Source organism: Runella sp., from assembly GCF_965279615.1.
In the GTDB taxonomy this organism is placed as follows: Bacteria; Bacteroidota; Bacteroidia; order Cytophagales; family Spirosomataceae; genus Runella.
The window spans coordinates 3,442,916-3,500,586 of the sequence record NZ_OZ257252.1 but is presented as its reverse complement, the minus strand read 5'-3'; the positions used below and the strand labels follow the sequence as shown (position 1 = coordinate 3,500,586).

At 44.9% G+C, this 57,671-nt stretch carries 48 protein-coding genes (1 of these 48 cut by a window edge); 27 read left to right on the top strand and 21 right to left on the bottom strand.

Annotated features, from left to right (window positions below):
• Window positions 1-81: 81 nt before the first annotated feature.
• Window positions 82-585, top strand: coding sequence for a hypothetical protein (locus ACQY73_RS14780; protein WP_428667375.1), 504 nt, complete (start codon window positions 82-84; stop codon window positions 583-585).
• A 78-nt stretch (window positions 586-663) separates the two neighbouring features.
• Here ACQY73_RS14780 and ACQY73_RS14775 read toward each other — a convergent pair whose 3' ends face one another.
• On the bottom strand, window positions 664-2,181 hold the full coding sequence (locus ACQY73_RS14775) for an SBBP repeat-containing protein (protein WP_428667373.1): 1,518 nt from the start codon (window positions 2,179-2,181) through the stop codon (window positions 664-666).
• A gap of 194 nt (window positions 2,182-2,375) precedes the next feature.
• A complete protein-coding gene (locus ACQY73_RS14770) occupies window positions 2,376-3,128 on the bottom strand; it encodes an EcsC family protein (protein WP_428667371.1) in 753 nt (250 codons plus the stop codon).
• Window positions 3,129-3,420: 292 nt separating this feature from the next.
• Here ACQY73_RS14770 and ACQY73_RS14765 point away from each other — a divergent pair, with 292 nt between their 5' ends.
• Entirely contained in the window at window positions 3,421-6,576 is a 3,156-nt protein-coding gene (locus ACQY73_RS14765) for a PVC-type heme-binding CxxCH protein (RefSeq protein WP_428667369.1), read from the top strand.
• Window positions 6,577-6,644: 68 nt separating this feature from the next.
• On the opposite strand, the gene ACQY73_RS14760 is transcribed toward ACQY73_RS14765, so the two are convergent.
• A complete protein-coding gene (locus ACQY73_RS14760; RefSeq protein ID WP_428667367.1) occupies window positions 6,645-7,706 on the bottom strand; it encodes a family 16 glycoside hydrolase in 1,062 nt (353 codons plus the stop codon).
• A 128-nt stretch (window positions 7,707-7,834) separates the two neighbouring features.
• Here ACQY73_RS14760 and ACQY73_RS14755 point away from each other — a divergent pair, with 128 nt between their 5' ends.
• Entirely contained in the window at window positions 7,835-9,067 is a 1,233-nt protein-coding gene (locus tag ACQY73_RS14755) for a hypothetical protein (protein WP_428667365.1), read from the top strand.
• A 25-nt stretch (window positions 9,068-9,092) separates the two neighbouring features.
• Here the strand turns inward: ACQY73_RS14755 and ACQY73_RS14750 are convergent, their stop codons facing one another.
• The 8 genes from ACQY73_RS14750 to ACQY73_RS14715 all read right to left on the bottom strand — a co-directional run bounded on the left by ACQY73_RS14750 (window position 9,093) and on the right by ACQY73_RS14715 (window position 14,634).
• On the bottom strand, window positions 9,093-9,242 hold the full coding sequence (locus ACQY73_RS14750; RefSeq protein ID WP_428667363.1) for a hypothetical protein: 150 nt from the start codon (window positions 9,240-9,242) through the stop codon (window positions 9,093-9,095).
• A gap of 4 nt (window positions 9,243-9,246) precedes the next feature.
• Window positions 9,247-9,687: a DUF6934 family protein gene (locus ACQY73_RS14745; RefSeq protein WP_428667361.1), complete on the bottom strand. Its 441-nt coding sequence runs from the start codon at window positions 9,685-9,687 to the stop codon at window positions 9,247-9,249.
• Window positions 9,688-9,822: 135 nt separating this feature from the next.
• Window positions 9,823-10,683 carry an alpha/beta hydrolase fold domain-containing protein gene (locus tag ACQY73_RS14740; protein WP_428667359.1) on the bottom strand — a complete coding sequence of 287 codons (861 nt, stop codon included), beginning with the start codon at window positions 10,681-10,683 and terminating at the stop codon, window positions 9,823-9,825.
• A 67-nt stretch (window positions 10,684-10,750) separates the two neighbouring features.
• Window positions 10,751-11,419 carry a carbohydrate-binding protein gene (locus tag ACQY73_RS14735; RefSeq protein WP_428667357.1) on the bottom strand — a complete coding sequence of 223 codons (669 nt, stop codon included), beginning with the start codon at window positions 11,417-11,419 and terminating at the stop codon, window positions 10,751-10,753.
• Window positions 11,420-11,432: 13 nt separating this feature from the next.
• On the bottom strand, window positions 11,433-12,305 hold the full coding sequence (locus ACQY73_RS14730) for a ThuA domain-containing protein (RefSeq protein ID WP_428667355.1): 873 nt from the start codon (window positions 12,303-12,305) through the stop codon (window positions 11,433-11,435).
• A 112-nt stretch (window positions 12,306-12,417) separates the two neighbouring features.
• Window positions 12,418-13,080 (bottom strand): family 16 glycoside hydrolase, encoded by a 663-nt coding sequence (locus ACQY73_RS14725; RefSeq protein WP_428667353.1) that lies wholly within the window; start codon window positions 13,078-13,080, stop codon window positions 12,418-12,420.
• A 54-nt stretch (window positions 13,081-13,134) separates the two neighbouring features.
• Window positions 13,135-13,998, bottom strand: a complete 864-nt coding sequence (locus ACQY73_RS14720; RefSeq protein WP_428667351.1) for an alpha/beta fold hydrolase — start codon at window positions 13,996-13,998, stop codon at window positions 13,135-13,137.
• 105 nt (window positions 13,999-14,103) lie between these two features.
• The gene (locus ACQY73_RS14715) at window positions 14,104-14,634 is read right to left on the bottom strand and encodes a DUF2911 domain-containing protein (protein ID WP_428667349.1); all 531 of its coding nucleotides are present in this window, start codon (window positions 14,632-14,634) and stop codon (window positions 14,104-14,106) included.
• Window positions 14,635-14,769: 135 nt separating this feature from the next.
• Here ACQY73_RS14715 and ACQY73_RS14710 point away from each other — a divergent pair, with 135 nt between their 5' ends.
• From ACQY73_RS14710 to rpmB, 21 genes are all read left to right on the top strand, one after another.
• Window positions 14,770-16,032, top strand: a complete 1,263-nt coding sequence (locus ACQY73_RS14710) for a hypothetical protein (RefSeq protein ID WP_428667347.1) — start codon at window positions 14,770-14,772, stop codon at window positions 16,030-16,032.
• Between the two features lie 121 nt (window positions 16,033-16,153).
• On the top strand, window positions 16,154-16,828 hold the full coding sequence (locus ACQY73_RS14705; RefSeq protein WP_428667345.1) for an RNA polymerase sigma-70 factor: 675 nt from the start codon (window positions 16,154-16,156) through the stop codon (window positions 16,826-16,828).
• Between the two features lie 119 nt (window positions 16,829-16,947).
• Window positions 16,948-17,946: a FecR family protein gene (locus ACQY73_RS14700; RefSeq protein ID WP_428667343.1), complete on the top strand. Its 999-nt coding sequence runs from the start codon at window positions 16,948-16,950 to the stop codon at window positions 17,944-17,946.
• A 19-nt stretch (window positions 17,947-17,965) separates the two neighbouring features.
• Entirely contained in the window at window positions 17,966-21,424 is a 3,459-nt protein-coding gene (locus ACQY73_RS14695; protein WP_428667341.1) for a SusC/RagA family TonB-linked outer membrane protein, read from the top strand.
• A 16-nt stretch (window positions 21,425-21,440) separates the two neighbouring features.
• On the top strand, window positions 21,441-22,883 hold the full coding sequence (locus ACQY73_RS14690; protein WP_428667339.1) for a RagB/SusD family nutrient uptake outer membrane protein: 1,443 nt from the start codon (window positions 21,441-21,443) through the stop codon (window positions 22,881-22,883).
• Between the two features lie 16 nt (window positions 22,884-22,899).
• A complete protein-coding gene (locus ACQY73_RS14685) occupies window positions 22,900-24,171 on the top strand; it encodes a polysaccharide pyruvyl transferase family protein (RefSeq protein ID WP_428667337.1) in 1,272 nt (423 codons plus the stop codon).
• Between the two features lie 160 nt (window positions 24,172-24,331).
• Window positions 24,332-25,603 carry a polysaccharide pyruvyl transferase family protein gene (locus ACQY73_RS14680; protein ID WP_428667335.1) on the top strand — a complete coding sequence of 424 codons (1,272 nt, stop codon included), beginning with the start codon at window positions 24,332-24,334 and terminating at the stop codon, window positions 25,601-25,603.
• A gap of 114 nt (window positions 25,604-25,717) precedes the next feature.
• Window positions 25,718-27,049, top strand: a complete 1,332-nt coding sequence (locus tag ACQY73_RS14675; protein WP_428667333.1) for a polysaccharide pyruvyl transferase family protein — start codon at window positions 25,718-25,720, stop codon at window positions 27,047-27,049.
• A gap of 183 nt (window positions 27,050-27,232) precedes the next feature.
• On the top strand, window positions 27,233-28,561 hold the full coding sequence (locus ACQY73_RS14670; RefSeq protein ID WP_428667331.1) for a GntP family permease: 1,329 nt from the start codon (window positions 27,233-27,235) through the stop codon (window positions 28,559-28,561).
• Between the two features lie 209 nt (window positions 28,562-28,770).
• Window positions 28,771-30,189 (top strand): glycosyl hydrolase, encoded by a 1,419-nt coding sequence (locus ACQY73_RS14665; RefSeq protein ID WP_428667329.1) that lies wholly within the window; start codon window positions 28,771-28,773, stop codon window positions 30,187-30,189.
• Between the two features lie 109 nt (window positions 30,190-30,298).
• Window positions 30,299-31,744: an NADH:flavin oxidoreductase gene (locus ACQY73_RS14660; RefSeq protein WP_428667327.1), complete on the top strand. Its 1,446-nt coding sequence runs from the start codon at window positions 30,299-30,301 to the stop codon at window positions 31,742-31,744.
• Window positions 31,745-31,815: 71 nt separating this feature from the next.
• Window positions 31,816-32,175 (top strand): helix-turn-helix domain-containing protein, encoded by a 360-nt coding sequence (locus ACQY73_RS14655; RefSeq protein WP_428667325.1) that lies wholly within the window; start codon window positions 31,816-31,818, stop codon window positions 32,173-32,175.
• 9 nt (window positions 32,176-32,184) lie between these two features.
• Window positions 32,185-32,955: a 3-ketoacyl-ACP reductase gene (locus tag ACQY73_RS14650; RefSeq protein WP_428667323.1), complete on the top strand. Its 771-nt coding sequence runs from the start codon at window positions 32,185-32,187 to the stop codon at window positions 32,953-32,955.
• Window positions 32,956-33,080: 125 nt separating this feature from the next.
• Complete coding sequence (locus ACQY73_RS14645) at window positions 33,081-34,382, top strand: Gfo/Idh/MocA family oxidoreductase (RefSeq protein ID WP_428667321.1); 1,302 nt, start codon at window positions 33,081-33,083, stop codon at window positions 34,380-34,382.
• A gap of 255 nt (window positions 34,383-34,637) precedes the next feature.
• Entirely contained in the window at window positions 34,638-35,867 is a 1,230-nt protein-coding gene (locus tag ACQY73_RS14640) for an MFS transporter (RefSeq protein WP_428667319.1), read from the top strand.
• Between the two features lie 45 nt (window positions 35,868-35,912).
• Entirely contained in the window at window positions 35,913-36,761 is an 849-nt protein-coding gene (locus tag ACQY73_RS14635; RefSeq protein WP_428667317.1) for a sugar phosphate isomerase/epimerase family protein, read from the top strand.
• Between the two features lie 225 nt (window positions 36,762-36,986).
• Window positions 36,987-40,613, top strand: a complete 3,627-nt coding sequence (locus tag ACQY73_RS14630) for a PKD domain-containing protein (protein WP_428667315.1) — start codon at window positions 36,987-36,989, stop codon at window positions 40,611-40,613.
• Between the two features lie 139 nt (window positions 40,614-40,752).
• Window positions 40,753-41,130, top strand: coding sequence for a GxxExxY protein (locus ACQY73_RS14625; protein WP_428667313.1), 378 nt, complete (start codon window positions 40,753-40,755; stop codon window positions 41,128-41,130).
• A 71-nt stretch (window positions 41,131-41,201) separates the two neighbouring features.
• Entirely contained in the window at window positions 41,202-42,233 is a 1,032-nt protein-coding gene (ruvB, locus tag ACQY73_RS14620) for a Holliday junction branch migration DNA helicase RuvB (RefSeq protein ID WP_428667311.1), read from the top strand.
• A 279-nt stretch (window positions 42,234-42,512) separates the two neighbouring features.
• The gene (locus tag ACQY73_RS14615; protein WP_428667309.1) at window positions 42,513-42,896 is read left to right on the top strand and encodes a LytTR family DNA-binding domain-containing protein; all 384 of its coding nucleotides are present in this window, start codon (window positions 42,513-42,515) and stop codon (window positions 42,894-42,896) included.
• Between the two features lie 119 nt (window positions 42,897-43,015).
• Window positions 43,016-43,240: a 50S ribosomal protein L28 gene (rpmB, locus tag ACQY73_RS14610; RefSeq protein ID WP_428667307.1), complete on the top strand. Its 225-nt coding sequence runs from the start codon at window positions 43,016-43,018 to the stop codon at window positions 43,238-43,240.
• Between the two features lie 130 nt (window positions 43,241-43,370).
• Here rpmB and ACQY73_RS14605 read toward each other — a convergent pair whose 3' ends face one another.
• Together ACQY73_RS14605 and ACQY73_RS14600 are read right to left on the bottom strand one after the other, a co-directional pair.
• Window positions 43,371-43,820: a PaaI family thioesterase gene (locus ACQY73_RS14605; RefSeq protein WP_428667305.1), complete on the bottom strand. Its 450-nt coding sequence runs from the start codon at window positions 43,818-43,820 to the stop codon at window positions 43,371-43,373.
• Window positions 43,821-43,862: 42 nt separating this feature from the next.
• A complete protein-coding gene (locus ACQY73_RS14600; protein ID WP_428667303.1) occupies window positions 43,863-45,092 on the bottom strand; it encodes a glycosyltransferase family 4 protein in 1,230 nt (409 codons plus the stop codon).
• A 90-nt stretch (window positions 45,093-45,182) separates the two neighbouring features.
• Here ACQY73_RS14600 and ACQY73_RS14595 point away from each other — a divergent pair, with 90 nt between their 5' ends.
• Both ACQY73_RS14595 and ACQY73_RS14590 read left to right on the top strand, forming a co-directional pair.
• Window positions 45,183-46,376, top strand: coding sequence for an NAD(P)/FAD-dependent oxidoreductase (locus tag ACQY73_RS14595; RefSeq protein ID WP_428667301.1), 1,194 nt, complete (start codon window positions 45,183-45,185; stop codon window positions 46,374-46,376).
• A 5-nt stretch (window positions 46,377-46,381) separates the two neighbouring features.
• On the top strand, window positions 46,382-46,846 hold the full coding sequence (locus ACQY73_RS14590) for a nucleoside deaminase (RefSeq protein WP_428667299.1): 465 nt from the start codon (window positions 46,382-46,384) through the stop codon (window positions 46,844-46,846).
• Window positions 46,847-46,923: 77 nt separating this feature from the next.
• Here the strand turns inward: ACQY73_RS14590 and ACQY73_RS14585 are convergent, their stop codons facing one another.
• From ACQY73_RS14585 to ACQY73_RS14575, 3 genes are read right to left on the bottom strand one after another with little or no spacing between them, the layout of a single operon-like run.
• Entirely contained in the window at window positions 46,924-47,553 is a 630-nt protein-coding gene (locus ACQY73_RS14585; protein ID WP_428667297.1) for an LON peptidase substrate-binding domain-containing protein, read from the bottom strand.
• Window positions 47,554-47,597: 44 nt separating this feature from the next.
• Window positions 47,598-48,107, bottom strand: a complete 510-nt coding sequence (locus ACQY73_RS14580; RefSeq protein WP_428667295.1) for a gliding motility lipoprotein GldH — start codon at window positions 48,105-48,107, stop codon at window positions 47,598-47,600.
• A 23-nt stretch (window positions 48,108-48,130) separates the two neighbouring features.
• Window positions 48,131-49,654, bottom strand: coding sequence for a polysaccharide biosynthesis C-terminal domain-containing protein (locus ACQY73_RS14575; RefSeq protein WP_428667293.1), 1,524 nt, complete (start codon window positions 49,652-49,654; stop codon window positions 48,131-48,133).
• 189 nt (window positions 49,655-49,843) lie between these two features.
• On the opposite strand from ACQY73_RS14575, the gene cysM reads away from it, so the two are divergent.
• Window positions 49,844-50,716: a cysteine synthase CysM gene (cysM, locus tag ACQY73_RS14570; RefSeq protein ID WP_428667291.1), complete on the top strand. Its 873-nt coding sequence runs from the start codon at window positions 49,844-49,846 to the stop codon at window positions 50,714-50,716.
• Window positions 50,717-50,832: 116 nt separating this feature from the next.
• Here cysM and ACQY73_RS14565 read toward each other — a convergent pair whose 3' ends face one another.
• The 5 genes from ACQY73_RS14565 to lpxD form a co-directional block, all read right to left on the bottom strand.
• On the bottom strand, window positions 50,833-53,853 hold the full coding sequence (locus tag ACQY73_RS14565; protein ID WP_428667289.1) for a PVC-type heme-binding CxxCH protein: 3,021 nt from the start codon (window positions 53,851-53,853) through the stop codon (window positions 50,833-50,835).
• 61 nt (window positions 53,854-53,914) lie between these two features.
• Window positions 53,915-54,721 carry a polysaccharide deacetylase family protein gene (locus ACQY73_RS14560; RefSeq protein WP_428667287.1) on the bottom strand — a complete coding sequence of 269 codons (807 nt, stop codon included), beginning with the start codon at window positions 54,719-54,721 and terminating at the stop codon, window positions 53,915-53,917.
• A 176-nt stretch (window positions 54,722-54,897) separates the two neighbouring features.
• Entirely contained in the window at window positions 54,898-55,701 is an 804-nt protein-coding gene (lpxA, locus tag ACQY73_RS14555; protein ID WP_428667285.1) for an acyl-ACP--UDP-N-acetylglucosamine O-acyltransferase, read from the bottom strand.
• A 92-nt stretch (window positions 55,702-55,793) separates the two neighbouring features.
• Entirely contained in the window at window positions 55,794-57,185 is a 1,392-nt protein-coding gene (locus tag ACQY73_RS14550) for a bifunctional UDP-3-O-[3-hydroxymyristoyl] N-acetylglucosamine deacetylase/3-hydroxyacyl-ACP dehydratase (protein ID WP_428668471.1), read from the bottom strand.
• Window positions 57,186-57,190: 5 nt separating this feature from the next.
• On the bottom strand, window positions 57,191-57,671 hold the 3' end of the coding sequence (gene lpxD, locus ACQY73_RS14545; protein WP_428667283.1) for a UDP-3-O-(3-hydroxymyristoyl)glucosamine N-acyltransferase. It continues 557 nt past the right edge of the window; the window shows 481 of its 1,038 coding nt (coding positions 558-1,038); its start codon lies beyond the right edge, outside the window; the stop codon is at window positions 57,191-57,193.

Below are 57,671 nucleotides of genomic sequence, written 5' to 3'. Positions count from 1 at the left end.
CAAGAATATTTTTTTTGGCTATTTTTTCTGATGTCCTTTGCCTTGCGTAAATCTTGTTATAATTTGCCCCAAAATAACGTTATGAAAAAAATAGTACTTCTCGTTACCCTGCTTATGTCCTTTAAGGTATTTTCGCAAAGAGGCTGCGAAAAAGCGATTCATTACGAATACAGCAGTTTTAACAGCGAACATCGGTTTTTTACCCCGACAACCGACGAGAAAGGAAAAGAAGAGCGTATTTTCTTTGAGAAAGCAGTATCAAAAGGGGAAACCCAATACTATGCTCATTTAAAGGTTCATCATTCAACCTTTTATACGGCTTTGACTGATTTTACTATTTTTTTTGCCGACGGTTCCAAAATTGTCAGACGACAGCAAATGATAGACGTAAAGCCTTCTAAAATAACCGACTTTTATAAATCAGCTACCTTGTTTCGGATCACTGAAAATGAATTTAAGTTGTTTTTAGGCAAACGTATTCTCAGTTTTCGCATCCAAACCGATGATTTTAAAGTTCCGGAAGAAGAAAGCATTCAATTAAAACAAGATGCGGAGTGCTTAAAGAATGCGCAAATTCCTAAATGATCTGATTCGTAGTTTTCGAGGTTGGATGGTGTTTTTTTTCACCAACAAAGGGCTTAGGAATGTAATTTATTCCTGAGCTTATTCCACAACTCGTGCCACAAAAACATCATTTCCACCCGATGATACAAGTGTTGCAGTGCCAAAAGTGGCTGTATTGAGAAACATTCCCGTAATATAAATAATGTTATTAGGGGTGACAGCAATGCCGGCGCTATAATCATGGGGAATTCCACCCGCTTTTTGCGCCCAATTCCATGTATTTGCAGTAGGATTGTATTTAGCCACAAACACATCATCAAATCCTGATGCGGTTGATGTAATACTGACTGTGCCGAAGAGAGCTGTACCTTGGAAACTTCCTGTAATATAAACAATTCCATCGGTGCCTACGGCAACATCTCGACTGCCTCCATTACTTGTTCCGCCTGCTTTTTGTATCCATTGAACTGTTCCTGAATTCGTATATTTAGCGATAAAAATATCCGATGGGCCATCGGAGGTAATACTCGTTGCTCCAAAAGAAGCTGTACCGGAGAATCCGCCGGTAATATATACATTACTGCCTGCATCTAAGGCAACTCCGGAGCCTGCATCAAAACTTATTCCTGAGGCTTGCTGTACCCAAAGTAATGTACCGCTGCTGTTGTATTTAGCTAAAAAAATGTCTGTTTCGCCCGCTGAAGTCAGGTTGGTAGTACTAAAGGTGGCAATGTTGCGAAAATAGCCTGTAATATAAGTATTGCCACTAACGTCTACGGTAATATCACTGCCTGAATCACCCGCTGGTCCCCCCGCTTTTTGTACCCATTGAAATACGCCGCTACTGTTGCATTTAGCCACAAAAATGTCAGAATTTGCAGCAGTAAGAGTGGTAGCGCCAAAGGTGGCTGTGCCTTGAAAATAACCTGTAACATAGACATTATTGCTTGGGTCTACCGCGATTCCGTTGCTTTGAACTATATATCCGTTTCCTGCTTTCTGTACCCAAATCCACGTATGGGTTGAAGGGCTATATTTAGCTATGAAAAGGTCATAACCTGAGGAAGTAACGCTTGTTGTGCCAAAATTCGCAACTCCACTAAAATAGCCTGTAATATATACATTACCGGAAGCATCTACAGCAAGCGCGTTACTATACTCATCTTCCGTTCCGCCTGCTTGTTGGACCCACTGTAATTTTCCAAAACTATTGTATTTAGCAACATAAATATCAAAACTGCCTACGGAGGTAATGCTCGTGGTATCGAAGAGGGCTGTGCCGTTGAAAAAACCCGTAATATATACATTCCCGGCAGCATCTACGGCAACACCGGTGCTTTGATCCTCATTGTTGCCGCCTGCTTTCCAAGCCAGTATCCCAAGCGGTTGTTCCTGGCCGGCCGTTAAGGGGTATACCCATTTGGTGCCATTGTATATTCGTAATACATTAAAGGTAGAATCAAACACTACACTTCCCTTCGCCGGAGAGGGTAACGACAAAATTGCTTCGTAAGACAAACTCGGCGGATTGAAAACAGTAGGCGAAATGGTTGTATTTTGAGCCTGTAATTGGCAACTGCAAAAGCTTAAAAACAGAAGAATATATAGCTTGTTCATAGCGTTGAGTACTGTTTGTTGGATAAGAACCAAACGAATATACCTGACTATGGGCTAGCAATAAATGATTGCGGGGTAAATTGCTTCAAAAAATTATCAAATGGTTATTTGGCTTTTTCTTGAAGAACTTATTGCGTATTTTACATTATTAATAATTATTTAAAAATCTTGATATTGGCAAAATAGATGTAACCTCACTCAAGTAATTTCTGCTCCTCCACCCACCGCATCCGATAGGCATTCATGGCCGTTTTACCCAACTTATTGATCAAACGATAGTTTACAACCACACCCACGGCCGCCCCAATGCCCGGAATAAGCTGAGCCATTTTTGCTAAGTCGATATAATCGCGGTATTCCTGTTGGAAAATACGCCAGTCAAACGCATGAATATCTTCAGGAAGTTGTTTGCTTTTTTCATCCCAATTCACCATTTGTAAATACACTTCCTTTCGGCGTTCCTGACTGGAAAACGCCAGTTGAAAAATGTGCAAAATATAAAGACGTTCGCGATAGTCATCAATCGGATAACCGTATTGGGCGGCAATGTCGAAAAGCAATTTAAGCTTGATACTCAATAAAAGAGGAAAATCGGCCATAGCCAACAGGAAACCGCCGGCACCCGCTACGCCTCCTTCGGCCGCACCTGCTGTTTTGTAAAAATTGATTCGTGTCTGAACGGTATGTTCACGTTCCTCCAACGATTCGGCAGGAATAGGCTGAGGTGTAATAAATTCGGCTCCAAACAATACACCGCGGGTCATTTGCTTAATAGTGGTCGTAATTACTTCGTGAATTTTTTCGGGAATTAAGTTATTGATCCACGTTTGGGCTGCTTTTGACAGTCTATTGACCGCCGAAGGTTTTTTAAGCATTTGACGTTGCCATACCTTTAATTCCTTTTTGGCAAGTTCTTCGTAGGATAAGGTGGATAAATCGGTTGACATGATGACAGTTCAGGTAAATAATTCTTTTGGGTGTAATTACAGAATAACCCTGAAAATTCAAAGTGAAAATATGGATTTCAGGGAAAATGAATTGATTCTTTAATGGATTTTGGAGAATTGGGCAGAAACTCCCCGGTTTACTATTATAAATAACGATGATTATACTTTAGTAGTTTACGAACGTATAAAGCCCTTGCAGGTGATAACACCTGTAAATAAAAAACACCATCTGTTATACAAACCGTCGTGTAATCCATTTTTCTATTCATCTATTGTCAAATTTACTAAGCCCATGCGAGTACACATAAAGGGATTGCTCATTGTCATTGGAATAGGGCTGATTGCATTCAGTGCCTTTCAATCCAGCCCTCCTGAAACACTTAAAATTGAAAAAGGAACTCATATTTCTATGATTGGAGGAAATTTGGGGTCACGGATGATGAACTACGGTCATTTTGAAACCGAAATGTACGTTCGTTATCCCGAAAATTCGCTTGTCATTCGTAATATGTGCGATGGTGGCGATACGCCGGGCTTTCGGCCACACGCCAGTCGTAATTTGCCTTGGGCTTTTCCGGGCGCTGAAAAATTCCAGACCGAATACGCCAACTACTCCAACAGCGAAGGCCATTTCGATTCGCCGGATCAATGGCTTACCCGCTTGAAAACGGATATAATCGTTGCCTTTTTCGGCTACAGCGAATCGTTTCAGGGGCAGGCAGGGTTGGCCAATTACAAAGCTGAATTGGATGCGTTCATCAAATACACCCAAAATCAGAAATACAATGGAAAAACGGCTCCGCAATTGGCCATTGTTTCTCCCATCGCATTTGAAGACCTAACGTCGAAATACGATTTGCCAAACGGCATAAAAGAAAATGCGAACCTGTTGCTCTATACCAAAGCAATGAAAGAGGTGGCGGAAAAAAATAATGTACTATTTGTTGATGCCTTTACACCTTCTCAAAAATGGTACGCTGACAGTCAGGAGTTTTTGACCATTGACGGTTCACAATTGAACGAGGAAGGATATAAGAAATTGGGCGTTTTATTGGCCGACCAACTGTTTGGAAAAACAGCTCCCAAAGCCGAAGCCAACCGAAAATTGGTGCGTGAGGCGGTTTTGGAGAAAAACTGGATGTGGCATAATGACTATAAAATTCCCAATGGCGTACACGTTTACGGTCGCCGTTACAATCCGTTTGGCCCTGATAATTATCCTGCCGAAATTCAGAAAATTCGCGAACTGACCGATATTCGTGACAGCGCTATTTGGTTGGCGGCTTCGAAAGGTGAAAAATTAGACCTTACCATTGCCGATAAAAATACCACGCCACTGCCGCCCGTCAAAACCAACTTCAATCCGGAGAAAAACGGCAGTCTCACCTATTTGTATGGGCAAGACGCACTCAGTAAGCTGAAAGTACCGCAGGGTTATAAAATTGAGCTTTTTGCTTCCGAAGAAGAATTTCCTGACTTGGCCAAGCCGATGCAAATGTCTTTCGATAACAAAGGGCGTTTGTGGGTGGCGGTAATGCCGAGTTACCCACATTACAAGCCGGGTGATTCTAAACCCAATGATAAAATTCTCATCTTTGAAGATACTAACAACGACGGAAAAGCCGATAAACAAACGGTATTTGCGGACGGTTTGCACCTTCCCCTCGGTTTTGAGATTGCGAAAGAAGGCGTCTATGTTTCGCAGGGAACCAACCTGAAAATCTTTACCGATACAAACGGAGACGATAAAGCCGACAAGAGCGAGATTCTGTTGAGCGGCTACGATGACCACGATACGCACCACAACAGTCACGCCTATTCCGTAGATCCTTCGGGAGCGATATATTCGGGTGAAGGGGTATTTTTACATACCAACATTGAAACGCCTTACGGAACCGTTCGCGCGACAAATGGCGGTTTTTATCGCTACAGCCCGCAATTGCATAAATTAGAACGCACCGCACAGCTTTCCATTCCGAACCCTTGGGGAATTGCTTTTGATGATTGGGGACAACCTTTCTTTGCTGAAACGTCCAGCCCGGATGTGCGTTGGATGTTGCCCGGTACGGTGTTGCCGAGGTATGGTGAAGCTACCCACAAAGGCGTTCAGTTGATTCAGAAAGAACACATGGTTCGCCCTACTTCGGGATTGGAATTTGTGTCGAGTCGCCATTTCCCGGATGAATTGCAGGGCGATTTTCTCATCAATAATACCATCGGATTTTTGGGAATGAAAGAACACACCTTGACGGATGATGGAACGGGCTATAAAAGCAGACATCGCGCAGACTTGGTCGTGAGCGAAGACCGCAACTTCCGCCCGGTAGACATGGAATTTGCTCCTGATGGCTCACTATTCCTCATTGACTGGCATAATATTCTGATCGGACACATGCAGCACAACGCCCGGGATCCCCTGCGCGACCACTCCCACGGACGTATTTACCGAATCACCTATCCTTCACGACCGTTGGTGACGCCTGCCAAAATAGACGGTGCAAGCATTGAGCAATTGTTGGATAATCTCAAGCTCCCTGAATACCGTACGCGCTACCGTACCCGCCGCGAACTGAGAGGCAGAGATGCCAATCAGGTGTTGCCCAAACTGACCGCTTGGGTGGCCAAATTGGACAAAAATGACCCGCGTTATGAGCATCATTTATTGGAAGGATTGTGGGTAAGTTGGGGATTGAATAAAGTAGACCAAAAACTTCTGCGTCAGATGCTAAAAGCCAAAGATTACCATGCCAGAGCGGCTGCTGTTGAGGTGGTTCGTTATGTAGGCCATCAGGTGCCGGACCAAGCTAATTTGTTGATGCAGGCGGCCAAAGATGAAAACAGCCGCGTTCGGTTAGTCGCTATCGTGGCAGCTTCGTGGATAGGAAAAGAGAAAGGATTGCCCATTTTGGCGGAAGCAAAAAAGATGCCGTTGGACGATTGGATGATCTATGCTTATGAAGCAGCCGAAGCCCATCTGAAAGGCGAGAACGTCATGAAGAAAAAAGAAGCGGAAGTAACGTCTGCGCTGAAAGGAGCTGAGCTGGAGGCATTTAAATTGGGAAAAACCATTTACGGCAAAGAAGGCTATTGTGTGACTTGCCACCAAGCCGATGGCAATGGCCTTTCGGCGTCGGGCTTTCCACCGCTTGCGGGTAAATGGGTACAGGGAAATGAAGATCGTTTGATCAAAATTGTGTTGAAAGGGCTTCTTGGTCCCATTGAAGTAAGCGGCAAACAATATCCCGGCCAAGTGCCGATGACGCCTTTTGCCGGTTTACTCAACGACAAGGAAGTGGCCGCCGTGTTGACCTACGTCAGAAATTCATTTGGCAATAAAGCCTCGGCCATTACGCCTGAAAAAGTAAAAGAAGTGCGAGCCGCTACCGCCAGTCAAAGCGATATTTATACTTCGGGAAAGCTATTGAAAGAGCATCCGTTGGAGAAATAAACACCCAAATAACTGTAGGGGCAGGCATCGCGTCTGCCCCTGATTGCCTTTGTCCTCACACTTTTTTATTACCTTGTTTTTTCAGATAATCGGGCAGTAAATCCCCAGTTCTGATGCTGGAACCGGCCCATAGCATTAAATCCTTTGCCAAAAAAGAAAGCATCTCCTTCCGAAATAAATACCAATTCGTTGTCTCCTTTTTTTAAGTCAAGCACAATGCCGTGTTTGTCAGTGGTTAGCCTGTCCAAGAGGTATTTGGCATAATTGAACACTTCCTTTCCGTTCAGGAATATTTGAAGCTTTCCGGTAAAATCAAAAGAAAGTATTTGTGGTTTATCGGTTTCGGAGACGATCGTTCTTTTGGCAAGTACTGTTCCGTTGGGATACTCAAAATACCTTCCTAAATTCACTATTTCGTCATATTTGGCGTTGATCTTGGTCCAGGATTTCACCTTTTTAACTTGGCTGTAATCATACGCCACATCGCGGGACAATTGTTCTGAAATGGCCCAGTCTGTGAGCGGTTTTGGCAGTTCGGTGAGTTTTATATTGGCAAAATAAGATTCGCCAAACAGACTTCGCAATAAGATCGGCCCACTTTCGGTATCTGTCTCAATGAGCGAAATAGCCATGTCAGCTTCTTTTTTATGGTTGACATACACCCTCATCATTTTATTTTTCACTTCAATGGCGGCATGAAACCACTCTAAGGATGCAATGTCCGTTTTGGCCTCATATTCAGGATAATGATAAAACACCCAGCTTAATCCACCGTTGTAAATAGGCACATATTGGATTGCTTCCTGCGTGCCGCCGTAACCGGGCCGGAAATAAAGAAATTGATAGTTCTGCTCATTTTTTACGTGAAAACCGATTCCCGACATTACCTTCCCCGCAATGTCCAGATCAATTCTGAAATTCTCAAGATTTTTGGTTTTGTTGAACGCAATTACTTCGTTTTTGCCGTCCAGTTTGAAGCAGGCTTTGTCTTTATAATTTAATTCCGGCAACGTGACCGGCGTATTATTCTCAGAAAATGCCTGCCAATCTTTAAAATTGGTTTGACTCCTAAGCAAGTTTGAGAGCAATAAAAAGAATAAAATAAATGAGTTGGCTGTACGCGTTTTCATACTAATTTGGGTTAAAATTTTGAATAGAAATTTTGACACCGCAAGATGATTCCGCTCGTCAAAAAGGCTGATTTCAAAAGAGAACCGTTTTAGAATTATTTTACGATTGTTTTTGTAACCGACACACTATGAGTGAGATAAATGCGGGAGACGAGGCGCTGCTGAATGCGCTGAAAAAAGAAGTAGAAAAAAAAGCAGGCCTGCAAAATGCGGAAAACTGGACCCAAAAAGACTATGACTTTTTGGTGTTTTATATTGAAGAAAATTCAGGGGTCAAAATCAGCCTGACCACCCTCAAACGGATTTGGCGAAATGAGTACAGTCGGCTTCCTCACATCTCTACGTTGGATGCGTTGAGCTATATTGCTTATTCAAAAGATTGGCTTTCGTTGAAGTTGGAAAATACTAAAACGCAAAGCATTCCGGAACAGACTCCAAAAATCAACCCAACAAGAAAGGTTTCTTACCGATGGATTCCGATCAGCATTGCGTTGATCGCGATTTCGTTGTTTTTTGTTTTTTCAAACCGAATTTTCAGAAAAAATACCGGTAACGCAGACGTTATATTTGCGGCTAAAACGTCTGTAGAAAATAAAGTGCCTAATTCCGTTATTTTTACCTACGATGTACATTCGGTGGATGCTGATAAATTTTATATTCAACAATCGTGGGACCCAAGGCGACGCGTGGAAGTTTCAAAAAACAACCATCAGCAAACGGACATTTATTACCTGCCGGGTTATTATATGGCGAAGCTTTTTGCCGACGATTCCATCATCAAAGAAATTCCGGTACATATCGTTACCGATGATTGGGTGATTGCCGCGCACCAAAAAAAGATTGAAAATAAGGTAATTCCTAAAACCGATTGGGTAAAAAACGGCGGAATCGGTGCAGATAAAGCACTATTGAGCCGTCATAAAATTGACATCAATGAACCTTTCAAATTGACGTTTCATGATAGCCATGATTTCAAAACAGACGGCAATCAGTTTTCATTTTCATCGTCTTTCAAGCTGGATTCTTCTGCAAGTACTGTTTGTCCCGTAGCAGCTATCGTCATCAAAGGCGAAAACGAATACATCTATCTGAATGTAGGAAAGAAAGGCTGCGAAAGCGAATTGAAAATGAAGGTGAGCGATAAACGGTTTGACGGCAAAAAAATGGACCTAACCGCTTTTGGTACAGATATTTATAATTGGCAAAACATCAATGTAAGTGCGAAGAATAATAAGGTGGAAATCACTTTGAAAGATAAAAAGGTCTTTACCGCGCCTTATTCAAAATCAATCGGACCACTAAAAGAAGTGGTTTTTATTTTTGACGGATCAGGGGTAGTTGACAAAGTGAAACTAAAGTAGAGGTAGGCCTCGCGTTTGCCCTTTTTTATTTGCGGGTGTTGGCCCGTGCCTTTTCAATCGTTTCCTGAAGTTGGTTCATATCAACTTTTTTCAGAAATTCATTCAACTCCTTTACTTTTTCTTCCACGATTTGATTGCCTGTTTTACGAGGAGCGGGTATGTGTTTGGCTTTCATTATTTTATTTTCTTAAAATGACAAAAAATTCATACGGTTGATTGGGCTGAAAAGGTTCAGAGATTCCTGCCTTACTGATACCTAAAATTACAAATTCTTTCTGAATCTCAGCCAAATCTCGGCTGATTATTAAACGATATAAACGCTGTCTCCGTTCATCGCTACCTTTAAAAGTGACTACTTTGTCAGGATTGGCTTCAAAAAAATCCTCTACGATTCGTATTACTGTAGACATGATTATTTTCATGTCTTTGTTTCGACTTTCTGTAATGTCAGATAAACTACTGTCTTCAAGTACATCTAAAAGAGCTAAGTTGTAGAAATTTCTAAAATCAGCCGTTGTAAAAATCACTCGTTTTCTTACTTCTTTTTCTTGACTACTACTCAGGAAATCATAGCGAATTTCGGTAACAGGGCGTTCGTAAGGGTAATAAGGTTCATCCATCAAATTGTCATTTTTGTTATACTATTTTTAGCCTTGCTACCCTCTTATCTCCACCGTCATTTTCTCTACTTCCATTTACAGTTTTGCGATTTGTAAATCACGGTTTGCTTTGATTTACAGTAGTTAATGTACTGCTCAAAAACCCACTCCCTTCAAAAACACCGCTATTTTATCCATCAATTCTTTCTTCGCATACGCCGGGCTGGAATGCCCTGCGTTGGGAACAAATTCAATCTGAACGGGTAAGTTTTTGCTTTTGTAGACACTCATCAATTCGATGGATTGGTTAATGGGCACCTGAATGTCCTGCTCGCCGTGAACGATAAAGAGGGGAGGAGCGCCGGCGCTTACCTGATAGACCGGACTGGCGAGTTTGGCCAATTCAGGCACCTGCTCTACGGGTTTGCCTAACAAAATAGCCAATGCCGGTAATCGCACATTCAGTCCATGCGGCGTAGACTGATTTAGAATGGTCAAAAAATTGGTAGGACCAAAAAAATCAATGCAAGCCTGTACGGAAGAAGAGGTAGTTGTATAATTTCCAAGTGTGCCTTCCAAGGTTTGATTATTGTTGGTTGTGGCAACCAATGCTCCCAAATGTCCACCCGAAGAAGCGCCCCAAATGATGATCTTATCGGATTTGTAGCCATATTTGGCGGCGTTGGCTCGTAAAAAACGAATGGCGGCTTTGATGTCATGGACCGGCCCCGGAAATGCTTTTTCAGTGCTTGCCCGAAAATCAACGCTTGCCAGTGCGTAGCCGTGTTCCAACATTCCCAAAGGCGGTTTTTCTTTGCTGCCCGAATGCCACGCGCCGCCGTGAATCCACACGATCAAATAAGGGGTTATCTGTCCTTTTAGCTTATAAATATCCAGTTGAAGTTTTTTGCCTTCTGCCTCGGCATACACAATGTCTTTGACAATGATCGTATCTTTTTGGGCGTGTACCGACATTGCACAGATAGAAAGTATAGTTAGGAAAAAAGCAGTTTTCATAAAAAGTAGGATACCTACGGCATCCATTGGTTAATTGTCTATTGTTTTATCTACAAATAGGTAGCACCTATGGTGCAAGAACTTGTTTAAACTCAATGAAATCGTAATTCATGTTACCTTTTTCGACGGTTTTGAGCGTCAGCAAGTGTTTTCCTTTGCGTAGTCTTTGAGCACTGAAGATCACCTGTTTATTCCAATGGTGCCATTGCCGCCAAGCGACGTCATCTTTGGCGTTATAGGTTGATTTAATGACAACGGGTGCTAACCAACTTTTTCCATCTATATCAATGGCGATCTTTCCATCGGCATTAGCGGTGTACATCAGTATGCCTTCATAATAGCCGTCTTCTTTGATTTCAACGGAATAGTTGACCCATTCGCCCGGTTCGGTCCAGCCTACGTAGAGTTGATTCAATAAAGGAACTACTTCGTTAAAAGGATTATCGTCTATTCCTTTCGCTTTAGTATAAGAAATATCTACGCCTTCGTTGATGCGAAACGTATTGAAATAAGTGCCATCGTTGGGGTTCAGTTTACCGCTTCCATTGTTGAGACTATCTTTGTCATGGTACGCAATTCCTTCGCCGCCGCTGTCGTATTTTTCACATTCCAACTTACCCGGAAGTACCTGAAGACTATCTCTATAAGGCTTGCCTTTGTAATTTTTCTGGGCATAAAGCGAACCTGAGAAAAGTACGAAAGTGAGGAGCAGAATTTTTTTAGATGCTTTCAGCATGACAAATAGTTAGTTACTGCTTAATGCCGCGATAGGGAACATTAATGTCGATTTTGCCTTTCCAATTTTTTGGAATCTTTTTGCCCAATTCCCAATGAATGGCGTTGATGACCAATCGTTGAAACGACTCTACCGCAAAATCTTCGGGATGGCCCATGGTAGTCATAAAAACCTTGCCGCCAAAGCTGTTTTTCCACGTCCACGCTACGGGATTTTCGATGGCTTTGGGGTTGTTGGGGTTAACGGATTTTCCCATTAATAACCACGTAGCTCCTGCCGCAGGATAATCGGGTTGTACTTTATACAACCATGAAGAAACATGGAAAGTGGGTGCAACGCCTGTCAAAATAGGATTGGAAGCGGCGGCGGGAATGATGGAAACATCCGTGGTACTTTCGTGACCGTAGTGGGTATGATTGGCTTTGCCGCCCCAACCGGGAGGCGCTCCAAAGGCCAATTCTGCAAACGCATTCCATTTTTCAGACTCGTGCCCTTTGGGGAAATTGAACGAGTGCGTGGTGGTACGAAACCCGATCATCGGTTTGCCCGAACGCATGTATTTGTCAATGTGAGCCAGTTGGTCGGCGGGGAGTTGGCGCCAGCGTAGAAAGAAAACCGCTAGGTCGGCTTCTTCCAAGGCTTCCAATCCGGGGATATTTTTTTCAGCGTTTTGGTCGGGGGAAGATTTGAGTACTTTGGTACGGAATCCGTAGTTTTTTTCCAATTCTGCCGCCAACAACGGAAGGGTTTGCTCGCCGCTGTACTCATGATCGCCGCATACAAAAACGATCAGTGGTTTTTTAGCTTTGGGAGTTGAATGCGCAAAAACTCCGCCCCACCCTAAAAGCAAAAGGCACAGCGCAGATACAAATACGTTTCTTTTCATAAAAAGGGAGATTAGAACTTTAAGTCGGTTCATCAAAAGCACGAACCAATAGTAGCATAAAGCCTGAATCTCCCTTTATTTTACTGCCTTTGGTAGTATTTTCAAGAAGACATTACTTATTCGTGATGCTTAAGTTGGCAAAATCTCCGCCCGACGTATTTCCTACCCACAAGCCTATTTTACCGTTTTGGCGTTGATTTAATTTGTCAATGCTCAGAGAAGGTACAGAGCTATTGTTGATATATACCAAAACATGCGGATAGTCCACTGCTATTTTAGCGTGGAACCATTCATTGGGATTTGGTGCAGGAGAGACCGATTTTTCGTATTTGCCGTTTTGCGTTGCTCTTAATTTTTCCCACGGAAAATCAGGGTGAGACACATACTGTACGGCATGAATACGACGGACGGAGTCCGTAGCCTGAAAATTAAAAGGACGAAAATAAACGGCATCAAACGTCTTGTCATCCTCCCCGTGAAAGGCAACGCCGACAAAACTTCGTTGAAGAACATCTTTGCCTTTGATGTCAAGTTCAATGACACCGTTTTGAAAAGCAATACCTTCAAGCCATGCGATACCTTCGCCTTCTTTTTCAGAGAAAGAAATGCCTTTGTGTTGCGGATCGGTACCGGGCGTAAGTGTCCGATTAAACACCTGTAGTTTGCCTTTGGCGTTCAGATCATAGAGATCATAAGCAACGGACTTTTGTTGGGCAAAGGCGCTGAGCATACAGGCGCAAAGAAAGATTGTTGCTAAAGAAAATCTTGAAGTCATGTGTATGAAGATAAATGGCTGTACGGGTTTGATTATTGGTTTTATTATGAAAGTCTATTCTTTCAGACTTTCCACCAAAATTTTGATATTATTAATGACCGACTTAGGATCGTCCAGATGGATATAATGACCGGCATTGGTAAGATAAAGAAGCATCCCGGCTTTGCCTGAAGCGTAAATCAGTTTCTTCCATCGCTCCATGTTTGAGTTGTTTTTTATGTGGAAGAAGGCTTCGTGGTCAAAATCTTTGCTTCGTTGGTCAAGAGGAACTTCAAATTTTCCACCAACAAAAAAGTAGATCGGAACCTTAGGTAACGGTAATGCAGTGATTTCGGCAAAATCTGTTTTTCGTAAATCATTTAAAATCTGTCTTTCGCTCCAAGGACCAAAATGCAATGAATCCACTTTTGATTGTTGCCGGTAAAGGCGATCGTATAACATTTCGTCAATTTTCTTTTCCGGAATCCCCATCGTTCTGAAAATGGCATTCCAGTCATTTTTGGTTTCCGTAAAATCGGCAGGGTCAATAAAAACCAATCCCGAAATCTCATTGGGATAAAGACCGGCAAAACTCCTGATATACACTCCTCCAAGCGAATGTCCCACGAGTATGTATGGAGGCGTTATTTTTAAAGTTTTCAGAATGTCATGCAGATTTTCAGCTACGAATTTTGCAGTAGGCATCTTGAAGATTTTATCCGTTTTGCCTATTCCGGCACGATCGTAAGCAAAAACAGGAGCAAAGGATGAAACCTGCTCCATTATTTTACTCCAATTCCCCAAATCTACTCCCATGCCATTTTCAAAAATTATCGCAGGGGTATTTTGGCTTCTGTTTTCAAATCCTTTTAAAAAAACATGATAATTGGTACCGTTTACATTGATTGATTTTTCTTGCCCAAACAAAGTGAAAGGCATCCAAAATAAACATGCTATGAAAATTGTCCTCATCGTTGTTGAAGGGTAGTGATAAACCAAACCTATAAGGTTTCAAAAACCTTATAGGTTTGACGCGTGTAAAATTTACTTACTCACGTTAAAATCCACCTCGGCATTCTCCCACAAGATACCCACTTTTCCTTTAGACGAGACCTCATAAACAAGTTTTTCGTTGAATTTGGACGATTTCTTAGGCTTTACATTCACACGTAGTGCGTCCTGTTTATCGTCGTATTTAAAAGCGCCCCACTGATTGGGTACTTTATTGAAGATGATCGTCCACTCTTTTTCGTTCGGTATCGTAAAGAACCCGTATTTGCCGGCCGACAGCGTTTTGCCTTCGATTTTTACATCTTTGTCTACCTCAAAGGTCGTGGCTTCGTTGGCGCCTGTGCGCCATACCTGACCGTAGGGAACGAGTTCGCCCCACACTTTGCGGCCTTTGATCGATGGTTGGCTGTAATTGATACTAACAGTGGCATCACCTACTTTTTGAGTTACCTGCGCCGGTGGGCTTGGACGAGCGGCTTTATCTTGGGCAATAGCTTGGTGACCAACAAAATAAAGTGCCAAAAAAGGGAGTAAAGTCAGGCTGTTTTTTACATACTTTTGCATAGCTGAAAAGAAAATTGAGTGATTGAAAAAATTGAACAGCCCAAAGATTAAAAACAAACGGTAAACTGCCTGTTCAAACCCTGTTCAAGTTGGTGCAAGTTGATTCAGACGTTCAAACAGTTGATTGTCAAAGCCATGATTATTGAAGAAAAAGACCTTGCCCTAGCCCGTTGTCGGGCATTGGTGGAAAAAAAAGTAAATTGGGGCAGTAGCAATGACTGGTCGACGCAGGATTTTGAGCGCCTCAGTGAACAAATTGCCGCCGCAACGGGCGTTACCCTCAGCGCCACTACGCTCAAGCGAGTATGGGGTAAAGTGAGATACGACTCTGTACCCACCCAAACCACGCTCAATGCCCTTGCCCAATTTTTGGGGTACGACAATTGGCGGCTTTTCTATGTTTCCATGGTTACGTTGAATAAGAATGAAAATGGAAACGAATTGTCCGAACCCGCCTTGACGGTATCGACACATTTACCGGTTACTTCTTTTTGGCAACGCCGCCGAACATTGCTCATCGGTTGCATTTCAGTCGTTATCGTTGCCTTTATTTCGTTCTTATTTTTGAACAATATCAAGCCCCCCATTGACAATTCTCAAGTACAATTCAGTAGTAGGAAAGTGACCGAAGAGTTGCCCAATTCGGTAGTGTTTGATTATGACATCGGCAACATCAACGCTGACAGCGTCACGATTCAACAGTCGTGGGATCGACGCCGCCAAGAGCGCATTGCGGCGCATAAAGGGCAACATACCTCCATTTATTATTATCCGGGTTATTTCAGAGCCAAGCTCCTGGTGGGTGACAAAATCATGAAAGAGCACGATATTTTCATTAAAACGCAGGGCTGGCAGGGAATCATTGATCAAAAGCCCATTCCGATGTACCTGAGTAAGAAAGAAACGGCGGGCAACAGCATGGAGATCAACGCGGAAACACTTCGTCAAAAAACGGGCAAATCGGTCTTTAACGATATATGGACAAACTTTTATTTGGTCAAAGATTTTGGTGTCATGGCCAACGATTTTACGTTTGAAACCATTCTACAAAATACTTCGTCGAAAGAAGAATCACTTTGTCAAAAAGTAAAACTGCGTCTACTGACTTCCGAAAGCGCCATTGCAGTGACGTTTGGCTCAAAAGGCTGTATATCAGATTCGTTCATTTTCTTGGGCGGTACAGGGATCAGCGGCAAAGATCGGGATATGTCGGCATTGGGTTGTGATTTTTCTACGCCTCAACGCTTGAAATGCAGTGTTAAAAATAAAATCTTTACGATATTCTTAAATGAAAAAGTCGTTTTTACTGCCCCTTGCAACGAGGATTTGGGTAAAATGATCGGAATCGTTGTGTGTTTTGAAGGAACGGGAAGGGTTGAAAGAGCCGAATTTTTGTGATCAAAAAATTTTCTAAAAAAATTGCCTGTGCCACTAAGTGTTTTCTTGGGTGGTAAACGTCTATCTCAAAACAGGGGTTAAATAAAACGTTTCCAAGAAAAAACTTATCTTTAGATAGAAAATGAGAGTTGTCAGGCAGAATATGCAGGAGGAAGAAGATAAGGAGCAACCGCTTTTTAGGATAATCGATACAGGGAAGTCATCGGTGAAACAAGCCGCACTTGACCCTGAATTGATGATTCGGAAAGCATTTGAAACCGATGCAGATGGGGGAATTGCGTTGCTGTTTCAGCAATATTATCCCATGCTTTGCAGCCACGCCGTGCGTTATGTATCCTCAAAAGCCATCGCCGAAGATATTGTTTCGGATATTTTTTACGAATTTCATTCACAACATTTATACCACACCATTACTACTTCTTTTCGGGCGTTTCTGTTTACGTCTGTTCGCCATCGGGCGTTTGATTATGTAAGAAGCGAAATGCGCCGAAATACATCGTTAGATAGCGCCAACCAATTTTTGAGTCCTGCCGCTTCCGAGCCTGATTCGATCATTCAGTACGAAGAACTGTACCACGATGTTGAAAATGCCATCAACAACATGCCGCTGAAACGTCGACAGATCTACGTGATGCACCGTTTTGAAGGGAAGAAATACCAGGAAATTGCGGTCGAACTCAACCTTTCACTCCGCACCATCGAAGCGCATCTTTACCAGGCCATTCGACAAATTCGGACGTCGCTGAAAGATAAATGGCTGATACTGATCCTTCTGATTGGAAGTGGTTGGTTTTAGGGAGTGATGGAAAACGGACTGCCTAATCGACAATCCAAAATCCGCAATCGAAAATAAGAAAATCCACACCGCTAAGTGTTTTTGGACGGAAAAACGTCCTACTCTTAAATTCTTTCAAGATGAAGATGCAAGTGACCAAAGATATGTTGTTCAATTATTTCTCGGGCAGAGCTACTGTTTTCCAAAAGCAGATGATCGAAGATTGGGCACAGGACAGTGAGAACCGCGAACTGTTTTACAATTATCTGGCCATGTGGGAAAGCGAACACCCGCAATACGTTGCCGATCCGCAGGCGGCCCTGGAAGCGCATCGGTCGCGCATGGCGCAACGCGATGAAGAAGGAGGCGACGAGGAAGAAGAACCCGTTTTTGTGGAAAGACGCCTTTCATCGCGGTTTTTGGCGGCGGCTTCCATTGTGTTTTTGATGTTGATAGGAGGTTGGGTATTTAGAGAAAATCTGTTGTATAAAACCCACAAAACCGCTTATGGCCAAACACAAACAGTAAAACTGGAAGATGGGAGCCAAGTGGTTTTGAACGCCAATTCGTCGCTCAAAGTATCTCGTTTTGGATTTGGAAGTCATACCCGTGAAGTCTATCTGACGGGCGAAGCTAACTTTTCGGTAACGCACAAGGATGATAACCAAAAGTTTATCGTAAAAACCAATCAGGATTTTGAAGTCGTTGTGTTAGGAACGGAGTTCGTTGTCAATACGCGACCTAAAGTAGCCAAAGTAGTTTTGAACAAAGGCAAAGTTCAACTTAGATATCAGGAAGGAAACACCCAAAAACAACTGATGATGAAGCCCGGCGATTTGGTGACAATGGATGCCAAGGGCGCGGCCAATCTTCGTCAAATTGCCAAACCGCAAAACTACGCTGCCTGGCAGGATCACCGATTTGTGTTTGAAGAGACAACGCTTAAAGAAGTTGCCCAATTGTTTGAAGATAATTTTGGGTTGCAGGTTGAGATTCCTGAATCGGAATTGGCGCAATGGACGCTGTCGGGATCATTTACGGCCAACAACGCCGAAGAACTGCTGGAAACACTCACCGAAGCTTCCAATCTATCGTACCGAAAAGAGGGAAATCGAATAATCATAACTACCGACCAATAATTCAAACCAACCGTTAACGATGAAAAAAACAATACTGACCCTGCTGTTATTGGGAGTATTGCCGGGGGGAGTACAGCCAAGTTTTGCGCAGCTACTGGCCAGTGCCCAAACTACCCAAAGCAAAGACTCTCCAAATAAACCTTCCCAAAAGAAGCTGAAAGACGTTTTGCATGAACTCAAAGAGCAATATCAAGTCGATATTTTGTTTTTCGACCGCAATGTAGAAGGCTTCACGGTAATGAGTAACGTGGTGAAACCCAATGTAAAACTGGAGCAAAATCTTGATGCGGTGCTGAAACCGTTGGGGTTGCGCTATAAAAAATCAAAGAACGGCGGCTACGTAATTACCGACAAACGCACCGAAAGGAGGTCGGAGCAAAGTGAGGCTCGATTTCCCGAAGGTGTCACAATTCCTCAAGCCGGCAATGCAACAGAGCAAACGAACGCAACAAACACAGAAACAACCCTTGTTGATAGCAAAGAAATTCAACGAATCATAGAGCAGCCCATCAGAGGTAAGGTAGTTTCGGCGGATAATGGCGAAGCGCTTGTGGGCGTGAATGTGATCATCAAAGGCACGCAACGGGGAACGACAACCAATGCCGAAGGGGAGTTCAGTTTAAACGTACCCGACGAAAAAACCGTTATCGTGTTCTCATTTGTGGGCTATACTGCGCAGGAAATGGAAGTGGGAAAGCGTACCCAAATGGACATTTCGTTGCGGATGGATAATAAGTCGTTGGAAGAAGTAGTGGTGGTGGGATACGGAACCGTCAAAAAAAGCGATTTAACGGGAGCGGTGTCCAAAGTGAGTGAAAATTCCATCAAAGCAACTCCCATTGTATCGCTCGACCGGGCAATGCAGGGGCGGGCTGCCGGGGTGCAGGTGATTCAAAACTCGGCCCGGCCCGGCGGAAGTGCTACCATTCGAATCAGGGGTTCGGGTTCGGTCAATGCCAGCAATGACCCGTTGTATGTGATCGATGGTTTTCCGACCGGAAACCTGAATTCGATCAATACCGATGATATTGAATCCATTGAAGTGCTCAAAGATGCTTCTGCAACGGCTATTTATGGTTCTCGCGGTTCAAACGGTGTGGTATTGGTTACCACAAAAAGAGGAAAAGCGGGCAAAGCGGTAATAAGTTACGATGGTTATTACGGAAGTCAATCCATTCGTCACGCTATTCCGTTGCTGAACGCTCAACAATTTGCTGAATTTGTCAACGAAGCACGTACCAACGGTGGAGCAAAACCTTATTTTGACGGTTCTACGGCAGATCTGCCGCTGCCATCGGCTTTGGGTGCCGGCACCGATTGGCAAGGGCAAATATTTCAAAAAGCCCCGATCCAAAGCCATCAGCTTTCGGCTTCGGGGGGTACCGATAAATCTCGTTATGCCGTTTCATTTGGCTATTACGATCAGCAGGGAATTGTGCTCAATTCCAATTTTAAACGCTATACCCTGCGCGCCAATCTTGATAATAACCTGACTTCAAAATTGAAGGTAGGCTTGACAATGCAGGGAGCTTATACCACCGGTAACAATGCCAAAACAGAAGTGGACGGCAACGCGGGGGGAGGGGTGACAAGTTCGGCGCTAAGTTATGCGCCCAATTTCCCGGTCTTTAATGGTGACGGAAGTTATTACAAAAATACGGGAACATTGAATGGGTACGGGGTCGATAACCCGTTGGCGATTGCCAAGGAGATCAGTAGCATTGCTTCAACGATGCGTTTGTTGGCAAATACGTATCTTGATTATACGATCATCGACGGCTTAAATTTCCGTACAAGTTTTGGCGCGGATATCCAAAGTGCCAAAACGAACAGTTATTCTACCCGTCTGTCAACGGATGGGGCCAGTTTGGGAGGAAGGGCTTCCATCGCGACAGCGCAAAGCATCGGATGGCTCAATGAAAATACGCTGAATTATACACGGCAACTATCGCCTCGTCACAGCATCAGTGGGTTGCTTGGGTATACCATTCAGGGCTTGGCTATGGAAAATGTCGGTGCCAATGCCAATACATTTACGGATGATTTTGCTTCTTACAATAATCTTGGCGCAGGTTCAACGCTCGTAGCACCCAGTTCAAGCGCCAGCGATTGGCGGCTGATCTCCTATCTTGCCCGGGTCAATTATGGTTTCGATGACCGCTTTTTATTGACACTTACTGCACGCCGCGATGGCTCCAGCCGATTTGGGCCCAACAATAAATTTGGTTTCTTTCCATCGGGAGCATTGGCGTGGAAATTGGCCAACGAAGAATGGATGAAAAAACAGTCGGTCATTTCGGACGCAAAATTGCGCATAAGCTATGGTCTGTCGGGAAATCAGGAAATTGGGAATTATCGCTATCTGGCCAATATTACTTCAACGACGTATATATTGGGCGGTGCGCTCAACACGGGAGCGGCCACCGGCGGCGTGGCTAATCCTGACCTTCGTTGGGAGAAAAATGGCCAGCTTGACATAGGATTAGACGCGGGTTTCTTTAATAATCGCCTCCAACTGACGGCCGATTATTACATCAAAACTACTTCAGATTTGCTTTTTAGCATCGGTATTCCCACTTCGTCGGGCTTTTCATCTACGCTTAAAAATATCGGCAGTGTGGAGAACAAAGGGCTTGAACTGTCTCTAAGTACGATCAATATTGACAGAGGCGGTTTTCGATGGTCTTCCGATTTCAACATTACGTTCAATCAGAATAAGATCCTGACGCTTGACGGTCGCCAGCAGTTTACGACCGGGACAGATGCGGTTATTTTTGCTACTTCTATCAATCCCATCTTGTTGAAAGTAGGCAGCCCGTTGGGAAATTATTACGGACGGGTGATGGATGGTATTTTCCAGAATCAGGCTGAAATAGATGCATCGGCGCAAAAAACGGCCAAACCGGGCGACATTCGGTACAAAGACTTAAACGGCGACGGTGTTATCAATGACAATGACCGGGACATTATCGGCAATTCCAATCCCAAGTACTTTGGTGGTTTCAACAACACGTTTACCTATAAAGGGTTTGACTTTAACATCTTTGTTCAGGGTAACTACGGCAATCAGATCCTGAATTATGGTTCCTTTGATCTGCTGAATCTAACAGGAGGGAACAATCAATCGGCGCGGGTGTTGGATCGTTGGACACCTACCAATCCAAGCACAACCATTCCGCGTGCCAACAGTGCCGGCGGCTCGCGTATCCTGTCGAGTTTCCAGGTAGAAGACGGTTCTTACCTGCGTTTTAAAAATATTTCGTTGGGGTATAATTTACCTAAAGGCGTACTGAGCCGCTTGGCGTTGAGTTCGGCCAAAATCTACGTGACGGCTCAAAACTGGATCACGATCACTAAATACACCGGCTACGATCCCGAAGTAAACCGTTACGGCAGCTCGTCGCTGAGTCAGGGACTTGACTATGGCGCGTATCCTTCGGCAAAAACGGTGTTGGTTGGCTTAAATTTGAAATTTTAAAACCTTGCTTAAAGCGATGAAAATTAGATATATAGCGCTCGTAGCGACCCTTTTTCTGACTTCCTGCGAAAATCAATTGGACCTTTCGCCCGTCACCAATCTTACCAATGTGACGTACTATAAAACCGCTGACGATGCTAAAGCAGCCGTGGGAGCATGTTATTCAGCCATCGGAGCTACTGATCCGTTTTTGGATCTGGTGACAACTGATGACGCCGTGCCTTTCCTGACCGGTTCTGCCGACCGTCCATTATTGTGGCGGTACAACATTACGCCCTCCAATACTTTTATTTCAAACTATGGAGGTGCGTATTCCGGAATTAATCGCTCAAATATCGTCATTAGCCGCCTGCCTGGTATCACAATGGATGAAGCGCTGAAGAAACGCTATATTGCCGAAGCAAAATTCCTGCGCGCGCTTCATTACTTTAACCTCGTACGCCTCTATGGCGATGTGCCCGTAGTTACCACCGAAACCACCTCCCTTGAAGGTTTGGCAGTCTCCCGTGACCCCGTTGACAAGGTATATGAACTCATCGAAACGGATTTGAAAGAGGCCGAAGCTGTATTGCCAAAATCATATCCTGTTGCTGAATCGGGGCGCGCTACGCTGGGTGCAGCCAAAGGTATTCTGGCGCGTGTGTACCTGACCAGGGCCGGCACGACTGCGGGCTCGCCTTATTGGGCGCAGGCCGCCGCTAAAGCCAAAGAAGTAATGGATTTGGGTGTGCATGATCTGTACGCCAATTTTGCCGATGCCTTTGCCCTTACCGCTCGCGGCGGGAAAGAGAATATTTTTGAAGTACAATACCTGACCGATGTGCGTGGTCATGGTCATGGCAGAGGGTACGGTGTGCGCTCGGCACCCATTTATCCGGGCACAGGTTCCGGAATTGCCCGTCCTACCGAAAAATTGTTCAATCTTTATTCGGACAAGGATACCCGTAAAGCCGTAACATTCATTACTTCGTATGTATACAATGGCGTGACAACCACGCTGTCTATTACCGATCCCGATTTTACCAAGGCGGTATCTTTTCAAAAATTATGGGATAAAACGGCCAAAACCACCTCAGGAGAAGGAACGAGTATTCCTATTCTGCGGTATTCGGATGTACTCCTGATGTATGCCGAGGCTACGAATGAGGTAAACAAAGCTCCCACTGCCGATGCGTATGCTGCGTTGAACAGAGTACGTACCCGAGCAGGGCTGACGGCATTGTCGGGATTGAGTTATCAGCAATTTAAAGATGCCGTTTGGCTGGAAAGACGTTTGGAACTGGTCTTTGAAAATTCCCGCCGTTATGATCTGATTCGTACAGGGCGGTTGATCGAAGCAGTAAAAGCGGAGAACAGCTTTGCCCGCAACGCCACGATTGAGCCGTTTCATCTACTGATGCCTATTCCGCAGGCCGACATGGATGCCAATCCGAATCTGAAACAAAACCCGGGATATTGATCTAAATTTCCATTGTATGCTCAACCGCAGAGACTTTCTAAAACAAACCCCTTCGTTGGTTGGATTACTGATGAGTATTCCGACATTGGCACAAAAAAACGCCAAAACGTCTATCATTCTTCGATCTTCCTGGCAAACGGTCAATATTGGAGACATTGGCCATACGCCCGGCGTACTTACGCTGTTGGAAAAATACCTGCCCGATGTAGAAGTGCGCCTGTGGCCGTCGAGTGTTAATAACGGCGTAGAAGAATTATTGAAGCGACGCTTTCCGAAGGTATCCATCATCACCACGCCCGAACAAATTGAGCAGGCGTTCAAAGAATGCGTCTTTTTATTGCACGGTTCGGGCCCTTCGCTGGTGGCACGTAAAGATGTAGAGCGCTGGCACAAAGAAACCGCCAAGCCGTTCGGCGTATATGGCATTACCTTTCCGGGAGTCTACACCCCCGACCCCAAAGCTGCGGTGACGGCGTCGCCGGTGGATGTAGAATTATTGAACGCGGCCCGTTTTGCCCTTTTTCGAGATTCCATTTCGTTGAAATTTGCCAAAGAAAATGGAGTGCATAATCCCGTAATGGAGTTTTGTCCCGACGGAGCATTCGCCGTAGACCTGCGCAACGAGCAAGCAGCAACGGAATTTCTGAAAGCGCATGGATTGGAAGAAGGCAAATTCCTATGTGTGATACCTCGTACTCGATTTACCCCTTATTGGGAAATTCCTGCCAAAAAAACGCCGTTTGATGAAAAACGTCATGCGCGTAATGAGGCCATGAAAGAACACGACAACGCTCCGCTGCGTGAGGCAATCATTGCCGTAGTTCGACAGACTTCCATGAAAATTCTGATCTGCCCGGAAGACGAAACACAGGTAAAACTGGGCAAAGAAATGCTGTTGGATAAACTGCCCGATGACGTAAAAGCCAAAGTGGTTTGGCGCGATAAATACTGGATCACCGACGAAGCCGTCAGTACCTATATTCGTTCGGCAGGTTTGTTTGGACTCGAAATGCACTCGCCCATCATGTGTATCGGAAATGGCGTTCCGGCCATCGTAGGGCGCTTTTTTGAACAAACCAGTAAAGGCGTGATGTGGAGTGATATTGGCTTGGGTGACTGGCTGTTTGATATGGACAATGAGCAGGATATAGCGCGGTATGTGCCAACGGTATTGGCGATGGCCAAAGATCCGAAAGCCGCCAAAGCAAAAGCCGCCAAAGCTCACAAATTTGTAGAACAACGGCAGCGCGAAACGATGGGTTTATTGAAGAAAAACCTGTCGGTGTAAGTAAATTTTCTATATTGAAACTCGGATTTGCGGTTTGTAATTTTTCAGTTTATTATTTTTCAGTTTTAAGTATTACCCTATCGGTCGGGTTGGGAGCAACCCGACACACTTTCCGTTTTTCAGTTTAAAATTTTTCGGTTTATTATTTTTCAGTTTTAAAATGCACGACCGCAGAGGTTTTTTGACAAAACTGCCGGCACTTATCGGGATGTTGATAAATGTTCCGATGTTAGCGCAAGCCAAGGCTAAAAAGGCTATTATTCTCCGTTCTTCCTGGCAAACGGAAAATATCGGTGACATTGCCCATACGCCCGGTGTGCTTACTTTGTTGGAAAGATATTTGCCCGATGTGGAGGTGCGGCTGTGGCCGTCCAATGTCGGTAATGGTGTTGAAGAAATGCTTCGGAGGCGCTTTCCACAGTTAAATATTATTCAAACGCCGGAAGAGATACAGAAAGCAATGGCAGAATGTGATTTTCTGCTACACGGTTCCGGGCCTTCGTTGGTGGCTCGGAATGATGTGGAACGTTGGCGTAAAACAACGGGTAAGCCCTACGGCATTTATGGAATTACTTTTCCCGGTGTTTATGGCTTTCCGGAGGATAGAACGAAATTCAACCCATTGGATATTGAGATATTAAGCAACGCCCGTTTTGCTTATTTTCGAGATTCGGTTTCACTGAAATTTGCCAAAGAAAAAGGCGTTAATTGCCCGATCATGGAGTTTTGCCCCGATGGTGCCTTTGCCGTTGACGTGAAAGATGATAAGGCCGCCGATGCCTTTTTGAAAGAGTATGGTCTGGAAAAGGGGAAATTCTTATGCGCCATTCCGCAGCTTCGATTCTCCCCCTGGTGGGAGCTTCCGAGTAAAAAACAGGCGATCAACGAAGCCAAACACGCCCGAAATGAAGCTATGAAAGAACACGACAATGCGCCGATTCGCGAGGCGATCATTGCGGTTGTTCGTCAGACAGCCATGAAAGTTTTACTCGTTCCTGAAAATGAAACGCAGGTACGGATTGGCAAAGAAATGCTGTACGATCCGTTGCCGGAAGATGTAAAAGCCAAAGTAGTTTGGCGAGATCATTATTGGCTCACCGACGAAGCCGTCAGCACGTACATTCGTTCGGCGGGGCTGTTTGGAATCGAAATGCACTCGCCTATTATGTGCATCGCGCAAGGCATTCCTGCCATTGTTTGTCGGTTTGAAGAACAAACGAGTAAAGGCGCCATGTGGCGCGACATTGGTTTGGGCGATTGGTTGTTTGATATGGATAATGAACGGGAGGTAGCCAACATCGTTCCTGCCGTGTTGGCGATGGCCAAAGATCCAAAAACAGCTAAAGAAAAAGTAACCAAAGCTCAAAAATTTGTCGGTAAACGGCAACGCGAAACAATGGAAGTCTTGAAGAAAAATGTGTTATCCGGTTAAACGTAGGAATGAGTTTATAATAAAGAACAGGTTGTATCGGCTAAATAGCTTTAAAACTTTTACATTTTTCAGTTTTACATTTTATTATTTTTCTGTTCCTTACTTCTACTGAACATGTCAACCCGCCGCGATTTTCTTAAACTTTCTGCGTTATCCACCGCTACTGTTACCTTATCTTTTGAAGAGTCGTTAGGCAATTTTATGACCCAAGGACCTTCGTTGAAAACTCCCACAATTGTAATACGGTCGTCGTGGAATGACAATAATATTGGTGACATTGGCCATACGCCCGGCACGCTTCGACTATTGGAAAGATACGTGCCTGAAGCACAGATCATTCTTTGGCATGCCCAACCTCGACCTGTGACGGAAGCGTTGATCGCCAAAAATTTCCCCAAAGTAAAAATCATTCAGGGGGCTTTTTTCAATGCAGAAAATTCGGAAAACGCCGCACTGAAAGCCGCTTTCGAGCAGGCCGATCTGTACATTCATAATTCAGGAATGTCTATGAATTATGGCCTTTTCAACTATGAATGGGGCGGTGTCATGTCCAACCTCGCGCCGTTTTACTATTGCATCGAAAACAATATTCCTTTCGGTCTTTACGGGCATTCGTTCGATAAATTTGCGCCGCCGTCGCTCTCGCTGTTTCGCGATGTGCTGAATCGCGCTGCTTTTATTTATTGTCGCGATGGCGACTCGGTCAAGTTTCTGAAAGAGAATCAATTCAAAACGCCTGTTCTCGAATTTGGCCCGGATGGATGCTTTGGTATCGATGTTCGCGATGAAGAAAAAGGGTTGGCGTATCTCAAACAAGTGGGCTTGGAAGCGGGCAAATTTTTGGTCGTAGTCATTCGTACCAATACTCCGCACCTCAACGCTACCGGAAAAGGCGATCTGATGAATCCCGCACCGAGTCCCGAGCAGCAGGAACAAGACCGTCTGCGGTTGGATAAAGTAAAAGACCTCATTACGAAATGGGTGCAAACCACGGGGCAAAAAGTGTTGATCGCACCCGAAGCCCTCAAAGAAACAAAATACGGCAAAACCATGCTTTACGACCAACTGGAGGCCGATATTAAGCCAAAAGTGATTTGCCGCGAAACCTTCTGGAGCGCTGATGAAGCCATGTCAGTGTATGCTCGGGCGAATTGTGCATTTGGCATGGAGCCGCATTCGCTCATCATGGCATTGGCGCTCGGAGTGCCCGTTGTGCATGCACGCTCCTTAAAACACGGCAGAAAAGGTTGGATGTTTCGGGATATTGGTTTACCCGAATGGCTGTTTGAAATTGACCAAGCGTCTGCCGCTGATATAACGGGCGCGGTTTTGAATATCTATCAGGATTATCCCGCCGCCAAAGCCAAAGTTCAAAAAGCGATGTTGTTTGTGAAAGAACGACAAAAAGCGAGTATGGCAGTAGTTAAAAAGTTGGCGACGGCTTAATGGTTGGGTTTTGAGAAACCCTGCGTCAGGTTTGAGAATCTGCCGGCACAGTGCTGACAGGCATTCGGATTCAACGTGCTTTCGGGTTCTCAAACCCGAAAGTTGCCGGTGGTTTCTCAAAACCACCGTAGTTAGTAGAAAGATGCATTTGAACGCTTTTCTCACTACCTAAATCCCTCATTCATGAATCAGAGCTCCTACCCTTTAGTCATTTTTGTGGTGTCTATCACCGTGCTTCTTTTTACGATCATACGCTTAAAAATCAATCCTTTTGTGGCTCTGCTGGGCGTAGGTTTGCTCACGGGGATGGCCATTGGTATGCCGTTGGATGAGGTAACGAAACAACTCTCCACAGGCTTCGGCCAAACCTTGGGGAACATCGGCATTGTGATCGGATTGGGGATTATTCTCGGAAACCTTTTGGCCGATGCAGGCGCTACCGAGCAAATTGCGGTGCTTTTGCTGCGAGCTGTAGGTAAAAAAAATGCGTTACTCGCCATCAATATGACAGGATATCTGACCTGTATTCCCGTATTTCTAAACGCTGCTTTTATTATTTATATGCCTTTGCTGCGCGATATATCCCGTAAAACGGGTATTTCATTGGTTGCTCTCGTGACGGCATTGATCATTGGAGGCTTTGCTACACATTGTTTGGTGATGCCTACGCCCGGGCCGTTGGCTGTGATGGGCACGCTCAATTTGCCCGTCGGGCCGTTTATCGGCTGGTCACTTTTGGTGGCCTTACCGCCGGCTTTGTTAGGTTTGGTGGCGGCGAAATATGTTGCTAAGATGCCTGAAATGCAAATTGTTGAATCTGAGTTAGAGACTGTAAGCGTAGTGCAGGATACCCGCAAAAAACCTTCAGGTGCATTATCCTTATTTCTATTGCTTTTTCCAATACTCCTTATCTTGGTCGGTAGTGTTGCGGCGGAATGGTTGCCTAAAGGCTCTACGGAGCGTCAGGTAACCGCTTTTTTTGGAGACAAAAACGTGGCAATGTTGTTGGGCGTTGTGTTAGCGGCGGTTTTATTAAAACCATTTTTTCGGAAAACCTTTGATGAATTGGTCAGTGAAAGCGGCGCGTCGGCGGGTTTATTGACGTTTATTGTGGGCGCGGGTGGATCATTTGGAGCTATTATCAATGGTTCAGGAATCGCGGCGTCACTTGTTGAGTGGCTTTCTTCCATGAATTTATCGTTGTTGATGTTGGGTTTTATTTTGACTGCTATTTTGCGTGGTGCGCAAGGCTCGGCCACGGTTGCAGCGGTGACTACTTCTTCCATTGTAGCGCCCATGATTGCTGCCGCAGGAGCGCACCCTATCACCGTTGGGTTGGCTATCTGTTGCGGAAGTATGTGTTGCTCTTTTCCCAATGATTCAGGTTTTTGGGTTATCTCCCGATTTTCAGGCATGACCGTTGCGCAAACCTTACGATCGTGGTCACTGGTAAGTACCGTAAGTGGAGTTTTAGGAATGATACTTACTTGGATAATTGATAAAACGTGGTAGAGCTTCGCCGGTCGGGATTTTAAATCCCGACCCCAACTGTTGCGGATTTGTAATCCGCTTTTAGGGCTAAACAAACAAATTTACGTTTTAGAAAGCCAATTTAGGTACGAATTAAAAGTAGATTTCAAGGGTAAAATGTTTTGTTAAAAGTAGTATGAATGCAGCGATTGTTTTCATTTCAGCACGTTTTAACCTTTTTTGCAACCTGAATGATTCAAATTAATTCCACCCTTACACCTTCTGATCTATCCGCTCAATTGCAGCGATTTTGGGAGCTTTCCGCTCAGAAGATTCGTTCCATCGAGCAGGAATACGATGTTTCCAAAGGTTCTCCCGTTTTTACGGTTCAGGGAAAATATACCACACGCGGTTGGACCGAATGGACGCAGGGCTTTCAGTTTGGTTCGGCCATTTTACAGTTTGATGCTACGGGCGAAACCGAATTTTTAGAATACGGCCGCAAAAATACCCTCGCCGTGATGGCACCGCACGTGAGCCACATTGGCGTGCACGACCACGGTTTCAACAATGTCAGCACCTACGGAAATCTGCTTCGTCTGATGAACGAAGGCAAGACAGAATTCAATGAGTGGGAGAAAAATTTCTACGAATTGGCCCTCAAAATTTCGGGCGCTGTGCAGGCAAGTCGCTGGACGCCGATCAGAAACCGCAACGGCGGACCGGGCGGATTTATTCATTCTTTCAACGGCCCGCATTCGCTGTTTGTCGATACCATTCGTTCGTGCCGGGCGTTGGTGGTGAGTCATCAATTAGGGCATGTTTTTCAGGGCGAAGGAGACGTGAAGATCAATTTGCTCGAACGTGCTTTGTTGCACATCAAAGCTACCGCCGACTTTTCGGTATTTTACGGTGAAGGCCGCGACTCGTACGATATCCGGGGACGCACGGCTCACGAGAGTGTTTTCAATACCAAAGACGGCAACTTTCGTTGCCCCAATTCTCAGCAAGGTTACACCGGTTTCACCACCTGGACGCGCGGTTTGGCGTGGGCCATGTGTGGTTTTCCGGAGGAACTGGAAGCCTTAGAAAGCATTTCTGACAACGAACTGGTGCCTTTTGGCGGGCGTGAAGCTATCGAAGCCATGATGCTTAAAGCCGCCCGCGCTACCTGCGATTTTTACATCGAACATACACCCATTAACGGTATCCCTTATTGGGATACCGGCGCGCCAACACTCTATAAGCTAGGTGATTATTTGAATAAACCTGCTGACCCATTCAACGATCATGAACCCGTTGACAGTACTGCTGCTGCCATTGGTGCTCAGGGTTTGTTGCGATTGGGTAGATATTTAATGAACAAACAAACTTCCCCTCTCTCAGAGGAGAGGGGGCAGGGGGGAGAGGTTTATTGGCAGGCAGGTTTGACCGTTTTGCAATCATTGCTTGAAGAGCCTTACCTCAGCACCGACCCCAATCACCAAGGGCTTTTGCTGCATTCGATTTACCACCATCCCAACGGTTGGGATTATGTGCCTGAAGGCAGTAAGATTCCGTATGGTGAGTCGAGCATGTGGGGTGATTATCACATTCGGGAGGCGGCGCTTTACGTCCAACGAATTATAAATAACGAGCCTTATTACGCTTTTTTAAATTGTGTAAAGTAAATGCCTGTGGGTAGGTTGAGTCTGATCGCAGGTCTGACTTGTAAAAGAAAGGAACCTACGTTTTTCAAAACCGAATAACAGATAACAACTAACGGTTAACGAAATCTTCATGTCAACCAAATACAAACCGAAATATACCCGAGTAGCGCAGCTGAAAACGGCTTCTGACCTGAAAAACTATTTGGAAGCCGCCAATGTGGATTTGTCATTTGATGAAACATTGCTGCCTCCTGCTGAAAGCCCGTTCAATACGGCTATTCCGTTGAAATCAGGCAAAACCATTGGAAACAGCCTTTGTATTTTACCAATGGAAGGTTGGGACGGAACGTTGGACGGAAAACCGACGGAATTTACCAAAAACCGGTGGATAAAATTCGCAGTAAGCGGAGCTAAGTTGTTGTTTGGATGCGAAGCAGTAGCCGTTTGTCACGAAGGCAAAGCCAATCCAAATCAGTTGGTGATGAATGAGGCTAATTTTGAAGAATTTGTTAACCTTCGTCAACTTATTCTTGATAAGCATACTGAGAAATTCGGCACTACCGACGGCCTCGTCATTGGCTTACAACTCACTCACTCGGGGCGATTTTGTAAACCCAACAGTCACAAAAAATTTGAGTCGAAGATACTTTACGCGCACCCATTCCTGAACCGAAAGTTTGGCATGACGGCCGATTATCCGACGTTGACTGACGAAGAAATTGATGAGATCATCGAAAATTACATCAATGCAGCGGTATTGGCGCAAAAAGCAGGCTTTGATTTTGTAGATGTAAAGCATTGTCACGGGTATTTGGGACATGAGTTTTTGAGCGCGGTAGATCGCCCCGGCAAATACGGCGGCAGTTTTGAGAACCGCACGCGTTATTTACGCAATATCGTCGCAGGAATCCAAAAAGCGGCTCCCGGATTGGAAATCGGTATTCGGGTGAGTGCATTTGACTTTTTGCCTTTCAAAAAAGGACCTGGTGAGCAGGGCGAACCTGAAAAAGCAGAGGTGTATCCCTATGCTTTTGGGGGAAAAAAAAACGGCTTGGGCATTGATCTGGCAGAAACAAAAGCATTTTTTAAATTAGCTCAAAGTTTAGGGATTCAGATGATCTGCATCACCGGCGGCAGCCCTTATTACAATCCGCATTTGATGCGTCCCGCACTCTTCCCGCCTTCTGACGGCTATCAACCGCCTGAAGAGCCATTTGCAGGAGTAAAACGCCAAATTGCTGTGACGGCCGAACTGAAAAAAGCATTTCCTGAATTGGTTATCATCGGTTCCGGCTATTCTTATTTGCAGGAATGGTTACCTAACGTAGCGCAGTATGTTTTGCGAACCGGCATGGCCGACAGCATTGGTTTTGGACGAATGGTGTTGTCTTACCCAACTATGCCTGATGACATGGCGCATGGCCGAACCATGACGCGAAATCTTATTTGCAGAACCTTCTCCGATTGTACTACCGCGCCGCGAAACGGCATTATTTCAGGCTGTTATCCTTTAGATCCGCTTTACAAAAAACGACCGGAAGCGGAGGAATTGAAGGCAGTTAAAGAGAGTTTATAAACATTTACCAACGTCGGCAAGGGTCAAAACTTTGCCGACATTCAGACGGGCATTTACGTAGATTTTGACTCATGGAAACTATAAAGCCTATTAAAACCGAACAAGATTATGAGCTCGCGTTGAAAAAATTAGAAACGATTTTTCATGCAAGACCTAACACTTCGGAGGGTGATGTACTGGAGATTTTGTCTTTACTGGTACATGAATATGAACAAAAGCATCATAAAATAGAGCTTCTCAGCCCGCTTGAGGCTTTGAAATACGAAATGGAAGAACAGGGACTGTCGCAAATAGGGTTAGCCAAACGCGTAGGAATGAGTAAGAGTACGATTTCTGAAATTATCAATGGAAAAAAGCAAATGAGTCTCAATTTTATGAAGTTTTTACACAATGAATTGGGAATTCCGGCGCATATTTTACTGGCTTATTAGATAAAGTTTATGAAAAAAGTAGCATTCGTCACGGGAGGTAGCCGGGGAATTGGTTTGGGAATAGCCGAGCATTTGGCTAAGAAAGGGTTTGATCTGGCGATCAACGGAATGCGTGATGAAGCATCGGTAGACGAAGTGTTGATGCATTTACGACAATTGGGAGCTAAAGTCATTTATTGCCAAGGTGATATTGCCTCGACGGAAGCAAGAACGGCGATGTTGGATAAAATCAAATTGCACTTTGGACGCCTAAATGTATTGGTCAACAACGCCGGCGTAGCACCCAAAGTACGCAATGATATTTTGGAAGCTACCGAAGAAAGCTTTGATTATGTGGTCAATACAAATTTAAAAGGCACTTACTTCCTGACCCAAACGGCGGCCAATTGGATGATTCAACAAAAGGCGCATAATCCTGATTTTGAAGGATGTATTATTACAATTTCTTCGATTTCAGCAACGGTTGCCTCCGTCAATCGTGGAGAATATTGTGTAGCAAAAGCGGGTTTAAGCATGACCACGCAATTGTTCGCGACTCGTTTGGGAGAATATGGCATTCCTGTCTATGAAGTACGGCCCGGCATCATCAAAACCGATATGACTGCCGGGGTGACCGACAAATACGACAAACTCATTGCTGACGGGCTGACCGTCCAACCGCGTTGGGGATACCCCGACGACATCGGCAAAGCCGTAGCTGCCATTGCCGAAGGCGTTTTTCCATATTCAACGGGGCAGGTATTTATGATCGACGGCGGGTTGACATTAGCGAGATTGTAAACAATGTTTCATAAAGCGCCAAGCAGAGTAATTCTTGGAAAAACCTAATTTTAGCCTCAATAAAACAAGTATTTATGCTTCGTTAAGGTCTTACTAAGGGTAGAATACTATCAAACCCTTGGCAAATGAAACACACCCCCTTTTCCCGACGGAAATTCCTGAAAACAGCCGCCTTAGGTACGGCAGCCGTAGGAATCCCTACCATTATCCCCTCCAGTGCCTTTGGTGCCAATGACCGCGTACGCGTAGCCGTGATCGGCGTCAACGGCCGTGGCAAAGACCATATTTCCGGCTTTTCCAAATTAGAAAATGTAGAAGTTGCTACCCTCTGCGATGTTGATAATGTTGTGCTTCAGGAACGCGCTTCCGATTTCGAAAAGAAATACAACAAAAAAGTAAAAACGCAGCAGGATCTGCGCAAGGTCTACGAAGACAAAGACATTGACGCCGTGAGCATTGCAACTCCCAATCACTGGCACGCATTGGCGGCGATCTGGGCGTGTCAGGCCGGCAAAGATGTGTATGTGGAAAAACCTGCCTGTCACAATATTTACGAAGGACGTAAATTGGTGGAAGCTGCTACCAAATACGACCGCATCGTACAACATGGCGTACAGTTGCGCAGCTCGGTAGCAATGCAGGAAGCTATCAAACATCTTCGCGAAGGCCTGATCGGAAACGTGTACATGGCGCGCGCTTTGATCTACAAATGGCGTCCGGATATCGGAAACCAAGGCCCTTCGGCAGTACCTGCCGGCTTGAACTGGGATTTGTGGCAGGGGCCCGCCCAAGCGCGTGAATTCTCTAAAAACTACGTTCATTACAATTGGCACTGGTTTTGGGAATACGGCAACGGTGATATCGGTAACCAAGGCATTCACGAAACGGACTTGGCGCTTTGGGGCTTGGACGTAGGTTTGCCCGAAGAAATTACTTCGACAGGTGGAAAATTCCTTTGGAATGACTGCAAGGAAACGCCCGAAACCCTTACATCAAGCTACATTTATCCAAAACAGAAAAAGATCATTGAAGTAGAAGTTCGCCCTTGGATGACCAACAAAGAGGACGGTGTGGAGGTAGGAAATCTTTTCTACGGCGACAAAGGCTACATGGTCATCAACGGTTATTCAGACTATAAAACCTATTTGGGAAGAGAACGTACGCCCGGTCCGGCTAAGAATGCCGGTGGTGACCACTACAAAAATTTCGTAGATGCTGTACGGGCGCATGATAAGAAAATCCTGAACGGTCCGGTTGAAACGGCGCATTTGGCCGCTTCATTGGCGCACTTGGGTAATATTTCTTATCGTTTGGGACGCACGCTTAAGTTTGACCCAACCAAAGAAACATTTATCAACGACAAACAGGCTAACGCGATGCTTACCCGTAAGTACCGCGCTCCTTATATGGTGCCGGATAAAGTTTAATGATAACCGCAAAACCGGGAAATGTGAAACTGCAAAACCGAAGAACTGAAAAATGTAAAACTGAAAAAGGGAGAAATGTTGAAAAAGCTCAGTGCGATTTATATTTTACCTTGACTCTGTTATTCCCTTTTACATTTATTACGAGTTCGCTTAGCCGGTTTATCGGTTTTACATTTTTCGGTTTTACATTTTTCGGTTTTTCAGTTTAAAATTTCCCCTGTTAAAAATCCCCCTTGTTTTAATAGTTAAGCTTGTATGTCCTCTTCTCCTAAAACTACCCTTCAGTACCTTTTTCAACTTCCCGTTTTGGTGGCCGCTCTGGGCTATTTGGTCGACATGTACGATTTGTTTCTGTTTAGCGTGGTGCGCGTGCCCAGTCTTAAAGCCATTGGTGTAACGGGCGACCAACTATTGCCGCAAGGGCTGTATCTGCTCAATATGCAGTTGGCAGGCTTGCTGGTCGGGGGAGTTGTTTGGGGGATTTTAGGCGATAAAAAAGGGCGGCTATCGGTGCTTTTCGGTTCTATTTTACTGTATTCTTTGGCCAATATTGGCAATGGGATGATCACAAATATGACGCAATATGCCGTACTGCGCTTCATTGCGGGCATTGGTTTGGCAGGGGAGTTAGGGGCCGGGATCACGCTCGTGGCGGAGGTTTTACCCAAGCATTTGCGCGGATACGGCTCAATGATGGTAGCTACGATGGGCGTCTTGGGCGGTGTTTTGGCGTATTTTGTAGCTGATCTGTTTGAATGGCGTATGTCGTATTACGTCGGAGGAGGTTTAGGGCTTTTATTGTTGGTCTTGCGGGTCAATATATTTGAATCCGGACTTTTTGTCAATTTGCGCGACAAAAACATACAGCGCGGTAATATCAGTATGCTTTTAAAACCGCAACGACTTATAAAGTATTTGCTGGCCATATTGGTTGGCGTACCGTTGTGGTTTGTAGTCGGAATTTTGATCACATTTTCTCCCGAATTCGGCATAAGCCATGGTCTGGCCGATCCTATCATTGCCGGTAAAGCTGTTATGCTCGCTTTTACCGGACAAACCTTTGGAGACATTGTAAGCGGGTTTTTGAGTCAACGGCTTCAAAGCCGAAAAAAAGCGATTCGTATCTTTATATTGATGTCGTTTATGTTGATGGTGGTTTACCTCATGGCTCCTATCCAAACCAACACTCAGTTTTATATACTGTGCGTTTGCTTAGGATTTTGCAATGGCTATTGGACGCTTTTTATCATTCTGGCAGCCGAACTTTTTGGTACCAACCTCCGGGCTACGGTAGCCACTACCGTTCCGAATTTTGTGCGCGGTGCTACTATTCCGTTGGGAGCTGCTTTCATTACCCTAAAACCTTCTTTGGGTGTTATCAACGGGGCTTTAGTAATCGGGATTGTGGTTGTCGTTATTTCGTTGGTTGCCCTTCAATTTCTGGAAGAAACGTTTACGAAAGACATGAATTATGAGGAACAGTAGTTAATGACCTTCCAAACAATTAACTTTTAACAAATAACTGCGAATATGAAGAAGTCTGTGTTTTTTCTGAGTGTGATGTTGTGTTGCTTTTTGTCAACTGCTTATGCGCAGCGTTTTGGCAAAACGTTGAAAGATACGCCTGGCGCTGTTTCGTATACCTTTCGGAATGAATTTTCGAAAGATGTACCCGGTACGTTGGATAAAGTAAAAGCCATGGGCATTACCAATATTGAATTTTCAAACCTGTTTGGTAAAACATCCGCTGAACTTCGTGCGTTGCTGGATGAGCGCGGAATGCGGTGCAGCAGTTTGGGCGTGGGCTTTGCCGACTTGACCGACAAATTTGAAACTGTTCTCCAAAATGCCAAAACGTTGGGTGTTGAATTTGTTCGCATCGGTTCGGTACCGCACAAAGGCCCCATGGATGTGGCGTTGGCGCAAAAAACAATTGAAGACTTTAACCGTTTCGGCCAAAAACTCAAAGACAACGGACTGACCTTCTGCTATCATAACCACGGGTTTGAATTTGAGCCGTACGAAAAAGGAACGTATTTTGATTACATTGTTCAAAATACCAATCCTGATGCGGTATTTTTTGAAATGGATGTGGTATGGATGCACCTGCCCGGTCAGAACCCTGCTGAGATGCTCAAAAAATACCCTAAACGGTTTAAGCTTATTCACATGAAAGACCTCAAAATAGGCGTACCGAAAAGCACATCGGGCAGCACTCCCAATGAGAATTGTGTAGTACTCGGAACGGGTCAGATCAACTATCCGGAGATATTGAAAGCTGCTAAAAAATCGGCCATCAAATACTATTATATCGAAGACGAGAACCTTGGCGCCATGCAGCAGGTACCTCAAAGTCTGGCCTATTTGAAGGGCCTTTAATCGGCTGATTTCCTTTTCGACAGAATTTATTACCTTACCGAAGATTTACGTAAAATTTTCGGTAAGGTTTTGTCGTTTTTAAAAAGGATTCTAATTTATGTATCCAAAAGTTGATTGATTTTAGAAATAATGCAGCGTTTGTATGAAAAACCGCGTAAACAACTTTAGCAGATATAGATTTAGAAAAGGCACGAGATTTGAGGTAGGAGGAGTCAAATGGAACCAATGAGAAAAAAGCTGCACATATTTCTTTCAATACTTGGAGGATGGATGCTGTTGTTGTTATCCATCAATACTACGTACGGGCAATTTAAGGTTTCAGGGAAATTATGTATTCCTGATCAGGAATGCCTCAGCGATTCGACAGCATTTACCGATACGCTGTCTACGGCTACCACTTGGCTTTGGAATTTTGGTGATCCCGGTACGGGCGCCGCAAATACTTCCACCAAGCAAAACGCAAAGCATATTTATCAGACACCGGGGCCTTATACCGTAACGCTCACGCGAACAGTAGGTGGCGTTCCGCAAACGGTTACTAAGCAGATCATGATCGGTGTACCGCCGCCGGCATTTCCTAAGTGGAAGCGTGATACCATGATCTGTAAGGAAGATTTGGGAAAACTTATCCTGAATCCGTATCCTTCCAATGCGCCTCCCAATGCGAAATACATGTGGTTTCCGAAGGGAGATACCACGCAAACCCTGCGCGTAGATAGTTCCGGCTGTTATTCTGTAGAAGTAACTTCGGAAAGCGGCTGTACCTATGAAGATAAAATTACCGTCAAAGTATGTTTGGAGCAGTCCAATCAGGAGGGGGCCAAATGGTATTTTGGGAATAACGCAGGGCTTGATTTTTCAGGTGGTAGTCCGCAGGCACTAACCAATGGCCAACTCAGCACACCGGAAGGTTCTTCTTCTATTTCCAACTCTAAAGGTCAATTACTCTTTTATACCGACGGGGTAAAAATTTACAATAAAGATGGGGCAGTCATGCCTTCCAAAGATACTACGGCGTTGGCAGGAAGTCCGAATTCTACCCAATCGGCCCTGATTGTGCCCAAACCTACCTGTCGAGGGTGCGAATACCTTTATTACGTCTTTACTACTTCTGAAATCAACGGACAAAAGAAATTCAGCTACAGCTTGGTGGATATGCGTCGCAACGGCGGAAAAGGAGAGGTGGTAGAAACCAATAATCTTTTGAACGGCAGCACCACGGAGCGGATCGCTTCGGTCAGAAATGATCAGGATTCCACTTACTGGATCGTATCGCACGACTACGGAACGAATAAATTTCGGATCTATCACGCCACCAAAGCAGGGTTGGAAGGACCTAAAGAATATTCGTTGGGGGCTGTTCAGGATACTACGACCAAAGGAGAAGGGTACATGAAATTCTCAACACTTGACAGTACGGGCGTGCGTCGATTGGCGGTAGTTGTGCCGGGACCACCTCGAAATACCGTTGAACTTTATACATTCAGTGATTCAACAGGCAGCCTGTCGGGACCGATGAAAATTGACTTAGGGCCGGCACCGCCCAAAGCCTATGGCGTGGAGTTTTCGCCCGATGGGACGAAAATGTATGTGTCATTGCAGGGAAATGGAACCAATACCCTTTCCCGATTATGGCAGTATGACATTAGTTTAGGGGACTCCTCGCGCATTGCCGATTCCAAAATATTAGTTGACAGTTCGGCCACAAAAGTATACGGAGCGCTACAGATAGGTTCAGATGGAAAGATTTATTTAGCGATCAAAGACAGTCAATACCTGGGTGTTATCAACGAGCCGGATCAAGACTCACAGGATGAAGTGCAGTTTGTTCAAAACGGAATATTTCTGGGAGGAAAATTAAGCCAGTTGGGGTTACCAAACTTTGTTCAAAACTTCACAGAACAGTCTTCCGGTCCGGGATTTACGTATTCAGATACCTGTTCTAATCAAGCCACCAATTTTCAGGCTTCCCCGCTCTGCGATCCCATTAAAGATAGCTATACGTGGAATTTTGGCGATGGTTCGGCACCCTTGAGCGGGAAAGAACAACAGGTACAGCATACCTATAAACTGCCGGGTACTTATACTGTGAGTTTGAGGTTGGTCAACCGATGTAAGGATACCACCATTACTCAACGCCTCACCATCATTGCTACTCCTGACCCTGTTAAACTAAGATCACCCATTGACACCTGCGTCAATCGACTGGTGCTGGATGCGGGGGTACAGGCCGAGGAATACCTCTGGCTTAGGAACGGTGTGCCCTTTGCCCGAACGAAAACCATTACATTGCAACCCAATGGAGGTTCCGGCTCCTATCGGGTATTGGCTGCCAATGGTATAGAAGCACAGTGTATTTCGCAAGGGGCAACCCAAATTACGCTTCGCAGACCTCCTCCTTACACTGTGCCTGATACAAGTTTATGTGTTGGTGGAGGAAGCGTGGTATTGAATGGCAAACCGACGGTAACAAATTGGAATAAATTTCAATGGAGTACGGGCGAAACATCACAAACGATTACCGTGACTCAGCCGGGTATTTATTCGGTACAGGCAACGATCAACGCCGGCTCGCCCCAAGCTTGCGTAAACGAAGACACCATTCAGGTAAGAGCATTACCCAAAGCACGTATCGCCGCTACATTGACACCGCCAACGGGTTGTACCACCAAAGATGGACAAATACTTATTGGAAGCATTACACCCCCAAGTGGTAGCTATACCTTTGAATGGTTTGGCGCAAACAATACGCCGATCCCTACCGCTACCGGAAACACGCTGACAGGTGTAGGGGAAGGAACCTATAAAGTGATGCTTCGCGGAAATCCTGCGGTTTGTGCCACGGATTCATCTTTTGGATTGAAAGCAGTGCGAACCTTAAGACTGCAAACAACGATTGTCAATGCCCGATGTACATTGCCCACTTCAGGGGCCATTAATCTAAATACGCTGGCAGGAACACCGCAGACGTACGTGTGGACGGGAGCTACGGGTACAGGATTGGGGACAAACGCGCCTATTCTTGCCAACTTATTGCCCGGTAAATACAACGTGAAAGTAACGGATGCGGGTGGGTGTGATACTACATTGCGAGACATTACGGTAGGAATTACGCCTGAAAAATTCCTCAGCCTCGGCCCTGATCGTAAGAAGTGTATTGGTGATACAGCCCTGTTGATTCCTGCTTTACCGCTTATTCCCGGCAACCAATACAAATGGAGTACGGGCGATACCACCAACCGCATCAGCGTCTCGCGGGGAGGTACCTATACATTGACCGTAACCAACAAAGTAACAGGTTGTACCGATACCGACGATTTTATATATTCATTAGCTCCGCGCCCTACGTATGATCTGACCAAAGAAGTACCGCTTTGTGACATTGACGATGGCGCAATGGCTACGTTGGCAGTTCGGGGGGGCGCTTCCAACCTGAGTTATTTCTGGTACCACTCTGAAGAACGTACACCGCGTGTTATGGTGAGTTTGGTAGGAGTTTACCGTGTTAGGATCAGCAATCCTGAAGGATGTGAACTCATTGATACCGCGCGGGTAGTAGTACGTTGTGAGCCGCGTATCTATATTCCTGATGCGTTTACACCCAATGGTGACGGAAACAATGATGTGTTAAACGTATACGGTGACCACTTGACTGATTTTGAACTGAAGATATTTAACCGTTGGGGAGAGGTGATCTTTTATACCAACGACATCAATCAAAAATGGGATGGCAGTTATCGCGGAAGTACCTATCCGCCCATGAGCTATCCATACGTAGTTTCATTCAAATCCAAATTCTTCCCTGAACGACCGCGCGAAAGCCAACGAGGGGCGGTGCTGCTTGTGCGATAATGTTTTCACGCAGAGTCGCAAAGAAGCAGAGAAAAAACTTTGCTCCTTTGCGTCTCTGCGTGAATAAATTACCGTTAAGCAACAAAGTTTTTTTCTTTCTCACTCTCTTCGCTTTTTTGTATGAACGAAACCTTTTGTCATGCACGAAAACGAGCTCTCTCAAATTGTTGTAAACGCCTGTTTCAAAATACATACGCAACTCGGTCCGGGGCTTTTTGAGTCTGTTTACGAAGAAATTCTGTATTATGAACTTTTCCAATCCGGACTGGCCATCGAACGTCAAAAAGGCATACCTGTACGGTGGGATAATATAAGGATGGAAGTAGGTTTTCGGGCAGATTTGATTGTTGAAAATAAACTGATCATAGAGCTGAAATCTATAGAATCCATAGCTCCTGTCCATCAAAAACAACTTCAGACGTATCTAAAATTGACGGGATTAAAACTCGGCCTGTTAATAAATTTTAACGTACCTTTGATAAAAGACGGAATTCAACGAATTGTTAATCGGTTATAAATTATACCATGCAAAGTGACGGGTTTTCTTTTGCGTCTTTGCTTCTCTGCTGCTTTGCGTGAATAAGGATTATGCGTCAAGATTACTTAACAGGAACCAAAGAACCTCTTTCTCCAATGGAAAAGGAGATAGACCGGGCATTGCGTCCGCTCTCTTTTGGTGATTTTGCGGGTCAGGATAAAATACTGGAAAACATACGGGTCTTTGTGATTGCCGCCAAGCAGCGCGGCGAAGCCCTTGACCATGTGCTGTTGCATGGGCCTCCGGGGTTGGGAAAAACCACTCTTTCCAATATCATTGCCAATGAATTGGGGGCTACGATGAAAACTTCTTCCGGGCCTATTTTGGACAAGCCAAGCGATCTTGCCGGTTTGCTTACCAACCTGCAACCCAATGATGTATTGTTCATCGACGAAATTCACCGCCTCAATCCCGTTGTAGAAGAATACCTTTACTCGGCCATGGAGGATTATAAAATAGACATCATGCTCGATTCAGGGCCTAATGCGCGCAGTATTCAGATCAGTCTTAACCCATTTACGTTGATTGGCGCTACGACCCGTGCAGGGCTGCTTACCTCACCGCTGAGGGCGCGTTTCGGAATTAATTGTCGCTTGGAATATTATGATTCAAAACTGCTGGCATCTATTGTAAAGCGCTCTTCCGCTATTTTGGGTGCTCCCATTGACGACGAAGGAGCGTATGAGATTGCCCGACGCAGTCGCGGAACCCCGCGTATCGCCAATAATCTTCTGCGCCGTACGCGCGATTTTGCGCAGGTCAAAGGCAGTGGACGAATTACGGTCGAAATCGCAGAAATAGCCCTGAAAGCGCTTGATGTTGATCAAAATGGTCTGGATGAAATGGATATTCGCATTTTGTCCACCATCATCGAAAAATTCAAAGGCGGCCCCGTTGGGCTTTCTACCATTGCTACTGCCTGCGGCGATGAAGCCGAAACCATTGAAGAAGTATATGAGCCGTTTTTGATTCAGGAAGGTTTTATAAAGCGTACTTCGCGTGGTCGTGAAGCTACGGAAAAAGCCTATCGCCATCTTGGAATCGTTCCTAAGTTTCGGACGGGCGATCTATTTCCGGAATAAATAGAGAGAGGCCTTCGTGAATGTGTCACAAAGAGAGGATGTTATCGAACACTATTTCGTTTGATAATATCCTCTCTTTGTAAAAATATATCCCATTCTTCATCAGATTCTTCTCTGAATTATACGGAAGTGCATCGACTAAAAAGGAGTTTATGACGGATTTTAGCCATTGAATGACACTTCAGACGTTATAATTCACATTTCATCCTGATTGCATGTTCGGTTTTTGAGAATATACCACAATTTTGTTACACACTATTTATAAAACAGCATACAGCCATGAACAATCTCGCATCTCTTGTCAATCCATCCGTTTCGTCGGATTATCTTGAATTGGTAAATCTAAAACGTTCATTTTTTATTCCTACCGAAGACGTGATCTTTATCCGTGCCGACGTGAATTATGTACGTATTGTGACCAAAACCGGAAAAGTATTTGTGCAGTCCAAGACCCTCAAAATCTACGAACAATTACTCCGTAAAACGAACTTTGTACGTACGCACAAGTCGTATTTGGTCAATTTTCACCATTTCGCCGATTATCAGATTACCGAAAAAGGCACCTTTATTCAGTTAACAGATGGGAAAAAAGTACCTGTTTCAAAAAGACGTCGGCAATCTGTGCAAACATCCGTTGCGCAAAAACAAAGCGAAATAAACTAGTTTTTTAGCCTTTTGAAGGCATTTTATCGTTTTGCATAAGGCGTTTTTTTAATAAAGATTTGGCAGTTGCCGGAAAAATAACGACCTTTGCGCCTCATTCTGAAATTAAATCATTCGTCATGGCCAGAGTTTGTGAAATTACGGGCAAAAGAACACGGGTTGGTAATAACGTATCGCACGCTAACAATAGAACCAAACGTAAATTCTATCCAAACTTGCAAACAAAGAAGTTTTTTGTACCTTCTTTGAATGAGTGGGTAGAAATTAAATTGGCTACTTCAGCAATTCGCACGATCAATAAAAAAGGTATCGAAGCTGTTTTGAAAGAAGCGGGCGCGTTATAATAAACCGCCGACAAAACCAATCTTTTGCAAAAGACATTAACCCCGCTGCAGCGGGGTTTTTTGTTTTTCTCCTTTCCGAAAATTTTGAACGGGGGCGCCCAGCCTTTCGGGAAGGTGGCAAGAATAATGATTAAAATGGAAGTTTGACGCCCGTTTGAATCATATTCGTACTGCATTTGGCCACTATTTTACCCTCTGCATTATTTATTCGAGCTTCGCAGTGAATGACGTTTTTGCCGGCTCGCACAACGTATGCGTATGCCGTAAGAATGTCTCCAATGCGAGCCGCGTTCAAAAAATCACAATTAAGATTAACCGAAGTGTAGCCATATTCGCGGCCCATTCCAAAGACCATCATGCCGACCAGATCATCCATGATCGCAGCGGCGGCACCGCCATGAAGCGTTCCCATTGGATTGGTCATATCTTGCCGAACCGTTATTTCTACCGTCATTGCGCCATTTTGGACATCTTTTAACGTACCGTTGAGCCAACGCCCCAACGGCGAAGGGCTTTGAATGAGGCTGTTTCCTATTTGTGAACGAAAGAAATCTAATCTCGGATTGTTTTCAGTACTCATTTGTTTCTTGATTTTCAGAGAATTGGGGCGCAAATATAGGAATTAGACCTGAGATAAATACCCCAAATAATTGCCGGCTAAAACAGCACGGTCAAAATTTTCTTTTGCGTAACGGTACCCATTTTGGCCGTGCAGATCGGCCAGTTCAGGATTTGCCAAGTACATACGAATTTTTTTTGCAAAATCAGAAGGGTTTTCGGGTTCAACATACATACCTGCCTGTGCTTCTTCAACCAATTGCCGGGAAACGCCATCAATTGCCATCAAAATTGGCTTTTTGCAAGCCATATAATCAAATGTTTTGTTGGAATAAACAGTTTTGAACGTTTCCACTTTTTTGAGCACGGAAGTACCGGCATCAGATGCCAAAATATAGTTGAATACTTCTTTTTTAGGTACCGAATTTATAAAACGAACGTTAGAAAGCTGACGCCGTTGCGCTTCTGCCATAAGGTCATTTTTCATCATGCCATCACCGATAAGCAGAAATACTACGTTGGTGTCTTTGAGTAATTCAGCAGTGTCGAGTACCTGCACCAAATGATTGGCAACTCCGTGCGCTCCTACGTAGGTCACAACAAATTTACCTTCCAAGTTGTGTTGTTTTCGGAAGGATTGAACGTCAAAAGCAGTCAGCAATTCATCCGAAAGCGAAAAGTCGGCAGCATTGGGAATGAAGATGATTTTATCAGCGGGAACACCCTTCTCGTTCAATAATTTTTCGCGAAAAGCAGGCGTCAGTACGTTGATCAGCTTAGCTTTACGGTAAATAAATTTTTCAAACCAAAAGGCAAATTTGATTAAAATACCACTGGTAAGCACGCCGGTATCAATCGCCGATTCGGGCCAAAGATCGCGTATTTCGAATACGAACGGCGTACGTTTCAAACCGGAAAGTACATAAGCAGTAATGCCCACAAACAGGGGAGGGGAGGTAACTACGATCACATCATACTTGCCTTTTGCATAACGAATTCCACCCCAAATGCTCGAAAAAGTAAAAGAAAAATAAGCCCAAAGGCGCCCGAAAAAACTTTTATTATACGATTCCGAGACATGGCAGCGAACGACCTGAACGCCATCTTTATTGGTTTCAAGAAGGAAATATTTCCGATCATATTTAGCCGGACGATGCCCCATATAATGTACCATGCCTGCCAATACAGTTACTTCATGGCCTGCCGACTGCCAAAAGCGACTCATTTCATTCCAGCGCGACCCCCCGCCGTCATTGTCTTCCAGAAAATATTGATGTATCAGTAAAATTCTCATTGGTAACGCGAAGATAAGCAGTGAGCGAGGTTTTTAGCTATCTATTTTAATACATTTGCACTTCTTAAACCTTTTTCAGCTTTTTGTTTTATGGCGACGCAGCCGACTTTTGCTCCTAAAACAGTACAGGAAATCAGGCCTTCCCGCCGAGGCCCTTTATTAGAGACAGGTTCCCATGTGGCCGTTGTCGGAGCGGGTGCTTTTGGTGGATGGACCGCCCTTTGGCTGCTCTGGTCGGGTTTTCGCGTTACGCTGATCGATGCCTGGGGCCCCGGCAATTCGCGCGCAAGTTCGGGTGATGAAACACGTGTCATTCGTTCCACTTACGGGGCTAACGAGACCTATTTTAACCTCAACGTGCGCGCTATTGAGTTATGGCGTGAACAGCAGCAACGTTGGAACAAATCATTGTTTTTCAATTCGGGAGTGCTGTGGTTTTGTTACGAAGAAGCCCCCGAAATGATTGAGGCAACGTTACCTTTTATGAAGAATCACGGAATGGAATACACCTATTTTACTCCTGAGGAAGCCATAAAGCGTTACCCTCACATCAATACCAACGATTTGCACCATTTGGTGCTTGACCCTTACGGCGGATACCTCAAAGCCCGCGAAAGTTGTCAGGCAGTCAATGAAGTATTTGTGCGTGGGGGTGGAATATACCTCAATAAACTGGCCAAACCCAATCCATTGGCCAATGGTCGTCTGGGATCATTGGCACTTTCCGACGGGACAGAACTGAAAGCTGATGCGTATGTTTTTGCGTGCGGACCTTGGCTGGGAAAATTATTTCCCGAAATCTTGGGTGATATCATTACCTGCACCAAACAGGAAGCTTACTATTTAGGCGTCCCGGCCAATTATACGCACCTTTTTGATACAATGCCCGCTTGGATCGACTTAGATGGTGAAGATTTTTATTACGGGATTCCCGGCAATGCCTATCGGGGATTCAAGATAGGTGTAGATAAACGGGGCGAATCATTTGATCCTACCACGGGGGAACGGATTTTTAATCAAGAGGTACTGGCAAAGGCGCGGGCTTTTATGGCTCATCGTTTTCCTGCCTTGCAAAATGCGCCGTTGGTCGAAAGTCGCGTTTGTCCGTACGAAAATTCAGCTGATGGGAATTTTATCTTGGATACGCACCCCGAAGCAGAAAATTGTTGGTTTTTGGGCGGTGGTTCCGGGCACGGGTTCAAACACGGTCCGGCATTGGGTGAAATGGCTGCCGAGATCATCAGCGGCAAACGGGATTTGGAAGAATTATTCAGAATGAGATAAAACCAATGAACGAACATCATGAATGGATGCGCCGAGCCATTGAAGTGGCTCGCGCAGGAATGGAAAGCGATAAGGGCGGGCCCTTTGGGGCGGTGATTGTTCGCAACGGAAAAATGGTTGCCGAAGGCTGTAATCAAACCAAATCTACTAACGATCCGACGGCGCACGCCGAAGTAACCGCGATTCGGGTGGCGTGTCAAAAAGAAGGCACAGTTCGATTGGATAACTGCATCATTTATACTTCCTGCGAGCCGTGTCCGATGTGCTTGGGAGCCATATATTGGGCAGGAATCAGCAAAATTTACTACGCGTGTACCAAAGATGATGCTGCCGACGCTCATTTTGACGATGCCTTTATCTACCGCGAATTGAATACTCCAAAGTCCGAACGCCAACTTCCTCTGGAAAATTGCCTGCGCGAAGAAGCCCTGAAAGTGTTTGAGGCTTGGCAGATTAAGCTTGGTAGTTAATTTTTTTCACGCAGAGACGCCGCGGAGCAAAGTTTTCGCGTCTTTTGCTCCGCGGCGTCTCTGCGTGAAAAAAAGCACTAAAAATTAAGCGGATCGAGATTCTTGAAGTGCCCGTTCAATTTGATGCGCTCTTTGGTTTTTTCCATGTCGGCCATAACGGGAATGACTTTGTTGAGATGGCGCAGCAAAAAACGTTGGCGTTCGGTTTCTGAATCAATCGTCAATACCTGATATTCTTCTTCCTGCGAAAGGCCCACTTTGTGTGCTACCTGATACGAAAACGGATACTGTGAACTATCAAAATCGACCTGTGTTTGGAGAATCGTATACAGGCGATCAAGTTGCAGCAAAAGTTCGGAAATAACGCCTTCAGGCGATTCGGTTTCTTCCACAAACGTTACCTTACCGCCGGAGTATAATTTGTTGGGAACGGGATTTTGGAATGTTAATACGCGAAATGCCCGCAATCCTTTGGTTTTAATATCCATGCGCCCGTCGTCGTAGCGTTTGGACACATTTATGATCTTCATCTCTGTACCATACCCCGGCAATTTATTATTGATGAAAGCCGGTATCCCAAACGATTTTTGTTCGTCGATGCATTCATTGATTAATTGCTGGTACCGTTGTTCAAAAATGTGCAGGTTAAGATTCTCGGTAGGGTACGCTACCAAATTTAAAGGGAAAAAAGGGAGAAAGCTTTCCATATACTTGTGGGTACTCAGTAGCTGTAGCGTTTGTGTATATTGGACTACTTCGAATTAACAACTTCTTTTTCAACACTTATGCCCATGCTCAATATCTCAGGTAACGGATCCTGACGCATGTATTGGCGAATTTTGAAGGTATATTTTCCCTTGCGTGGAAAACGATAACTTTTGAGGGCCATTATTTTATGATCGAACAAGTCGCCCAAGCCATCACCCAAAGGTTTACCGCTTTTTTCGTCCATCAAAATCAATTCATTTAACGCCTCATTGATAATTTTCTTTCGGTCGTTCAGTAAAAAACGCTTTACGTATAGGTTATAGTAAGGATACCCAATGCTGTTGCGCACCAGATAGTAGACGTTATAGGTCTGCGTGGTATCGGTGATCTCGAAGGTAAACGAAGGTTCGTTTTTTACGTACCACTGCCCGTCTTCAATGTCTTCGTGATCTTTATACTCAGAATTGGAATCACAACCTGCTATGGTAATAAGCAGCGATAAAACAAGTAAGAAAGCAGGCATTTGAGCAGTAAAGCGGCGAAACAAATCCATAGTATCAGGTACCGGTTAAAAAATTATCCTAAAATCTTGAGTTTTCGACGAATCTTCAAAGGTATTGAATCGCGCTCTACGACCAAAATTCCGGCAAAGTATACTATGCATAACGCCAGATGATAGGGAAATGATACCCATATGTTGGAGATTGTTATCCATGAAGAAAGATAGATCAATGCAGCGGCACTTCCTATGTAACCCACTATCGATGTGAGTTGGTAAGGCACCGGATAATATTTTTCTCCCAACCAATAACACAGCCCGCACATGACTATGCTCGAAGCCAAAAAAGCCCAGGCACAGCCCATGTAGCCCATGATTGGAATCAAAACAATATTAAGTCCGACGGTCAAAACCGCACCTGCTGTGGTGATCAAAGTGCCGAATTGGGTTTTGTCAGTGAGCTTGAACCAAAATGCCTGATTATAATAAACACCCAAAAACAAATTCGCCAACAGTAAAATCGGAACCACCGAAAGCCCCACGCGGTAGGCTTTGGACAACATATAATGCCCGATAATGTCTACATTTAGACTAACACCCACCCACAGAACTACACAGACGATCACGAACCATTTCATAACCAAGGCTAACAGTTTTGGGGCATTCTTATCTTCTGCCTGAGAGAAAAAGAACGGGTCAGCGGCGTATTTGAAGGACTGCACGGCCAATGACATGAACACGGATAATTTGTAGCAACTCCCATAAATGCCCAAAGCATCCTTAGAGGTCAGATTAGTATAGAATCCTGCGGGTAGTAAGTGGCGTAAAAACCAGCGGTCGGCCATCTGATTGACGGTTCCTGCCAAGCCCAAGATCAAAATTGGATACGCATAGACCCACATTTCGTTAAAAATAGGCCCTTTCCAAGTGACTTTAAATCCTTTGAAGGCATCTTTAAGTAAAAATAAAAAGCAGGCGTTAGCAATCAAATTGGCGATAAAAATATAACCGGGACCAATTTCAGGGCGGTACAAAAACGCGCCCAGCGGTTGTAACGAAGGCAGGTATTTTCCCAGTGCAATATCCCGACAAAGCAGCAAAAAGAAAACATTGAGCAAGACGTTGATAACAATGTTAATGATTTTGATTTTAACAAACTGTCGGGCTTTTTTCTCCAAACGCAATCGTGCAAACGGAATAGCCACAATGGCATCAATGGCGACGATGATAGACAAATAAACAATGTTTTGGGATTCGCCCGGGTAATCAAGCAAATCGCTCAGTTGCGGAGCAAAGACAATCAAAAACCCGGAAAATACAATGCTCACCAACGAAATGGCGGTGAGTGCTTGGTTAAAATAATCCTGACGGTGTTGGGGCGAACGGTTGGCAAACCGGAAAAAAGCCGTTTCCATGCCGAAGGTATAAATTACATTGAACAGCGCGATCCAACTGAACAGTTCGGTATTGGATGATAACTCTCCCGGCCGTAAAAAAACGTACGTATGCAGCGGCACTAAAAACCAATAAATGACCCTGCCCAGTATGCTGCTTACACCATAAAGTGCCGTTTCGCCGGCTAATTTTTTAAGAACACTCATGCGGTAAATTGATAATTGACGGTTAGTGGTCCATCATAAATCGGGAATCAAAGATAGAGGGCTTTTGCGGTGTGGAAAAATGGAATGTAAATTTTTGCCAATTAATGGGAACTCATCAATGGTTTAATGTGCTTAATTTAAAGTTGTAAATGTAATTCCAACCGCGGCGAAAGGCTCGCAAATCAGAATATGCCAACTCTCTTAGATTTTGTCGGAAATACTCCTCTTGTCGAACTGACACGCATGAATCCCAATCCAAAGGTAAAAATATACGGTAAACTGGAAGGGCACAATCCCGGCGGCAGCGTTAAGGACCGGGCAGCTTACAGCATGATCAAAGGGGCAGTGGAACGTAATGAAATAAAACCCGGCATAAAACTGATCGAAGCCACGAGTGGCAATACCGGCATTGCGTTGGCAATGATCGCGCGTCTATATGGCATTGAAATTGAGCTAACCATGCCCAAAAATTCCACTCGTGAGCGCGTGCTGACCATGGAAGCCTTTGGCGCCAAAGTGATATTGACCGAAACCATCGAATCGGCCCGCGACTATGCCGACGCAAAAGTAGCCGAAGGCGGATACATCATGTTAAATCAATTTGCCAATCCCGACAATTATCTGGCGCATTATCGCACCACCGGTCCTGAAATTTGGCGAGATACCGAAGGGCAAATTACGCACTTTGTGTCGTCGATGGGAACGACAGGCACCATCATGGGAACATCCATGTATTTGAAAGAACAAAATCCCGGTATTCAAATTGTAGGCTGCCAACCCACCGATGGCTCCAGTATTCCGGGAATACGAAAGTGGCCAATCGAGTATTTGCCTAAGATTTTTGACGCGTCGAGGGTGGATAGAGTAATGGAAGTATCGCAGGCGGAGGCGACTCAAAAAGCGCGTGATCTGGCAAAAATCGAAGGAATATTTGCGGGAATGAGCAGCGGTGGCGCGGCTCACTCGGCACTCCAACTGGCGCAGGAACTGGAAGAAGGCGTAATCGTCTTTATCGTATGCGACCGTGGCGACCGGTATTTGTCCAGTGAATTGTTTGGGTAACCGCAGTTGCTCGCGAGACGCGAGTAACTATTATCAATAGGCTTCCAGCCTATTTTTTTGTTTAGGCCTGAGGCCTATTAATAGCCGTTACTCGCGGGACGCGAGCGACGGCATGATTACTGCTTTTTAATAAACGCAATCAAATCTGCCATTTCCTGAATACTGATGGCATTTTCGAGACCGTTGGGCATAATAGACTGCTCGGCTTTCTGCATTTTGGCAATGTCTTTTTTCTGAATCACACTTACGGTGCCGCCCATTTCGCGGATGGATACGTTATTGGTATTTTCCTGCGCGATGATACCTGCAATGACGCTGCCGTTTTTGAGTTCCAACGTCCAAAGATCATACATATCGGCAATCGAATTGTTTGGATTAATGATTTCGGTCAATACAGAAGTGGCATTCCTGCTTCGTAAGGTAGAGAGGTCAGGGCCAAAGTTCACTCCTTTCACGCCTTCAATTTGATGGCAGGAAGCGCAGTTCTTTTCAAATACGACTTGGCCCTTCGGCTGACTTCCTTTCAGTGCCAATGCCTGCATATAATTTTGCAAAACCGCTTTTCGGTCTTCATTTACAGCTAATACTTTTCGGGCATACGTTCGAATAGCTACATCATAATAATTCATTAATCGCACCATTTGCGGCCAACCCAATACCGACTTTTCCAGCTCTTTTGTCTCAATGGCTTTCAGCAGTAAATTTATTCTTTCAGGGTTTGACAGAAAAACATTGACGGCTTCTTTTTTCAGGGCAGGGGGGAAGTGATGAATCTCTTTCAATATAAACCGGCAAGCCTGAGCATCAGCCGTTTTGCCTAATGCTTTCAACGCTGCCGACAGTACGATTTCCGGTTCTTTTTGAGTTAGAAGTTGTTGGAACATCGGTGTTAGCTCATTGGAGTTCGACATTGAAAGCAGAAAAATAGCGTGCGCTTTGAATGCGTCAACGTTGTTTTCCTGTGAAAGAGAATTGATTGCCGCTTTAGCCTGCACCAGTTTTTCCTCTAATAATTTACCTTTAGGTAAACCCGCAACCTCCAATAACCTCAATGAAGCTATCCGAAATTCGGAAGACGCAGCAAAAGAGAAATTGGCTAACAACTTTTCTTTTTCGGGTTCAGATAAAAGAGATACCCCTTTCCCTTTTTGATACTGCCAACGTTTGGTGATGCCGTTGAGTGCTGCGGCCTTCCAGCCATCTGTGCCGGGAGTTTCACTCATGATTTTTTGCATCATTTCCGAGAAGCCTGCTTTGTTTTCTCCACCGGAAATAGTCGACGCTAAATTGGAAATGAATTCACTTGTTTCGGGCGTTGGTCTTTTCGTAAATTCCGTAATGGCTGCCTCAAAAATCCGGTTTTCTTTTCCGGCAAAAGAAGCGATGCCGGCAAGGCCTGCCCAACGATCGTGCATATCTCTTTTTAAAATTTCCAAACGCGCCTTTTCTGATTCAGCCGATTTTAGTAAACCCAGCGTATTCAGCAACTGAAAACGAACTTTGGCGCTTTCGTCGTTTTGGAGGGCAATCAATTCAGGGATCAAATCTTTCCCGAAAGCACTGTTCAACCGATTTTCTGCCACGCGAATACCGTTTTCCCGTACGCCGGCTGTTTTGTTTCTCAGCGCCTGAACAATGTCGTCTTTTTCAATGCTTTTCATTCCGTCCAGCAACCAAAGTGCATGTGCCTGTGCTTCGGGGCGTTGGCTTTTGGTCATTAGTGCGCGCAATGCCGGAACGGCCTCTTTGGCTTGTCGATGCAGCAGCAGTCGTTGCGCAGTGCGGCGGTACCAACTGTTGTCACTGTCGAGTAATTTTGCCAATTCTGTAGCCGATTTCTTAGAGAGGTTCAATTTCCCTAACCAATTCATTGGCAATCCTTTGTTGGGAACAATGCGATAGATCCGCCCCTTATCTGTGCCATTGTACAACGCTCCGGATTGGGTAATCTCATCCGACATCCATTCCGGATGTTCTATGATTTGACGGTAATAATCAATGACATACAACGCACCGTCAGGGCCAACGTAAAAATTGACGGGCCGAAACCACGCATCTTTTGACGCCAAAAACTCCGATTTTTCGTTGAGACGACTCGCTATAAAACTTGATCCAGCGTCTTTGACAATGTCGGCATGAACAAGATTATGCACAGGTTCGGCAATGAACGTTACGTTATCAAATTTTTCTCCAAAGGCACGGCCTCCGTACCAAGTTATGCCGCAGGAAGACGTAATAACGCCAGCATCGGTCAACAGTTGATGATTGGGAGTCTCGGTGGTCGGGTATATTTCGGCGGCTTCGCCGTGGTCGGAGATGTTTTGTGTGGCGTTGGGAACGAGCAGTATCGGATTGTTTTTCAGGTAATTATTCGCCAATACTTCATGGTAAATATGGTTAGCATTGCTCGTGTAGAAATGATGCCCCCAAGCGTCCATGGTATGACCGTATTGTGTACGGCCTGATAATTCTTCGAGTTCATAGGTATCTGGTTTAAACCGTACAGCTTTCCCGTTGGCATTGGGGTCTAAATGGGGAGCAGATGGGTTGCCGGGAAAAACAATGTCAGTGCCTTTGTCGCCGAATTCTTTTTTGAAAACAAAAGGGGTTACGGCCCCTTCGTGTCCGAGATAGATCCAATTGTCTAACTCAAAGCGCGGAGTATTGAGGTTATGTTGGGGATTGGACAGCGCAAAACCCGACAGTATTTTGTTACGGACATCTGCTTTGCCGTCGTTATTGGTATCTTCCAGGTAAAGCACGTCGGGTGCATCAGTGACGATGAAGCCGTTTTTCCAACGCATAATTCCCGTAGGTAATTTCAAATTATCAGCAAAAACGATGCTTTTATCAGGGTAGCCGTCGTTGTTGGTATCTTTCAATAATTTTACCTTACCCGAACCGCTCAGGTTCAGTGGATAGCCGTGCATTTCTACGACATACATATCTCCGTTTTCATCTACTTCCATGGCTACGGGATCGGCAATAAGCGGCTCGGCGGTAACCATTTCCACGGTAAACCCTTCCATCACCCGTAACGATTCCAATGCTTTTTGATGCTCGGCTGAAAGCTTCGGAGGAGCGGTTTGTCGATACGAAAAAAACGTCAGTAAAGAAATGAGTGCAACATAACGCATGATGAAACGGCTTTTATGGTAAGTTGAACCGGAACGAACGAGGAAAATCTGATACCGGAAATCACTTTCTTTTTCCCTGAACGTACTCAGCAATAGTTCCGATAGGAGCGATCCAGACGCCGTTGGCAGGATTTTGGGCGTATTCGCACAACTTCCGCAGCATAGAAGCGCGCGTGGTTTGATTGCCCGTTTCGCCCACTTCATGACCGGCCAACACTACCCAATGCCCTGTTTTCTTCGCATTTTCGATAATGGGCAACAGCTGTTCAAAATCTTTATTATCCATTTCCATTCCCGTCAATTGGGCCATATCGCAGAAAGAAGGGTCATTAGGGCCTTCGTCGAGCCAGCCACGGCCTACCGAAAACAGTTCAGCAATGACCGGGATATAGCTTTTGGTAGTGATGCCTCGTCCTACAAACGTTTGGCCACAGGGGTAGGCAAATACTTTTGGCGTAATCCCTAACTGTTCTTCAATCGCTTTATTTGTGCGAACCAATTCGCTTTTCATTTTTTCGAGCGTGTATTCTTCGAGCGCGTTGGGTTTTGCCCACGGAAAATTACCGCTGCACGGGTGTTTTTCAGAGTGATTGCCGATTTCATGTCCGATTGCAATGGCCTTTTTCCACGCATCAAGGCGTTTACTCACACTTGAGGTCAACACAAAAAAGGTCGCTTTTACGCCGTACTCATCAAGCAATTTGGTTCCTACATCTACCTGACTAAAGCGGGCATCATCAAAGCTGAGACTGAGCGCAACGCTTTTCTCTTCGGGCCAGAAAGCAGGAGCAGCTGCAGATTGAGCCAAACTCAAATGATTCATCGCTAACGCAATTACGAGCGCAGACAGATAGGATAAGCGTTTCATGAAGAAGGGAATTGGGTTTTCTTAGAAAAGAAGAGGCGCCCGGAAATTACTTGGTTTTGAAGCTAAAATGTTGGTATAACAAAATCACCTGCCAGGTGAATTGGTTGAGTAAAAATAAACCCCGCTTTTGGACTCTTGTCAAAAGCGGGGTTTAAAAAAATAATGTATTATCTTATCTAATCATCGCCATTATCGTTACTTGTGCTCGTCGGTGCTTTGATGATTCCTCTTTCGGAATTGCGAACAAAGTTGACAATTTCGTCGCGCTCGGCAGAAGGGACTAATTCCAATTCAATGTGCTCCAGGGCTTCGGTATTGTTAAAACCACGCAGATAAATGTAGCGGTATACTTCCTGAATTTCGTTGATCTGTTCGTTGGTAAAACCTCGGCGACGCAGACCAACGGAATTGATGCCCGCGTAGGAGAGAGGCTCACGGGCGGCTTTAGTAAATGGCGGAACATCTTTGCGGACCAAGGAGCCACCCGCAATCATGGCGTGGGCGCCGATCTTCACAAACTGCCGCACCGAACTCGAGCCTGCAATAATAGCCCAATCGCCCATGTGGACGTGACCGGCCATTTGCACGTTATTCACAATGATGCAATTGTTGCCGATGCGGCAGTCGTGCGCTACGTGCGAGTATGCCATGATGAGACAATCGCTGCCGATTTCGGTCTTCCAGTGCTCTTCCGTACCGCGACTGATGGTAGCGTATTCGCGAATAATGGTATTGTCGCCGATGTAGGTAAGAGTATATTCTCCCTTGAACTTTAGATCTTGAGGTGTTGAAGAAATCACCGCTCCCGGATATATCTTGCAATTTTTACCAATTCGGGCGCCATCATTGAGGACCGCGTGCGAACCAATCCAACTTCCTTCGCCGATCTCAACGTCTTTGTGAACAATGGCAAAAGGCTCAATCTCCACATTAGGGGCGATTTTAGCTTCTGAATGTATATATGCTAATGGATGAATCATATTCCAAGTTGCTGTTTTTCAGCGGAGTTCGTAGCTTTTACAGTGTAAAGGGGCCTAAAGAATCCTGTTTTATTGCCTATTTATTGTACCTATTATCTTTTTCTAACCAGACTCGCCGTCATGTCAGCTTCACAGACCATTTGGCCTGCCACATAGCCGGCACCGTGCATTTTTACTATTCCACGTTTGATAGGTGCGGTAAATTCACATTTAAAGATCACTGTATCGCCGGGAACAACGTTTCGGCGAAAACGGCAATTTTCGATGGCGGCCAAAAACGGCCAATAATTTTCGGGATCAGGTTGGCTGCTCAGGGCTAGAATTGCGCCCGTTTGAGCCATAGCTTCCATTTGTAAAACGCCCGGCATCACCGGATTGTTTGGAAAGTGTCCCGTGAAAAATGGTTCATTCATCGTCACGTTTTTGAGACCTGCCACGCTGTTCTCGTCCATATAGACGATTTTATCGATCATCAAAAAGGGGTAACGGTGCGGTAACAATTCACAAATCCGCTTCAAATCCATGACCGGAGCTGCTTTAGGATCGTAATGAGGCACATGACTCTTGGCCGATTCCATCTGTTTTTTGATCTTCTTGGCAAGTGCTACGTTGGCGGCGTGGCCTGGACGGGCAGCCAAAATTTGTGCTTTGATAGGGCGACCTACCAAGGCCAGATCCCCTACTACATCCAACAACTTATGGCGGGCCATTTCGTTGGGATAGTGCAGGTCAATATTGTTAAGGATACCTACCTTCTTATTGACCCCGATTTTGGGTTTGTTCAATAATTGAGAAAGATAATCCAGTTCACCTTCTTCAATATCACGGTCTACAATGACAATGGCATTGGTCAAATCGCCGCCTTTGATCAGATTGGCTTTGTACAATGCTTCCAGTTCATGCAAAAAGCAGAACGTACGACAGGAAGCGATCTCCCGCGAAAAGGTTGTCAGGTCGTTAAGTGAAGCGTGTTGACTGTTAATAACTTGTGAGTTATAATCCACCATTACCGTCAGTCGATAATCGTTAAGCGGCAGAGCCACCATTTCAATGTCTTTTTCGGCATTGATGTATCGAACAGGTTCAGGGATCTCAAAGTAATTGCGAGAGGCGTTTTGCTCTTCAATTCCTGCAGAGCGGAGCGCTTCGACAAACTTTATGGAGCTTCCATCCATGATCGGAGGCTCCGGGCCATCCAACTGGATGAGTACGTTATCAATCTGTAAACCGACCAATGCCGCCAACGTGTGCTCTACTGTGTATACCCGGGCACCGCTTTGCTCAAGCGTTGTCCCGCGTGATACGTCCACCACGTTGTCTACGTCGGCATTAATAATGGGTTGTCCCTCCAAATCAATGCGTTGGAATTTAAAGCCGTGATTGATGGGTGCCGGCAAAAAAGTCATGGTCGCCGATACGCCTGTATGCAATCCCACTCCCGATACCGATACGGCTTTTTCGATGGTTTGTTGTTTGATGTTCAACATTCCTATTGTTTATCTTCTTTGAGTTTCTTTTCTAATTCATGTACTCTTTTTTCCAACTGAGGCAATTTTCGAAAGATAGCTGCCGAACGCAGACTGTCTTTGATCTCCAAAGCGGGAGTTCCGTTTAGGGATAAACCTTCCTGTTCCCACGTTCGTGTTATGCCTGCCTGTCCACCGACTTTAGTGCCATTGGGTACAACTATGTGCCCGTTGAAACCTGCCTGCCCGCCAATCACACACTTTTCGCCGATTTTGGTCGATCCGGCTATTCCTGCCTGAGCAGCAATGACCGTATGTTTCCCGATTTCCACATTGTGACCCACCTGAACCAGGTTATCCAGTTTTACACCTTCACGAATGATGGTCGAGCCCATGGTGGCGCAGTCAATGGTGGAACCTGCTCCAATACTTACATTGTCTTCGATGACAACATTGCCAAGTTGAGGAATGGTTTTATACGAACCATCCGGTTGAGGAGCAAAA

Coding starts and splice junctions, on each gene's coding strand:
- ACQY73_RS14780 (WP_428667375.1), top strand. CDS start 82: ATGAAAAAAATAGTACTTCTCGTTACCCTGCTTATGTCCTTTAAGGTA.
- ACQY73_RS14775 (WP_428667373.1), bottom strand. CDS start 2,181: ATGAACAAGCTATATATTCTTCTGTTTTTAAGCTTTTGCAGTTGCCAA.
- ACQY73_RS14770 (WP_428667371.1), bottom strand. CDS start 3,128: ATGTCAACCGATTTATCCACCTTATCCTACGAAGAACTTGCCAAAAAG.
- ACQY73_RS14765 (WP_428667369.1), top strand. CDS start 3,421: ATGCGAGTACACATAAAGGGATTGCTCATTGTCATTGGAATAGGGCTG.
- ACQY73_RS14760 (WP_428667367.1), bottom strand. CDS start 7,706: ATGAAAACGCGTACAGCCAACTCATTTATTTTATTCTTTTTATTGCTC.
- ACQY73_RS14755 (WP_428667365.1), top strand. CDS start 7,835: ATGAGTGAGATAAATGCGGGAGACGAGGCGCTGCTGAATGCGCTGAAA.
- ACQY73_RS14750 (WP_428667363.1), bottom strand. CDS start 9,242: ATGAAAGCCAAACACATACCCGCTCCTCGTAAAACAGGCAATCAAATC.
- ACQY73_RS14745 (WP_428667361.1), bottom strand. CDS start 9,687: ATGGATGAACCTTATTACCCTTACGAACGCCCTGTTACCGAAATTCGC.
- ACQY73_RS14740 (WP_428667359.1), bottom strand. CDS start 10,683: ATGAAAACTGCTTTTTTCCTAACTATACTTTCTATCTGTGCAATGTCG.
- ACQY73_RS14735 (WP_428667357.1), bottom strand. CDS start 11,419: ATGCTGAAAGCATCTAAAAAAATTCTGCTCCTCACTTTCGTACTTTTC.
- ACQY73_RS14730 (WP_428667355.1), bottom strand. CDS start 12,305: ATGAAAAGAAACGTATTTGTATCTGCGCTGTGCCTTTTGCTTTTAGGG.
- ACQY73_RS14725 (WP_428667353.1), bottom strand. CDS start 13,080: ATGACTTCAAGATTTTCTTTAGCAACAATCTTTCTTTGCGCCTGTATG.
- ACQY73_RS14720 (WP_428667351.1), bottom strand. CDS start 13,998: ATGCCTTTCACTTTGTTTGGGCAAGAAAAATCAATCAATGTAAACGGT.
- ACQY73_RS14715 (WP_428667349.1), bottom strand. CDS start 14,634: ATGCAAAAGTATGTAAAAAACAGCCTGACTTTACTCCCTTTTTTGGCA.
- ACQY73_RS14710 (WP_428667347.1), top strand. CDS start 14,770: ATGATTATTGAAGAAAAAGACCTTGCCCTAGCCCGTTGTCGGGCATTG.
- ACQY73_RS14705 (WP_428667345.1), top strand. CDS start 16,154: ATGAGAGTTGTCAGGCAGAATATGCAGGAGGAAGAAGATAAGGAGCAA.
- ACQY73_RS14700 (WP_428667343.1), top strand. CDS start 16,948: ATGAAGATGCAAGTGACCAAAGATATGTTGTTCAATTATTTCTCGGGC.
- ACQY73_RS14695 (WP_428667341.1), top strand. CDS start 17,966: ATGAAAAAAACAATACTGACCCTGCTGTTATTGGGAGTATTGCCGGGG.
- ACQY73_RS14690 (WP_428667339.1), top strand. CDS start 21,441: ATGAAAATTAGATATATAGCGCTCGTAGCGACCCTTTTTCTGACTTCC.
- ACQY73_RS14685 (WP_428667337.1), top strand. CDS start 22,900: ATGCTCAACCGCAGAGACTTTCTAAAACAAACCCCTTCGTTGGTTGGA.
- ACQY73_RS14680 (WP_428667335.1), top strand. CDS start 24,332: ATGCACGACCGCAGAGGTTTTTTGACAAAACTGCCGGCACTTATCGGG.
- ACQY73_RS14675 (WP_428667333.1), top strand. CDS start 25,718: ATGTCAACCCGCCGCGATTTTCTTAAACTTTCTGCGTTATCCACCGCT.
- ACQY73_RS14670 (WP_428667331.1), top strand. CDS start 27,233: ATGAATCAGAGCTCCTACCCTTTAGTCATTTTTGTGGTGTCTATCACC.
- ACQY73_RS14665 (WP_428667329.1), top strand. CDS start 28,771: ATGATTCAAATTAATTCCACCCTTACACCTTCTGATCTATCCGCTCAA.
- ACQY73_RS14660 (WP_428667327.1), top strand. CDS start 30,299: ATGTCAACCAAATACAAACCGAAATATACCCGAGTAGCGCAGCTGAAA.
- ACQY73_RS14655 (WP_428667325.1), top strand. CDS start 31,816: ATGGAAACTATAAAGCCTATTAAAACCGAACAAGATTATGAGCTCGCG.
- ACQY73_RS14650 (WP_428667323.1), top strand. CDS start 32,185: ATGAAAAAAGTAGCATTCGTCACGGGAGGTAGCCGGGGAATTGGTTTG.
- ACQY73_RS14645 (WP_428667321.1), top strand. CDS start 33,081: ATGAAACACACCCCCTTTTCCCGACGGAAATTCCTGAAAACAGCCGCC.
- ACQY73_RS14640 (WP_428667319.1), top strand. CDS start 34,638: ATGTCCTCTTCTCCTAAAACTACCCTTCAGTACCTTTTTCAACTTCCC.
- ACQY73_RS14635 (WP_428667317.1), top strand. CDS start 35,913: ATGAAGAAGTCTGTGTTTTTTCTGAGTGTGATGTTGTGTTGCTTTTTG.
- ACQY73_RS14630 (WP_428667315.1), top strand. CDS start 36,987: ATGAGAAAAAAGCTGCACATATTTCTTTCAATACTTGGAGGATGGATG.
- ACQY73_RS14625 (WP_428667313.1), top strand. CDS start 40,753: ATGCACGAAAACGAGCTCTCTCAAATTGTTGTAAACGCCTGTTTCAAA.
- ruvB (WP_428667311.1), top strand. CDS start 41,202: ATGCGTCAAGATTACTTAACAGGAACCAAAGAACCTCTTTCTCCAATG.
- ACQY73_RS14615 (WP_428667309.1), top strand. CDS start 42,513: ATGAACAATCTCGCATCTCTTGTCAATCCATCCGTTTCGTCGGATTAT.
- rpmB (WP_428667307.1), top strand. CDS start 43,016: ATGGCCAGAGTTTGTGAAATTACGGGCAAAAGAACACGGGTTGGTAAT.
- ACQY73_RS14605 (WP_428667305.1), bottom strand. CDS start 43,820: ATGAGTACTGAAAACAATCCGAGATTAGATTTCTTTCGTTCACAAATA.
- ACQY73_RS14600 (WP_428667303.1), bottom strand. CDS start 45,092: ATGAGAATTTTACTGATACATCAATATTTTCTGGAAGACAATGACGGC.
- ACQY73_RS14595 (WP_428667301.1), top strand. CDS start 45,183: ATGGCGACGCAGCCGACTTTTGCTCCTAAAACAGTACAGGAAATCAGG.
- ACQY73_RS14590 (WP_428667299.1), top strand. CDS start 46,382: ATGAACGAACATCATGAATGGATGCGCCGAGCCATTGAAGTGGCTCGC.
- ACQY73_RS14585 (WP_428667297.1), bottom strand. CDS start 47,553: ATGGAAAGCTTTCTCCCTTTTTTCCCTTTAAATTTGGTAGCGTACCCT.
- ACQY73_RS14580 (WP_428667295.1), bottom strand. CDS start 48,107: ATGGATTTGTTTCGCCGCTTTACTGCTCAAATGCCTGCTTTCTTACTT.
- ACQY73_RS14575 (WP_428667293.1), bottom strand. CDS start 49,654: ATGAGTGTTCTTAAAAAATTAGCCGGCGAAACGGCACTTTATGGTGTA.
- cysM (WP_428667291.1), top strand. CDS start 49,844: ATGCCAACTCTCTTAGATTTTGTCGGAAATACTCCTCTTGTCGAACTG.
- ACQY73_RS14565 (WP_428667289.1), bottom strand. CDS start 53,853: ATGCGTTATGTTGCACTCATTTCTTTACTGACGTTTTTTTCGTATCGA.
- ACQY73_RS14560 (WP_428667287.1), bottom strand. CDS start 54,721: ATGAAACGCTTATCCTATCTGTCTGCGCTCGTAATTGCGTTAGCGATG.
- lpxA (WP_428667285.1), bottom strand. CDS start 55,701: ATGATTCATCCATTAGCATATATACATTCAGAAGCTAAAATCGCCCCT.